Annotated in this window: 58 protein-coding genes and 1 pseudogene (2 of these 59 only partly in view); 31 read left to right on the plus strand and 28 right to left on the minus strand. The window is 70.2% G+C overall.

Annotated elements, in window-relative coordinates:
* The 3 genes from F4560_RS01000 to F4560_RS01010 all read right to left on the minus strand — a co-directional run.
* Positions 1-2,460 carry the 5' portion of an exo-rhamnogalacturonan lyase family protein gene (locus tag F4560_RS01000; RefSeq protein WP_184914896.1) on the minus strand. The gene continues 270 nt to the left of window position 1, outside the view, so the window shows 2,460 of its 2,730 coding nt (coding positions 1-2,460); its start codon is at positions 2,458-2,460; the stop codon falls past the left edge of the window.
* Between the two features lie 159 nt (positions 2,461-2,619).
* Complete coding sequence (locus tag F4560_RS01005; RefSeq protein WP_184914899.1) at positions 2,620-3,339, minus strand: hypothetical protein; 720 nt, start codon at positions 3,337-3,339, stop codon at positions 2,620-2,622.
* A gap of 109 nt (positions 3,340-3,448) precedes the next feature.
* Complete coding sequence (locus F4560_RS01010) at positions 3,449-4,477, minus strand: LacI family DNA-binding transcriptional regulator (protein ID WP_184914901.1); 1,029 nt, start codon at positions 4,475-4,477, stop codon at positions 3,449-3,451.
* A 383-nt stretch (positions 4,478-4,860) separates the two neighbouring features.
* Between F4560_RS01010 and F4560_RS01015 the strand changes: the two genes are divergently transcribed.
* The 4 genes from F4560_RS01015 to arfA all read left to right on the plus strand — a co-directional run bounded on the left by F4560_RS01015 (position 4,861) and on the right by arfA (position 9,602).
* Positions 4,861-6,174 (plus strand): ABC transporter substrate-binding protein, encoded by a 1,314-nt coding sequence (locus tag F4560_RS01015; protein WP_184914904.1) that lies wholly within the window; start codon positions 4,861-4,863, stop codon positions 6,172-6,174.
* 88 nt (positions 6,175-6,262) lie between these two features.
* A complete protein-coding gene (locus tag F4560_RS01020) occupies positions 6,263-7,225 on the plus strand; it encodes a carbohydrate ABC transporter permease (RefSeq protein WP_312868015.1) in 963 nt (320 codons plus the stop codon).
* Entirely contained in the window at positions 7,222-8,088 is an 867-nt protein-coding gene (locus F4560_RS01025; protein WP_184914907.1) for a carbohydrate ABC transporter permease, read from the plus strand. Before F4560_RS01020 ends, F4560_RS01025 begins: the two co-directional genes overlap by 4 nt.
* A gap of 11 nt (positions 8,089-8,099) precedes the next feature.
* Entirely contained in the window at positions 8,100-9,602 is a 1,503-nt protein-coding gene (gene arfA / locus F4560_RS01030) for an arabinosylfuranosidase ArfA (RefSeq protein ID WP_184914910.1), read from the plus strand.
* Positions 9,603-9,653: 51 nt separating this feature from the next.
* On the opposite strand, the gene F4560_RS01035 is transcribed toward arfA, so the two are convergent.
* The 3 genes from F4560_RS01035 to F4560_RS01045 all read right to left on the minus strand — a co-directional run bounded on the left by F4560_RS01035 (position 9,654) and on the right by F4560_RS01045 (position 12,988).
* Positions 9,654-12,035, minus strand: a complete 2,382-nt coding sequence (locus tag F4560_RS01035; protein ID WP_184914915.1) for an ATP-binding cassette domain-containing protein — start codon at positions 12,033-12,035, stop codon at positions 9,654-9,656.
* An 88-nt stretch (positions 12,036-12,123) separates the two neighbouring features.
* The gene (locus tag F4560_RS01040; RefSeq protein WP_184914917.1) at positions 12,124-12,534 is read right to left on the minus strand and encodes a VOC family protein; all 411 of its coding nucleotides are present in this window, start codon (positions 12,532-12,534) and stop codon (positions 12,124-12,126) included.
* 10 nt (positions 12,535-12,544) lie between these two features.
* Complete coding sequence (locus F4560_RS01045; protein WP_184914920.1) at positions 12,545-12,988, minus strand: helix-turn-helix transcriptional regulator; 444 nt, start codon at positions 12,986-12,988, stop codon at positions 12,545-12,547.
* 98 nt (positions 12,989-13,086) lie between these two features.
* Between F4560_RS01045 and F4560_RS01050 the strand changes: the two genes are divergently transcribed.
* A complete protein-coding gene (locus F4560_RS01050; protein WP_184914923.1) occupies positions 13,087-13,611 on the plus strand; it encodes a nucleoside/nucleotide kinase family protein in 525 nt (174 codons plus the stop codon).
* Between the two features lie 3 nt (positions 13,612-13,614).
* Here F4560_RS01050 and F4560_RS01055 read toward each other — a convergent pair whose 3' ends face one another.
* Complete coding sequence (locus F4560_RS01055; RefSeq protein ID WP_184914925.1) at positions 13,615-14,271, minus strand: hypothetical protein; 657 nt, start codon at positions 14,269-14,271, stop codon at positions 13,615-13,617.
* A complete protein-coding gene (locus F4560_RS01060; protein ID WP_184914928.1) occupies positions 14,268-15,281 on the minus strand; it encodes a sigma-70 family RNA polymerase sigma factor in 1,014 nt (337 codons plus the stop codon). The genes F4560_RS01055 and F4560_RS01060 overlap by 4 nt, the downstream gene beginning before the upstream one ends.
* 75 nt (positions 15,282-15,356) lie before the next feature.
* Here F4560_RS01060 and F4560_RS01065 point away from each other — a divergent pair, with 75 nt between their 5' ends.
* Positions 15,357-16,178, plus strand: a complete 822-nt coding sequence (locus tag F4560_RS01065) for an alpha/beta fold hydrolase (RefSeq protein WP_221483286.1) — start codon at positions 15,357-15,359, stop codon at positions 16,176-16,178.
* A 170-nt stretch (positions 16,179-16,348) separates the two neighbouring features.
* Here the strand turns inward: F4560_RS01065 and F4560_RS01070 are convergent, their stop codons facing one another.
* From F4560_RS01070 to F4560_RS01095, 6 genes are all read right to left on the minus strand, one after another.
* Positions 16,349-17,548, minus strand: coding sequence for an MFS transporter (locus F4560_RS01070; protein ID WP_184914931.1), 1,200 nt, complete (start codon positions 17,546-17,548; stop codon positions 16,349-16,351).
* 113 nt (positions 17,549-17,661) lie between these two features.
* Positions 17,662-18,063, minus strand: a complete 402-nt coding sequence (locus F4560_RS01075) for a pyridoxamine 5'-phosphate oxidase family protein (protein WP_184914934.1) — start codon at positions 18,061-18,063, stop codon at positions 17,662-17,664.
* Between the two features lie 30 nt (positions 18,064-18,093).
* Positions 18,094-19,521 carry an MFS transporter gene (locus F4560_RS01080; RefSeq protein ID WP_184914937.1) on the minus strand — a complete coding sequence of 476 codons (1,428 nt, stop codon included), beginning with the start codon at positions 19,519-19,521 and terminating at the stop codon, positions 18,094-18,096.
* Positions 19,522-19,594: 73 nt separating this feature from the next.
* The gene (locus tag F4560_RS01085; protein ID WP_184914940.1) at positions 19,595-20,083 is read right to left on the minus strand and encodes a MarR family winged helix-turn-helix transcriptional regulator; all 489 of its coding nucleotides are present in this window, start codon (positions 20,081-20,083) and stop codon (positions 19,595-19,597) included.
* Positions 20,084-20,134: 51 nt separating this feature from the next.
* Positions 20,135-21,454: a glycoside hydrolase family 6 protein gene (locus F4560_RS01090; protein WP_184914943.1), complete on the minus strand. Its 1,320-nt coding sequence runs from the start codon at positions 21,452-21,454 to the stop codon at positions 20,135-20,137.
* Between the two features lie 67 nt (positions 21,455-21,521).
* The gene (locus F4560_RS01095; RefSeq protein WP_312868027.1) at positions 21,522-22,196 is read right to left on the minus strand and encodes a MerR family transcriptional regulator; all 675 of its coding nucleotides are present in this window, start codon (positions 22,194-22,196) and stop codon (positions 21,522-21,524) included.
* Between the two features lie 142 nt (positions 22,197-22,338).
* Here F4560_RS01095 and F4560_RS01100 point away from each other — a divergent pair, with 142 nt between their 5' ends.
* The gene (locus F4560_RS01100; RefSeq protein WP_184914949.1) at positions 22,339-23,223 is read left to right on the plus strand and encodes an ABC transporter ATP-binding protein; all 885 of its coding nucleotides are present in this window, start codon (positions 22,339-22,341) and stop codon (positions 23,221-23,223) included.
* The gene (locus F4560_RS01105; protein WP_184914951.1) at positions 23,220-24,071 is read left to right on the plus strand and encodes an ABC transporter permease; all 852 of its coding nucleotides are present in this window, start codon (positions 23,220-23,222) and stop codon (positions 24,069-24,071) included. Before F4560_RS01100 ends, F4560_RS01105 begins: the two co-directional genes overlap by 4 nt.
* Positions 24,072-24,114: 43 nt before the next feature.
* Here F4560_RS01105 and F4560_RS01110 read toward each other — a convergent pair whose 3' ends face one another.
* Complete coding sequence (locus tag F4560_RS01110) at positions 24,115-25,047, minus strand: hypothetical protein (RefSeq protein WP_184914954.1); 933 nt, start codon at positions 25,045-25,047, stop codon at positions 24,115-24,117.
* A gap of 61 nt (positions 25,048-25,108) precedes the next feature.
* Positions 25,109-25,741, minus strand: coding sequence for a hypothetical protein (locus F4560_RS01115; RefSeq protein ID WP_184914957.1), 633 nt, complete (start codon positions 25,739-25,741; stop codon positions 25,109-25,111).
* A 17-nt stretch (positions 25,742-25,758) separates the two neighbouring features.
* On the opposite strand from F4560_RS01115, the gene F4560_RS01120 reads away from it, so the two are divergent.
* The 4 genes from F4560_RS01120 to F4560_RS01135 all read left to right on the plus strand — a co-directional run bounded on the left by F4560_RS01120 (position 25,759) and on the right by F4560_RS01135 (position 27,879).
* The gene (locus tag F4560_RS01120; protein WP_184914960.1) at positions 25,759-25,908 is read left to right on the plus strand and encodes a hypothetical protein; all 150 of its coding nucleotides are present in this window, start codon (positions 25,759-25,761) and stop codon (positions 25,906-25,908) included.
* Between the two features lie 61 nt (positions 25,909-25,969).
* Positions 25,970-26,818, plus strand: a complete 849-nt coding sequence (locus F4560_RS01125) for an NAD(P)-dependent oxidoreductase (RefSeq protein WP_184914963.1) — start codon at positions 25,970-25,972, stop codon at positions 26,816-26,818.
* Positions 26,819-26,891: 73 nt separating this feature from the next.
* Positions 26,892-27,413 carry a hypothetical protein gene (locus tag F4560_RS01130; RefSeq protein WP_184914967.1) on the plus strand — a complete coding sequence of 174 codons (522 nt, stop codon included), beginning with the start codon at positions 26,892-26,894 and terminating at the stop codon, positions 27,411-27,413.
* 112 nt (positions 27,414-27,525) lie between these two features.
* On the plus strand, positions 27,526-27,879 hold the full coding sequence (locus F4560_RS01135) for a DUF6292 family protein (protein WP_184914970.1): 354 nt from the start codon (positions 27,526-27,528) through the stop codon (positions 27,877-27,879).
* Positions 27,880-27,883: 4 nt separating this feature from the next.
* On the opposite strand, the gene F4560_RS01140 is transcribed toward F4560_RS01135, so the two are convergent.
* Positions 27,884-28,891: a GNAT family N-acetyltransferase gene (locus F4560_RS01140; protein WP_184914973.1), complete on the minus strand. Its 1,008-nt coding sequence runs from the start codon at positions 28,889-28,891 to the stop codon at positions 27,884-27,886.
* A 43-nt stretch (positions 28,892-28,934) separates the two neighbouring features.
* Complete coding sequence (locus tag F4560_RS01145; protein ID WP_184914975.1) at positions 28,935-29,306, minus strand: ArsR/SmtB family transcription factor; 372 nt, start codon at positions 29,304-29,306, stop codon at positions 28,935-28,937.
* Positions 29,307-29,362: 56 nt separating this feature from the next.
* Between F4560_RS01145 and F4560_RS01150 the strand changes: the two genes are divergently transcribed.
* Positions 29,363-30,313, plus strand: coding sequence for a cation diffusion facilitator family transporter (locus F4560_RS01150; RefSeq protein WP_312868036.1), 951 nt, complete (start codon positions 29,363-29,365; stop codon positions 30,311-30,313).
* Here F4560_RS01150 and F4560_RS01155 read toward each other — a convergent pair.
* Complete coding sequence (locus F4560_RS01155) at positions 30,306-31,844, minus strand: FAD-dependent monooxygenase (protein ID WP_184914978.1); 1,539 nt, start codon at positions 31,842-31,844, stop codon at positions 30,306-30,308. The two genes, F4560_RS01150 and F4560_RS01155, sit on opposite strands and share 8 nt — an antisense overlap.
* A gap of 204 nt (positions 31,845-32,048) precedes the next feature.
* Here F4560_RS01155 and F4560_RS01160 point away from each other — a divergent pair, with 204 nt between their 5' ends.
* The gene (locus F4560_RS01160) at positions 32,049-32,729 is read left to right on the plus strand and encodes a class I SAM-dependent methyltransferase (protein ID WP_184914980.1); all 681 of its coding nucleotides are present in this window, start codon (positions 32,049-32,051) and stop codon (positions 32,727-32,729) included.
* Between the two features lie 6 nt (positions 32,730-32,735).
* Positions 32,736-33,386 carry a hypothetical protein gene (locus F4560_RS01165; protein WP_184914981.1) on the plus strand — a complete coding sequence of 217 codons (651 nt, stop codon included), beginning with the start codon at positions 32,736-32,738 and terminating at the stop codon, positions 33,384-33,386.
* Positions 33,387-33,396: 10 nt separating this feature from the next.
* Here the strand turns inward: F4560_RS01165 and F4560_RS01170 are convergent, their stop codons facing one another.
* Positions 33,397-34,989 carry an ABC-F family ATP-binding cassette domain-containing protein gene (locus tag F4560_RS01170; protein ID WP_184914983.1) on the minus strand — a complete coding sequence of 531 codons (1,593 nt, stop codon included), beginning with the start codon at positions 34,987-34,989 and terminating at the stop codon, positions 33,397-33,399.
* A gap of 216 nt (positions 34,990-35,205) precedes the next feature.
* On the opposite strand from F4560_RS01170, the gene F4560_RS01175 reads away from it, so the two are divergent.
* A complete protein-coding gene (locus F4560_RS01175; RefSeq protein ID WP_184914985.1) occupies positions 35,206-35,802 on the plus strand; it encodes a hypothetical protein in 597 nt (198 codons plus the stop codon).
* A gap of 41 nt (positions 35,803-35,843) precedes the next feature.
* Positions 35,844-36,515, plus strand: coding sequence for a DNA alkylation repair protein (locus tag F4560_RS01180; protein WP_184928818.1), 672 nt, complete (start codon positions 35,844-35,846; stop codon positions 36,513-36,515).
* On the opposite strand, the gene F4560_RS01185 is transcribed toward F4560_RS01180, so the two are convergent.
* On the minus strand, positions 36,492-37,058 hold the full coding sequence (locus tag F4560_RS01185) for a TetR/AcrR family transcriptional regulator (RefSeq protein WP_184914987.1): 567 nt from the start codon (positions 37,056-37,058) through the stop codon (positions 36,492-36,494). The two genes, F4560_RS01180 and F4560_RS01185, sit on opposite strands and share 24 nt — an antisense overlap.
* A gap of 71 nt (positions 37,059-37,129) precedes the next feature.
* Between F4560_RS01185 and F4560_RS01190 the strand changes: the two genes are divergently transcribed.
* The 9 genes from F4560_RS01190 to F4560_RS01230 all read left to right on the plus strand — a co-directional run bounded on the left by F4560_RS01190 (position 37,130) and on the right by F4560_RS01230 (position 47,126).
* The gene (locus F4560_RS01190; protein WP_221483288.1) at positions 37,130-37,465 is read left to right on the plus strand and encodes an alpha/beta hydrolase; all 336 of its coding nucleotides are present in this window, start codon (positions 37,130-37,132) and stop codon (positions 37,463-37,465) included.
* Positions 37,462-39,234 (plus strand): ABC transporter ATP-binding protein, encoded by a 1,773-nt coding sequence (locus tag F4560_RS01195; RefSeq protein ID WP_184914989.1) that lies wholly within the window; start codon positions 37,462-37,464, stop codon positions 39,232-39,234. Before F4560_RS01190 ends, F4560_RS01195 begins: the two co-directional genes overlap by 4 nt.
* Entirely contained in the window at positions 39,231-40,937 is a 1,707-nt protein-coding gene (locus F4560_RS01200; RefSeq protein WP_184914992.1) for an ABC transporter ATP-binding protein, read from the plus strand. Before F4560_RS01195 ends, F4560_RS01200 begins: the two co-directional genes overlap by 4 nt.
* 88 nt (positions 40,938-41,025) lie before the next feature.
* On the plus strand, positions 41,026-42,450 hold the full coding sequence (locus tag F4560_RS01205) for a WGR domain-containing protein (RefSeq protein WP_184914995.1): 1,425 nt from the start codon (positions 41,026-41,028) through the stop codon (positions 42,448-42,450).
* Between the two features lie 103 nt (positions 42,451-42,553).
* A complete protein-coding gene (locus F4560_RS01210) occupies positions 42,554-42,781 on the plus strand; it encodes a hypothetical protein (protein WP_184914998.1) in 228 nt (75 codons plus the stop codon).
* A gap of 143 nt (positions 42,782-42,924) precedes the next feature.
* The gene (locus F4560_RS01215) at positions 42,925-43,929 is read left to right on the plus strand and encodes a GDSL-type esterase/lipase family protein (protein WP_184915000.1); all 1,005 of its coding nucleotides are present in this window, start codon (positions 42,925-42,927) and stop codon (positions 43,927-43,929) included.
* A 136-nt stretch (positions 43,930-44,065) separates the two neighbouring features.
* The gene (locus tag F4560_RS01220) at positions 44,066-45,076 is read left to right on the plus strand and encodes an efflux RND transporter periplasmic adaptor subunit (RefSeq protein ID WP_312868045.1); all 1,011 of its coding nucleotides are present in this window, start codon (positions 44,066-44,068) and stop codon (positions 45,074-45,076) included.
* Complete coding sequence (locus F4560_RS01225; RefSeq protein WP_312868047.1) at positions 45,073-45,822, plus strand: ABC transporter ATP-binding protein; 750 nt, start codon at positions 45,073-45,075, stop codon at positions 45,820-45,822. The genes F4560_RS01220 and F4560_RS01225 overlap by 4 nt, the downstream gene beginning before the upstream one ends.
* On the plus strand, positions 45,819-47,126 hold the full coding sequence (locus F4560_RS01230) for an ABC transporter permease (protein WP_312868049.1): 1,308 nt from the start codon (positions 45,819-45,821) through the stop codon (positions 47,124-47,126). The genes F4560_RS01225 and F4560_RS01230 overlap by 4 nt, the downstream gene beginning before the upstream one ends.
* Before the next feature lie 28 nt (positions 47,127-47,154).
* Here F4560_RS01230 and F4560_RS01235 read toward each other — a convergent pair whose 3' ends face one another.
* Positions 47,155-47,694 (minus strand): DUF4232 domain-containing protein, encoded by a 540-nt coding sequence (locus F4560_RS01235; protein WP_184915003.1) that lies wholly within the window; start codon positions 47,692-47,694, stop codon positions 47,155-47,157.
* A 361-nt stretch (positions 47,695-48,055) separates the two neighbouring features.
* On the opposite strand from F4560_RS01235, the gene F4560_RS01240 reads away from it, so the two are divergent.
* Positions 48,056-48,883, plus strand: coding sequence for a nitroreductase/quinone reductase family protein (locus tag F4560_RS01240; RefSeq protein WP_246477699.1), 828 nt, complete (start codon positions 48,056-48,058; stop codon positions 48,881-48,883).
* 9 nt (positions 48,884-48,892) lie between these two features.
* Here the strand turns inward: F4560_RS01240 and F4560_RS01245 are convergent, their stop codons facing one another.
* The 4 genes from F4560_RS01245 to F4560_RS01260 all read right to left on the minus strand — a co-directional run bounded on the left by F4560_RS01245 (position 48,893) and on the right by F4560_RS01260 (position 52,069).
* Positions 48,893-49,900 carry an ABC-2 membrane transporter-related protein gene (locus F4560_RS01245; RefSeq protein ID WP_184915009.1) on the minus strand — a complete coding sequence of 336 codons (1,008 nt, stop codon included), beginning with the start codon at positions 49,898-49,900 and terminating at the stop codon, positions 48,893-48,895.
* Entirely contained in the window at positions 49,897-50,727 is an 831-nt protein-coding gene (locus F4560_RS01250) for an ATP-binding cassette domain-containing protein (protein WP_312868053.1), read from the minus strand. Before F4560_RS01250 ends, F4560_RS01245 begins: the two co-directional genes overlap by 4 nt.
* A gap of 27 nt (positions 50,728-50,754) precedes the next feature.
* Positions 50,755-51,132, minus strand: a complete 378-nt coding sequence (locus F4560_RS01255) for a GntR family transcriptional regulator (protein WP_184915012.1) — start codon at positions 51,130-51,132, stop codon at positions 50,755-50,757.
* Between the two features lie 139 nt (positions 51,133-51,271).
* Positions 51,272-52,069 (minus strand): family 16 glycosylhydrolase, encoded by a 798-nt coding sequence (locus F4560_RS01260; RefSeq protein WP_184915015.1) that lies wholly within the window; start codon positions 52,067-52,069, stop codon positions 51,272-51,274.
* Between the two features lie 272 nt (positions 52,070-52,341).
* Here F4560_RS01260 and F4560_RS01265 point away from each other — a divergent pair, with 272 nt between their 5' ends.
* A complete protein-coding gene (locus F4560_RS01265; RefSeq protein WP_184915018.1) occupies positions 52,342-52,776 on the plus strand; it encodes a hypothetical protein in 435 nt (144 codons plus the stop codon).
* A 92-nt stretch (positions 52,777-52,868) separates the two neighbouring features.
* On the opposite strand, the gene F4560_RS01270 is transcribed toward F4560_RS01265, so the two are convergent.
* Complete coding sequence (locus F4560_RS01270) at positions 52,869-53,441, minus strand: TetR/AcrR family transcriptional regulator (RefSeq protein WP_184915020.1); 573 nt, start codon at positions 53,439-53,441, stop codon at positions 52,869-52,871.
* 84 nt (positions 53,442-53,525) lie between these two features.
* On the opposite strand from F4560_RS01270, the gene F4560_RS01275 reads away from it, so the two are divergent.
* The 3 genes and pseudogenes from F4560_RS01275 (at position 53,526) to F4560_RS46450 (ending at position 56,027) form a co-directional block, all read left to right on the plus strand.
* Positions 53,526-54,680, plus strand: a complete 1,155-nt coding sequence (locus F4560_RS01275; RefSeq protein WP_184915023.1) for a hypothetical protein — start codon at positions 53,526-53,528, stop codon at positions 54,678-54,680.
* 207 nt (positions 54,681-54,887) lie between these two features.
* Positions 54,888-55,658, plus strand: a pseudogene (locus F4560_RS01280) (S1 family peptidase); the annotation flags it as partial.
* 90 nt (positions 55,659-55,748) lie between these two features.
* A complete protein-coding gene (locus tag F4560_RS46450) occupies positions 55,749-56,027 on the plus strand; it encodes a proprotein convertase P-domain-containing protein (protein ID WP_376775412.1) in 279 nt (92 codons plus the stop codon).
* Between the two features lie 82 nt (positions 56,028-56,109).
* On the opposite strand, the gene F4560_RS01285 is transcribed toward F4560_RS46450, so the two are convergent.
* Positions 56,110-56,268, minus strand: the final stretch of a protein-coding gene (locus tag F4560_RS01285; RefSeq protein WP_184915026.1) for a hypothetical protein. 417 nt of this gene lie beyond the right edge of the window; only the last 159 of its 576 coding nucleotides appear in the window; its start codon lies off the right edge, out of view; it ends in the stop codon at positions 56,110-56,112.

Genomic DNA, 56,268 nt, shown 5'->3' on the forward strand with positions numbered 1-56,268 from the left:
CTGGCGGAAACCGATGTTCCACGAGCCGCCGACCTCGGCCTGCTGCTCCGCCCTCGTCGCCCCGTACAGCCGGCAGTACTGCAACCACGCCCGCTCGAACGTCGGCTGACCCAGGATGTCGATCAGCTCACTGCAGATCTCCGCCAACCCGAACACCGCCGACAGGTGCGACACGCTCACCTGCACCCGATCCGTGGCGAACCGGCCCGTCTCCAGGTTGTACAACGCCTCCCCGGTGATGAAGCCGTTCTTCAACGCCCCGATGTCCTCCACGGTGCCCAGCAGCTTCTCCCTCGCAACCGGGTCGCCGCCGCGTTCCCACTCGGTCAGCCACGCCGCCGCCAGCGCGCCCCAGTCCGTGCCCAGACCAACAGCCAATGCCTTCGGGTCCGGCGTGTACGGCTCCGTCCGGATCTTGCGCAGCGGATCCAGGGCCACGAACGTGCGGTCCGCGTCGACCAGCTCCCGCAGCAGGTCACCGACCCGTTCGTCGGCGGTCAGGAAGTAGTAGAACCGTCGGTTCGCCGCCGTGCTGATGCGCAACTGCTTGGCGCTGCAACCCCAGTGCAGCACGTTGTGCCGCGTGCCGAGGTCCTTCCACTGACCCAGGTGGTACACGTCGACCTCGCCGGTGTGCCGGGTCATCGCCTCGGCCATCCGGAACACGTCCGCCCGCCCGCTGCGCAAGTACGCGTACCAGAGCCACAGGTCGGTGGACAGCTCCGAGTTGTCCCACGCGTACCCACCGATGTCGTACCGCCACTGGTGCCGGTCCGAGTCGTAGGTGTGCATCACGTCGCCGTAGTTCCAGAACCCGTACCAGCGGCGCTGTTCGACCTGGTCGCGGTGGTAGTCGAAGAGGAAGTCCAGCCGGTCCTCGATCGCCGCCCGCGCCGGGGTGGAGCGGTCCACCAGGGACCAGTCGCCGAACACGCCCGCGGCCAGCATGTGCTGCGGCGGCGCGACCAGCAACGGCGGCGTCTGCACGGCCTGCGACATGGCGGCCAGGCTCGCGTCGTCCGGTGTCGCGCCGAGCGCCCACAACGTGAGTTCGCTGGTCCGCGCCACGCCGTACGCCGTGCCGAAGCCCGGTTCGTAGTCCTCGTAGGTGATCTGGAGGCCCTCCAACTGCTCCGGGAACGTGTCCATGCCCAGACCGTCGTGGTAGAACCGCAGGTCCATCGGCTTGGCGTCCGGCGACCACAGCCAGACCGTCACCTCCGCCTTGTCACCCGCCGCGCCCCGGATGTCGAGTTGGGCCGGGTGCAGCTGCCAGAAGTTCCGCAGGCCGAACGCCAACCCTCCGCTCGCACCGCCGACGTAGCCGAAACCGGGAGCGCGCCGCCCCGCGTCCACGTCCACCCACGTGTGACCGGGCTTGGTCCGCTTGCGGATCGAGAAACCGTCCGCCGTGAGCTGGCTCAGGCTGTAGTCGCCCCACGTCGGGATCAGGTGCAGCCTGCTGCTGACCCGAGTGTCCCAAGTGGACGTCGGTGGTAGCTTCCGGCCGGCGACCTGCGCGCTCCGGACCGCCGCCCCCGGGTCGCGGCGCAGGCCGGTGATACCGCGAACCGCCTCGCGCAGCAGGCCGCCTTCCTCACCGCCGAACCGGATGTGCCGGTCGTACAGCTCGTCGCGCATCGGCACCTCGAACCGGATGCCGAGCCCACGCAGGTAGTCGTCGGTGGTGCCGTCCCACACGAACGTGTGCGTCATGCGGATGCTGTCGGTGCCGGCGAAGAAGTAGAACCGGACGGTGAACGGCAGCCACTCACGTTGTTTCGCCGCACCGCGGTGCACGCCGTCGATCCGCAGCACCGCCCGCACGGGACCGCTCTGCTCGACGATGACGTTCCGGACCTCGCTGACGAACTTCTCCCGCTTCGCGCTGCCGGTGTCGTCGTCCTCGTCGTGGTCCTGGCGCAGGCACACCAGGTGCCCGCGCTGGACGACGGGCTCGCCGCCGCGCATGATCCGCTCGATCAGGTCCGCGCCGCTCTTGCGCACCGTCACGTCGATGACGCCGGTGCGGACGATGACGTGCTGGGCCTTGTCCTCCACGGTGACGGCCTGCGCCGGGGCTTGCGCCGGACCCGGTTCCAGCCGGTACTCCGAGGTCGCGGCCGGTCCGCTGATCGCGTGCGCGCTCCACTTCAGCGAGCCGTCCGGCCAGACGCCCGTGGTCCACGTCTGCACCGGCACCTGCTCGCCGGTGGCCGTGGTCAGCGCGAACGTCTGGTCCTTGCCGAACACACCGCGCGGCCACGGGACGCCCCACGTGGTGCCCGCGTGCGTCGCCGGCGTGCCGCCTTCCAGCCAGGTCAGCGTGGCCTGGCGCGGCGGGTCGGCCAGGGGTGCCGCGGCTCGCGCGCTGCCGCTGCCGACGCCGACGGGGAGCCCGAACGCGGCACCGGCGGCTGCGACGCCACCCAGGAAGGTCCGACGGTTCACCCGTGCCATCTAGGTCTCCTCGTGGTCCGTGCCGGTAGAGGAAAGCGCTTACCAGTACGGCACTGCACCACCACGGATCGCCGGCGTCAAGACTCCGGGGTCGGATTCGTGGCGAGAAGCGATTGAGACACAAGGCTTGCGCGCGGAAGGTAAATCAGCACACGAGGGTCAGCCCTGGAGGTCGGACACTTCGGTGCTGATCAGCTCGCGCAGCTCGTCGCGGTTCTTCTCCAGCAGCTCGGGGAGTCGCGCGTTCCAGTCGGCGGCGAACTGGTCGAGGCCCTCCACGAGCCCGGCCCGGATCCGACCTCTCGTGCCCAGGAGCATCAGCGCGGTGAACGGCCGCAACGCGGTGCGCCCGTAGACGCGGCAGGTGACGGTGACCGCCCATCGGCCGCCGGCTACCGGCTTGCGCGTCACGTCGAACGAGGCCCAGAACAGGCGGTGCCCGAGCTGGGCGGACAGGGACGGCTTGGCGCCGGACCACCAGCGGGCCAGGTCGGCGCGTACCTCGATCCGGGCCGTGCCCAGGGACTTCGCCCACCGGCCGGCCGTGATCCAGAAGTCCACGTCCGCGTGGACGGTGCGCAACGCGGCCGGGGTGGAGAACCGGACCGTGGCCTCCAGCTCGGAGTCCTTGTCCGCGATGTGGAGGCGGGCTGCCGTGTCGGTGTCCCGACCCCAGGACAGCAGCTCCACGTCGAGCGGCCCGTCCACCGCCTCGTACCGCGCCCCCGGCTGCAACGCCGTGCCCCCGACCAGCCGGAAATGCGTGTCGGCACCCTCGCCGAGGTGCTCACCCACGACTTCGTGGGCGAGGTCGACGAAGTCCTCGAACCAGCGCTGCGGGACGGCGACGAGCTGGGCGGTGTGCCGGAACCGGGCCATACCGCGGATCATGGCACGGCGCGCGGGTCGGTCAGGGCTGTCAGGTCCGGACGCGTTTGGCGAAACCGTGTGAACCGCCGGAACCGCCGGAACCGCCGGGCCTGAACGATCAGGCGGTGGCCGCGCGGCCCAGGGTGCTTTGCCTGGCGATGAGCCGGTGACCGGCGCGCACCTCGACACCGGGCAGCGGCTCGGAGCTGTCGATGCGGCTCAGCAGTCGCTCGACGGCGGTGGTCGCGATGGCGACCTTGTCCGGCGAGATCGTGCTGATGGTCGGGTTGGCGTACCGGCCTTCCTCTATGTCGTCGTAGCCGATCAGCGCGATGTCCTCCGGCACCCGCAGCCCGCGGTCGAGGATCTCGTGCAGGGCGCCGAGCGCTACCAGGTCGGAGTAGCAGAAGGCGGCGTCCGGCGGGTTGTCGCGGTCCAGCAGGTGACGCATCGCGCCCAAACCGTCGGCGCGGTTGAAGCGTGGCGTGTGGATGATCAGCGACTCGTCCACCGGCAGCCCGGCGTCGGCGTGGGCCTGCCGGTAACCGAGGGTGCGCAGCTGCGCCGCCTCACCGGTCGGGTACGGCTGGTCGCCGATGGCCGCGATCCGCCGTCTGCCCAGCTTGATCAGGTGCGCGGTGGCCTCGCGGGACGCTTCCACGTCGTCGATGCCCACGTGGTCGAAGACGCCGTTGGACGAACGCTCGCCCAGGATCACCAACGGCAGCGTCGGGTCGCTGTCGGCCAGGTCCTCCTGGGCCAGTCCCAGCGGGCTGAAGATCATGCCGTCGAACAGGAACGCCCGCGCGCCGCGCCGGATCAGCTCGCGCTCGTGCGCCGGATCCCCGTCGGTCTGGTCGATCAGCACGTTGTAGCCGCGCTCCCGCGCCCTGGGGATGATGGCCTGCAACAGCTCCGCGAAGTACGGCGTGTCCAGGTAGGGCACGACCACGGCGATCTGGCCGGACCGGCCGTTGGCCAGGTTGCGCGCCAGGACGTTGGGCCGGTAGCCCAGCTCCTTGATCGCCGCCTCGACCTTCTCCCGGGTCCGCTCGGTGACCCGCGCGTAGCCGTTCACCACGTTCGAGACCGTTCGCGCGGACACGCCGGCCAGCTCAGCTACGTCACGCAGCGTGGCGTCGCGCATCGTTCTCCTCCGTTGGACCGGCGCGGCGGCCCTACCGCTACAGCGCTGCAAAACAGTGTGCCTGTCGCCCTGCCCTCGGGACAAGTCCGACCTGCCGACACGGCGCCGGCGTGTTAAATCTCGTTTGGATTAACTTCAGGTGAGGTCTTGCAGCGCAGCAAAACGGCGTCCATAGTCTTTTGCAGCGCAGCAAGACCCGGTGCCACGGCGGCAGTCACGATCGGTTCCCCCGAACCCGTCGGTCGTGGCGCAACACCCCGACCGACCTCAGGGCACCAGATCGCGCCTCGCGGGGTCACCGCATACCTTTTGTACGTCTCGCTCACGGACCGTGATCGCGGTGGCGCATGCCCGGACGCATGCCGCGACGGAAAGGCACATTCATGCCCGGCACCACATGGTTGGCGAAACTCCGAGCAGGGCTGGCCGCCTGCGGCCTGCTCGCCGTGGCCGCCTGCGGGGGAGCCTCCAGCGACGACGGCGGACCCGTGAAGGTCTCCGTCTGGGCCTGGTACCCGGAGTTCAAGGGCGTCGTCGAGGCGTTCAACGCCTCGCACAAGGACATCCAGGTCGAGTGGACCAACGTCGGCACCGGTCCTGACCAGTACGCCAAGCTCAAGACGGCGTTCACGGCCGGCAAGGGCGCGCCCGACGTGGCGATGGTGGAGTTCCAGCAGATCCCCACGTTCATCATCCTCGACGCCCTCGTGGACATGGGCGAGCACGGGGCGAACGAGGACAAGGGCCTCTACGCCGAGTGGGCGTGGAGCCAGGCAACCGACGGCCAGAAGGTCTACGCGATCCCGGTCGACGGCGGCCCGATGGCGTTGATGTACCGCAAGGACCTCTTCGACCAGCACGGCATCCCGGTGCCGACCACGTGGGCCGAGTACGCGGACGCGGCGGCGAAGATCAAGGCGGCCGACCCGAACGGCCACATCGCCAGCTTCGGCAGCGACGGCGGCTGGATCAACGGCCTGATGTGGCAGTCCGGCTGCCGCCCGTACGGCTACTCGCAGGCCACCGCCAAGGACCAGGTGAAGATCAACCTCACCGCGCCCGAGTGCAAGCGGGTGTTCGACCTGTACGGCGACCTGGTCGAGAAGGGCCTCATGGCCAAGGACCCGTTCTTCACCGCCGACGCCACCGCGGCGCTCGACTCCGGCAAGTACTGGACCTGGGCCGCGGCTGGCTGGACCCCCGGCTACGTCGCGGGCTCGTTGAAGAACACGGCGGGCAAGTGGGCCGTCGCGCCGATGCCGCAGTGGACCGCGGGCGCCGACGAGCAGGGCGACTGGGGCGGCTCGACGTTCACCGTCACCAAGCAGGCCAAGAACCCGAAGGCCGCGACCATCGTGGCCCGTGAGCTGTTCGGCAAGTCGAAGCCCGCGTGGGACATCGGCCTGAACAAGGCGTTCCTCTACCCGCTGGTGAAGGACGTCGCGGCGGATCCGGCGTTCACCGGCAAGGCGTACGAGTTCTTCAACGGCCAGAAGGTGAACGAGATCTTCGTGCCGGTGTCGAACAAGCTGGGCGAGTTCCAGTACACGCCGTTCCAGGACTTCGTCTTCGGCGAGCTGAACGACCGCAGCGCCGAGGCGATGTCGGGCAGCAGGTCGTGGGACTCGGTGCTGGAGGAGACGCAGAAGAACGTCGTCGCGTACGCCGAGCAGCAGGGCTTCAAGGTCAGCAAGTAGTGCTCTCGCGGCCCGCCGCGGCGTACCCCGACGCCGCGGCGGGCCCGACCACCACCCCGCCAGTTCCGGCACAGTCAGGAGGTTCACCGTGACCCGGTCCCTACCGATCACGGCACCCGCGGCGGAGGAATCGCCGCCCGCCGGTCCGGTCGAGAGCCGGTCCCGGCGCAGGTCGCGCAGGGTCACCGCGCACCCGGTGGCCGGCGCGCTGTTCGTCCTCCCGTTCTTCCTCGTCGTCGTCGCGTTCCTGATCGTGCCGCTGGGGTACGCGTTCTGGCTCAGCCTGTCCAGCAAGAGCCTCGCCACCGGCGTCAGGTTCAGCGGTTTCGACAACTACGTGCGCGCGTTCACCGACCCGCTGCTGCTGGACGGCCTGCTGCGGGTCGTCCTCTTCGGACTCGTGCAGATCCCGATCATGCTGGGCATCGCGCTGGCCGGCGCGCTGGTGCTGGACGCCGTCACGACGAAGTTCGCCCTGGCGTTCCGGCTCATCGCGTTCATGCCCTACGCCGTGCCCGCCGTGGTCGGCGCGCTGATGTGGGGCTTCCTGTACAGCCGCACGTTCGGCCCGTTCGCGGACCTGCCGACGCTCGTCGGCGGCGATCCGATCGACTTCTTCAGCGTGTCGCTGCTGCTGGTGTCGCTGGGCAACATCGTGACGTGGGCGTGGACCGGCTACAACATGATCATCCTGTACTCGGCGTTGCAGGGCGTGCCGCGCGAGATGTACGAGGCCGCGGTGATCGACGGGGCCACGCCGGTGCAGATCGCGTTGCGGGTCAAGGTTCCCGCGATCAAGCAGGCCATCTCGCTGGCCGCGATCTTCACCGTCATCGGCACGATGCAGTTCTTCACCGAACCGGCGATCATGGCCCGGTTCGCGCCGCAGATCTCCGCCGGGTACACGCCGAACCTCTACGCCTACAACCAGGCGTTCGCGTACTCGGACTTCCACTACTCGGCCGCGCTCTCCTTCGCCTTGGGGTTCCTGGTGTTCGTCGTCGCCTACGCGTTCGTGTTCGTCAACCGTCGGCGGGGTGGGCGCAAATGACCGTCGGCGGATCTGGCAACCAGACCAAGGTGAACACCCGGCTGCCGCACCTGCTGATGGGTGTGGGCATCCTCTACTTCCTGGTCCCGCTGCTGTGGGTGGTCATCGCGGCCACCAAGAGCCAGCCGGACCTGCTCGACAGCCCGGCGCTGTGGTTCGCCGAGTTCAACCTGTTCGAGAACATCGGCCAGCTGTTCCGAGAGGACGACGGCGTCTACGGAAAGTGGCTGCTCAACACGGCCCTGTACTCGGGCCTGAGCGCGCTCGGCGCGACCGCGTTGGCCGCCGCCGCGGGCTACGGGCTGGCCCGGTTCCAGTTCATGGGCAAGCGGTTGTTCGAGACCGCGCTGCTCGGCATGATCATGGTGCCGGCCACCGCGCTGGTGCTGCCGACTTACCTGATCCTGGCGGAGGTGGAGCTGGTCGACACGATGTGGGCGGTCATCCTGCCCTCGCTGCTGAGCCCTTTCGGCGCGTACCTGGTCCGCGTGTACGTGGACGAGAGCGTGCCGGTGGAGCTGATCGACGCCGCCCGCATCGACCGGGCGGGCGAGCTGCGCATCTTCTGGCAGATCGTGGTCCCGATGATGCGACCGGCGATCGTCACCGTCTTCCTGTTCACGCTGGTAGCGACGTGGAACAACTACTTCCTGCCGCTGGTGATGCTCAGCGACTCCGAGCTGTACCCGCTTACCGTGGGGTTGACCACCTGGTTCAACCTCGCGCAGCAGGAGGCAGGCACCCGGATGCTGTTCAACCTCGTCGTGACCGGCTCACTGCTGGCCATCGTCCCGCTCGTCGTCGCCTTCGTCCTGTTGCAGCGCTTCTGGCGCAGCGGCGCGTCGGCCGGCGCCCTCAAGTAGGAAGCAGAATCGTGCTCAACGCCTCCTTGGTCCTCAGCCCCGACTACGTCATCGCTCCGGTGCGCCGCCGGCTCTTCGGGTCGTTCGTCGAACACATGGGCCGTTGCGTCTACACCGGCATCTACGAACCCGGCCACCCGACCGCCGACGAGGACGGGTTCCGCGGCGACGTGCTCGGCCTGACCCGTGAGCTCGGGGTCGAGGTGGTCCGCTACCCCGGTGGCAACTTCGTGTCCGGCTACCGGTGGGAGGACGGCATCGGCCCGGTCGCGGACCGCCCGGTGCGCCGTGAGCTCGCGTGGCACAGCATCGAGACGAACGAGGTCGGCATCGACGAGTTCGCCCGCTGGGCACGCAAGGCCGACGTCGAGGTGATGTACGCGGTGAACCTCGGCACGCGGGGCGTCGAGGAAGCGCTCGACGTGCACGAGTACATGAACCACGAGGGCGGCACGCACCTGTCGGAGTTGCGCCGCGCCAACGGGTCCAAGTCGCCGCACGGCGTGAAGCTGTGGTGCCTGGGCAACGAGCTGGACGGCCCGTGGCAGCTCGGCCACAAGACGGCGCACGAGTACGGCCGGCTGGCCGCCGAGACCGCGCGGGCGTTGCGGCAGGCCGAGCCGGACCTGGAGCTGGTGGCGTGCGGCAGTTCGAGCTCTTCCATGCCGACGTTCGGCGAGTGGGAGTCCACCGTGCTGGAGCTGACCTACGAGGAGGTGGACCACATCTCGTGCCACGCCTACTACGAGGTGATCGACGGTGACGTGGACAGCTTCCTCGCCTCCGCGCTGGACATGGACCACTTCATCGACAGCGTGGTGGCCACGGCGGACGCCGTCGGGGCGCGGCTGAAGAGCAGTAAGAAGATCACGCTCTCGTTCGACGAGTGGAACGTCTGGTACATGAAGCGGTTCCAGGAGGCGCCGCGCACCGAATGGGAGACCGCGCCCCGCGTCATCGAGGACCAGTACGACGTCACCGACGCGGTGGTCGTCGGCAACCTGCTGATCTCGTTGCTGCGGCACAGCGACCGGGTCGCGGTGGCGTGCCAGGCGCAGCTGGTCAACGTGATCGCGCCGATCCGCAGCGAGCCGGGCGGTCCGGCGTGGCGGCAGACCATCTTCCACCCGTTCGCGTTGACCTCGCGGTTGGCGCAAGGGCAGGTGCTGCGGGTGGAGACGTCCTCGCCGACGTACTCGACCAAGCGCTTCGGTGACGTTCCCGTGGTCGACGCGGTCGCCACGCACGACCCGGAAACCGGTGACACGGTGGTGTTCGTGGTGAACCGGCACCAGTCCGAGCCGGTGGACCTGCGGGTCGGGCTCGCGGCGTTCGGCGACGTGACCGTGGCCGAGGCGTGGACGATGCACGACGAGGACGGCTCGGCGACCAACACGGAGACCGACCCGGACCGCGTGGTCCCGCGGGCGCAGACGGCCGACATCACCGACGGCGACCTGCGCGTGGTCCTGTCGCCCGTCTCGTGGACCGCGGTACGGCTGACGAAGGCGTAGGGAACAGCGGCACCGGTCAGGCCCACGGAGACGGGCCTGACCGGTGCGTGCTCACGCGCCGACGTAGTCCGCCAAGTGCTCGCCGGTGAGGGTGGCGCGCTTGGCGACGAGGTCGGCCGGCGTGCCCTCGAAGACGATCCGGCCGCCGTCGTGGCCGGCGCCGGGACCGAGGTCGATGATCCAGTCCGCGTGCGCCATGACCGCCTGGTGGTGCTCGATGACGATCACCGACTTGCCCGAGTCGACCAGCCGGTCGAGCAGGCCGAGCAGCTGCTCCACGTCGGCCAGGTGCAGGCCGGTGGTCGGCTCGTCGAGGATGTAGACCTCGCCCTTCTCCGCCATCTGCGTGGCCAGCTTGAGCCGCTGCCGCTCACCGCCGGACAGCGTGGTCAGCGGCTGCCCCAGCGTGAGGTAGCCGAGGCCGACGTCGGCGAGCCGGTCGAGGACCTTGTGCGCGGCCGGCGTGCGCGCGTCGCCCGTGCCGAAGAACTCCTCCGCCTCGACCACGGACATCGCGAGCACCTCGGCGATGTTCCGCCCGCCCAGCGTGTACTCCAGCACCGACGCCTGGAACCGCTTGCCCTCGCAGTCCTCGCACGTCGACTCGACGGTCGCCATCACGCCCAGTTCGGTGTAGATGACGCCGGCGCCGTTGCACGTCGGGCAGGCGCCCTCGGAGTTGGAGCTGAACAACGCCGGCTTCACGCCGTTGGCCTTGGCGAACGCCTTGCGGATCGGTTCGAGCAGCCCGGTGTACGTCGCCGGGTTGCTGCGCCGCGAGCCGCGGATCGCGCCCTGGTCGATCACGACCACGCCCTCGCGGCCGGCGACCGAGCCGTGGACCAGCGAGCTCTTGCCGGAACCCGCCACGCCCGTGAGCACGCAGAGCACCCCGAGCGGGATGTCGACGTCGACGTCACGCAGGTTGTGGGCGTCCGCCCCGCGCACCTCCAGCGCCCCGGACGGCGTCCGCGCCGACGGCTTCAGCGTCGCCCGGTCGTCCAGGTGACGTCCGGTGAGGGTGTCGGCGGCACGCAGCCCTTCGATGGTGCCCTCGAACACCACCTCGCCACCACCCGCGCCCGCGGCCGGGCCGAGGTCGACGACGTGGTCGGCGATCGCGATCACCTCGGGCTTGTGCTCGACCACCAGCACGGTGTTGCCCTTGTCCCGCAGTTGCAGCAGCAGGGCGTTCATCCGCTGGATGTCGTGCGGGTGCAGGCCGATGGTGGGCTCGTCGAACACGTAGGTGACGTCGGTCAGCGACGAGCCCAGGTGACGGATCATCTTGGTGCGCTGCGCCTCACCGCCGGACAGCGTGCCCGACGGCCGGTCGAGCGAGAGGTAGCCCAGCCCGATGCCGACGAACGAGTCCAGGGTCCGCCGCAGCGTCACGAGCAGCGGCGCCACCGACGGCTCGTCCAGCTCGCGCACCCAGTCGGCCAGGTCGCTGATCTGCATCACGCACAGGTCGGCGATGTTCTTGCCCTTGATCTTGGACGCCAGGGCTTCCTTGGCCAGCCGCGTGCCGCCGCACTCGGGGCAGGTCGTGAACGTGACCGCCCGCTCCACGAACGCGCGGATGTGCGGCTGCATCGCGTCGACGTCCTTGGTCAGGAACGACTTCTGGATCTGCGGGATCAGGCCCGCGTAGGTCAGGTTGACCCCCTCGACCTTGATCTTGGTCGGCTCCTTGTGGAGCAGGTCGTGCAGTTCCCGCTTGTTGTACTTGCGGATCGGCTTGTCCGGGTCGAAGTAGCCGCAGCCGCGGTAGATGCGGCCGTACCAGCCGTCCATGCTGTAGCCGGGGACGGTGATCGCGCCGTCGTTGAGCGACTTGCTGTCGTCGTACAGCGCGCTCAGGTCGAAGTCGGTGACCGAGCCCATGCCCTCGCACCGCGGGCACATGCCGCCGAGGCGGTTGAACGTCGCCTTCTCGGCCTTCGTCTTGCCGCCGCGTTCGACCGTGATCGCGCCGCTGGCCCGCACCGAGGGCACGTTGAACGAGTACGCGTTGGGCGGGCCGACGTGCGGCTTGCCGAGCCTGCTGAACAGGATGCGCAGCAGGGCGTTCGCGTCGGTGACGGTGCCGACCGTGGAACGGGGGTTCGCGCCGAGCCGCTCCTGATCGACGATGATCGCCGTAGTCAGGCCTTCCAGCATGTCGACCTCGGGCCGCGTCAGCGTCGGCATGAAGCCCTGCACGAACGCGCTGTAGGTCTCGTTGATCATCCGCTGGGACTCGGCGGCGATCGTGCCGAAGACCAGCGAGCTCTTGCCGGAGCCTGAGACGCCGGTGAACACCGTCAGCCTGCGCTTCGGGATCTCGACGCTGACGTCCTTGAGGTTGTTCACGCGCGCGCCCTGCACGCGGATCAGCTCGTGGCTGTCGGCAGCGTGCGCCTGCGTCTCGGTCCTCGTGGCCTTGCTCATCGTTTCTCCATCATCTCTGTCCGTCGTGGACCGGGACCGGGTGGCCGGCGCACGCCGATCGGGTGCGCACGGCCGTCACCAGTGGAACTCAGCCGACTTCCTGGATGCGGACCATGTTGCCCGCCGGGTCGCGGAACGCGCAGTCGCGGATGCCGTAGGGCTGCAGGGTGGGCTCCTGGACGACCTCGACGTCGTGAGCCTGGACCTTCTCGAACGTGCCGTCGAGGTCGCGGGTGGCCAGCAGGATCCAGCCGTAGGTGCCCTTCGCCATCATCTCGGTGATGACGCGGCGCTCGTCGTCGGTGATGCCGGGGTCGGCGGTCGGCGGGGCCAGCAGGATGGACGTGTCGGGCTGACCGGCGGGGCCGACCGTGATCCAGCGCATCTTGCCCTGGCCGACGTCCGTGCGGACCTCGAAGCCGAGGACGTCGCGGTAGAAGGCCAGCGACGCGTCCGGGTCGTCGTGCGGGAGGAAGCTGGTGTGAATGGTGATGTCCATGGCGATGACGCTAGGTGAGGCTCTGCGCCGGCGCTTCTCGATTCCTGACCGGTCGGGAAACCTGCTTCTCGACGCACGACGGGATGCCCGCCGTCGGAGGCGGCTCCTGGCGTCGGTAGGCGCTCGGCGGCACGCCCACCAGCTCGGTGAAGCGGGTGCTGAAGGTGCCGAGCGACGAGCAGCCGACCGCGAAGCAGACCTCCGTGACGCTGAGGTCGCCACGACGCAGCAGCGCCATCGCGCGCTCGATGCGCCGTGTCATCAGGTACGAGTACGGTGACTCCCCGTAAGCGCGTCGGAACTGGCGGCTGAGGTGCCCGGCCGACACGTTCACGCCTCGGGCCAGCGCCTCGACGTCCAGCGGCTGCGCGTAGTCCCGATCGATCCGGTCGCGGACGCGTCGCAGCAGCGCTAGGTCGCGCAGGTGCTGCGTCGCGGCTGGTGTGCTGGTCACCTGCTCGATCGTGCCACAGAGGACCATCCGGAGCAGGGTCTTTGAACGGCGGATATGAGGTTTCCTCTGTCTGATCGGGGGTGGCAGGCTGCCAGATCGTGATCACACGTGAGTTGGTGCTCATCGGCGGCGGCGCCGGGGTGGGCAAGTCGAGCGTCGGCTGGGAGTTCTCCCACCTGCTCCAGTCGCGGGGGACGGCGCACTGCCTGGTCGAGGGGGACTTCCTGGACCAGATCCACCCGGCGCCCGCCGACGACCCGCACCGCACCGGGATCACCGAGCGCAACCTGGCGGCGGTCTGGTCCAACTACGCGGCCCTTGGCCGGCGGCGACTCGTCTACACGAACACGGTCAGCGTGGTGGAGGAGGAGATGATCCGGCGTGCGATGGGACCGGGGGACATCCGGTCCACGTGCGTGCTGCTCACCGCCGATGAGGCGACGATCCGCGAACGCCTCGCCCGCCGGGAGATCGGCTCCCAACTCGCGCCGCACATCGAGCGGAGCGTCACGATGGCCCGCCTACTGGCCGACGAAGCCCCACCGCACACCGTGCGCATCGCGACGGACGGCAAGTCGGTCGGGGAAATCGCCCAAGAGGTGCTGCTGGCCACCGGCTGGTGACGCTCACCGGAGCTGTTCGCGCCGGGCGGCGCCTTTCGGGGTGAAGGCGAACCCGTCGGCGAACGACGCGCCGCCGCAGCGTGCCGCGAGAAGCAGTGGTTCGGCGTGCACGGGCGGCCAGGCGGGGCTGGCACCGGGCTCGCTGCCGTTCCAGAGGTGGAAGAAGACGAGCGGGTCGTCGGGGCACGCCGTGCCGTAGGCGAGGGTCTTCGGGTAGTACGGGTTCGAACCGCCCAGCAGCGCCGAGGGTGGCCCGAACGCCGCGACGACGTCGCTGTGGGTGCGGTCGTGGGTGGACCAGTCCCGGAAGATGTCGCGGAGGTGGCTGTACTCCCGCGCCGACAGCTCGCGGTCCAAAACCAGCCAGGCGTGGCGGTGGGCGATCTCGGCGTAGACCGAGGACATGACGCCGTCGTGCCGCTCGCCCATGACCTGCTCGACCGCGCCGCTCACGCCGGTGGGGAGGGACGCGGACCTCGCGCGCAGGGCGTCCTGGTCGGCCGTCCAGGACTCCGCGCGGTCGTCGGTGAACGCCATCGCGTCGAAGTACAGCCACAGCGCGAACTCCCCGCCGTACATCCCCGGTCGGCGGACGGCGGAGTTCAGATTCCCGAGTAGGTACGCGCGGACGTCGTCCACCGTGCGGCGTGGACCGCTCACGGCACGGAAGGCGGCAGGTCGAACGCCGGGAAGTGCTCGGGGCCGACGAACGATGTGACCTCGGAGATCCGGTCGTCCCGCAGCGTCAGCACGTTGATCGCCCACGCCAGGTGCGTCCCGGCGCCCTCGTCCCACATGTAGCAGCCGACGGCGGGCTGGCCGTTCGCGCTGGTGGCGATGTGCCGCCACGCCTCGCAGCCGCCGATCGGAACCCGCACGACGAAGTCCGCCACCGCCTCGATGCCGCGGTACCAGTGCGGCAGCGGGGGCATCGACCAGGTGACGTCCTCGGTCAGCAGCGCGACCAGGGCGTCCGCGTCGCCGCGTTCCAGCGCGGTGGAGAAGCTGGTCACCACCTGCCGCAGGCGGGCGTCGCCGATCCGCCGCAACGTCTGCTGCTGCGTGCGCGACGGGACCTTCTCCGTGACGATCCGGCGAGCCCGCGCGAGCGCCGAGTTCACCGACGTGGTCGAGGTGTTCATCATGGCCGCGATCTCCGCCACCGAGAACCCCAGCACCTCGAACAGCAGCAACGCCGCCCGCTGGTTGCCCGGCAGGTGCTGCAACGCCGCGACGAACGCCAGCTCGACCGACTCGCGCTGCGTGTAACTGCCGTCCGGCAGCCCCGAGTCCGGGTACGGCCCGAGCCAGGCGACGTCCGTCGACGGCGCGTCCCCGATCATCGCCCGTTCACTGGACGGCCCGAGATCGACCGGCATGGCCCGCCGTCCCCGGCTCTCGACGGTGTCCAGGCACGTTCGGGTCGCCACCGTGTACAGCCACGAGCGCAGCGAGCTGCGCCCCTCGAACCGGGCCAGCCCCCGCCACGCCCGCAGCAGCGCGTCCTGGAGGGCGTCGTCCGCGTCGTGGGTGGAGCCGAGCATGCGGTAGCAGTGGGCGTGGAGCTCCCTGCGCAACGGTTCCACCAGGCGGGTGAACGCGTCGCCGTCACCCTCCTGTGCCCGCGTCAGATCGGGCGCCGCGGAACTCGTCGGGAAAACTTCGCTCACGAGCGACGATTCTGCCCCACTTCGGGAGTCACTACCGGCGATCGAGCACTTCAGACCCGTTCCAGGAGGATCCCGATGACCCAGAGCGCCACCATCGACACCCTGCGCGTTCCAGACGCGCTGCTGCACTACGAGGTGCGGGGCCACGGGCCTCTCGTGGTGCTCGTGGCCGCCCCGATGGACGCCAGGTCGTTCGAGCCGCTGGCCGACCTGCTCGCGGTCGACCACACCGTGCTCACCACCGACCCGCGCGGCATCAACCGGAGCAAGGTGGACGACCCGGACCGCGACGCGACGCCGGAGCTGCGCGCCGACGACCTGGCCCGGCTCATCACCCACCTCGACGCCGGCCCGGCGGCGGTCCTGGGCTCCAGCGGCGGCGCGGTCAGCGTGCTGGCCCTCGCGCAGGCGCACCCCGAGCTGCTGCACACCGTGATCTCGCACGAGCCGCCGCTGGACCGGCTGGTGGAGGACGGCGAGCAGCTGCTCGCGCAGACCGACGAGATGATCGCCACCTACCTGGCCGGCGACACCATGGGCGCGTGGAAGCGGTTCATGACCATCGCCAACATCCAGATGCCCGACGAGGTCATCGAGCACATGTTCGGCGGTGAACGCGACCCGCAGGACGTCGCCGACGAGCACTTCCAGTACGCGCACATGCTCCGGCCGACTGTTCAGTGGATGCCGGACTTCGACGCGCTGCGTTCGGCGGGTGCCCGGATCGTGGTCGGCATCGGCGAGGACTCGGGGGAGGAGCTGTGCGAGCGCACGTCGATCGCGCTCGCCAAGGGACTCGGCATCGAGCCCACCAGGTTCCCCGGCGGCCACATCGGTTTCGCGGAGGACCCGGAGCGGTTCGCCGCCCGGATGCGCGAGGTCGTCCAGTCGGACTAGGCGGTGAGCCGGCGGTGGTAGGCCAGGACGGACAGCCCGGTCAGGACAGCCCGGCTAGGCGGTGGGCCGGCGGTGGTAGGCCAGGACGGACAGCCCGGTCAGGACAGCCCGGCTAGGCGGTGGGCCGGCGGTGGTAGGCCAGGACGGACAGCCCGGTCAGGACAACCCGGCTAGGCGGTGAGCCGGCGGTGGTCGACCAGGACCGACAGGCCGGCCACCGCCAACCCGGCCAGGCTCAACGCCACGCCCACCCACGCGGTGGAGGTGAAGCCCCAGCCCGCGCCGATGGCCAGACCGCCCAGCCACGCGCCCGCGCCGTTGGCGATGTTCAACGCCGAGTGGTTGGACGACGACGCCAGCGACGGCGCGTCGGGTGAGGCGTCCATCAGCCGGACCTGGAGTGCCGACGCCAGGATCTGCGACACCAGCCCGAGCAGGAACACCGTCCCGAACGCCATCACCGGGGAGGTGGCGGTCAGCGCGAACAGCACCAGCACGACCGTCACCGCGGACATGGCGCCGAACACCGTGCCCATGACCGACCAGTCCACGAACCGCCCGCCGACCGTGGCGCCGATCGTCATGCCGAGCCCGAACACGGCCAGGATCCACGGCACGGCGGCCGACGACAGGCCGGTGACCTCGGTGGTGAGCGGCGAGATGTAGGAGTAGACGGCGAACATGCCGCCGAACCCGATCATGCCGGTGACCAGCGCGAACCACACCTGCGGGCGGCGGAACGCGCGGAGTTCGGCGCCGATGCCGGCGTCACGGGGAGCGGGCACGCGGGGCAGCCACCGGGCCACTGCCACCGCAGTGGCGAGCGCGATCACCGCCACCGCGAAGTACGCGACCCGCCACCCGATCTGCTGACCGGCGGCGGTCACCACCGGCACGCCGATCAGGTTGGCCAGCGTCAGCCCGACCATGATCCGGGCGACCGCCGTGCCACGTCGTTCCGGCGGCACGAGGGTGGTGGCGACGACGGCGGCGATGCCGAAGAACGCGCCGTGCGGCAGACCGGCCACGAACCGTGCCGTCATCAGCAGGGTGGTGTTCGGCGCCATGGCGGACAGGCCGTTGCCGAGGGCCAACGCGATCGTGAGGCCGATCAGCAGACCCTTGCGCGGCAGCTTCGCGGCCAGTCCGGCGATGAGCGGCGCGCCGACCACGACGCCGAGCGCGTAGAGGCTGATCGCGTGGCCGGCGGTGGGGATCGAGATGCCGAACGTGTCCGCCATCTGCGGCAGCAGACCCATGGTGGCGAACTCGGTGGTGCCGATGGCGAAGCCGCCCATCGCCAGCGCGAACATCGCCGCGCCACCGTTGATCCGACGGGTCGCGGCGGGCTCGACGGTCGTCGCCGTCATCTGGGCTCCTGTCGTCTGTCCCGAGTCGACAGTGACCGCGCGACTTGATTAGCTACCGAAACGATTTTACGGTCGAGTCCCCGCCGGGTCGCATCGTGCGCGCGTGCCTCTGCTCACACGGTGCGACCTGCCTGAGGGATGTCGAGCGCGGTGCCGTACAGGCGGGAAGCGCGGAGGGTGATCGCCAGACGGCGGTCTGGTTCCGGCTCGCCGTCCGTCTCCGCCTCGACCAGTTCCGCATCGCCCTCGACCACGGCGAACGACCACACGTCCGGCCCGCTGACGTGCAGCGACACCCGCGGGTTGGTGCGGATCTGGCGGGCTTTGAGGCGGTCCGCCGTGGTGGAGACGCGGATCGTGCGTTTCTCCGGGTCCCACTGGTACAGCACCGTGGACAGGTGCGGCTGCCCGCTGCGCTTCACGGTCGCCAGCACCCCGAACTGCTGTGCCCCGATCAGGGCCACCAGCTCGTCATCGGTGAGGGTGCGCGGTGCGGGGCCTGCGTTGACGGTCATGTCGATCTCCTCGGTCAGACTGGGGGTGGGTCAGGCAGTGGGGCGCTTGCGCAGAACGGTCAGCGTGACCACGAACGCGGCGGCGAGCAGGGCGGCGGCGATGGTGAAGGCGACGTGGTACCCGGCGGTCAGGGCGGCGGGCTCGGCGAGGCCCGACGCCAAGTCCTCCTCGGTGCGGGCGGCGGCGAGGGTGGACAGGACGGCCACGCCCACGGCCATGCCGACCTGCTGCGTGGTGTTGAACAGGCCGGACACCAGTCCGGCGTCATCCGGCTTGGCGTCGGACATGCCCAGCGAGGTCAGGGCCGGCAGCACCAGGCCGCCACCGGCGATCAGCAGCATGACCGGCAGAAGATCGGTCACGTAGTCCGCGTCCACCGGAACCATCGTGAGCTTGAGCATCGCCCCGAATAGCAGCACCAGCCCGGCCAGCAGCACCGCACGCTCACCGAACCGCGTGTTCAAGCGGGCCGAGACGAACAACGACACACCGCCGATGGCCACGGCCGCCGGCAGCATCGCCAAACCGGTCGCCAAAGCGCTGTAGTGCAACACCTTCTGCATGAAGAGCGCCACGATGATCTGGAACGCGAACATCGCCGACAGCGTCAGGATCTGCACCAGGTTCGCCCCGATGACGTTCCGCGAACGCAGGATCCGCAGCGGCATCAACGGCGTCTTCGCGGTCGCCTGCCGAACGGCGAACCCGGCCAGCAGGACGAAGGCCAGCGCGCCGAGGCCGAGAGTGTGCGGAGCCGTCCACCCGTGCTGCTCGACCTTCACCACGGTGTAGATGCCGAGCATCAACCCACTCGTCACCAAAGCCGCGCCCAGCACGTCCGCGCCGGCGGCCAGACCCCTGCCCCGGTCGGACGGCAGCACGCGCACCGCCAGGGCGATCGTGGCCAAGCCGATCGGCAGGTTGATGAAGAAGATCCAGTGCCAGCTCAGCGCGTCGGTGAGCACTCCGCCCAGCACCTGCCCGATGGACGCCCCGGCCGCGCCGGTGAAGCTGAAGACGCCGATCGCCTTGGCCCGTTCGCGGGGATCGGTGAACAGCGTCACGAGGATGCCCAGCACGACCGCCGACGCCATCGCGCTGCCCGCGCCCTGGAGGAACCGCGCGGCGATCAGCAGACCCGGCGTCGTCGCCGCGCCCGCGAGCAGCGACGCGGCGGTGAACACGGCGTTCCCCGCCACGAACATCGCCTTGCGGCCGATCAGGTCACCGAGCCGCCCGGCCAGCAGCAACAGGCCGCCGAACGCGATCAGGTAGGCGTTGACCGTCCAGCTCAGGCCGGCGGGGGAGAAGCCCAGGTCCCGCTGGATGGCGGGCATGGCGACCGTGACGATGCTGCCGTCCAGGATCGTCATCAGCATCGCCGCGGACAGCACGACCAGTGCCGTCCAGCGGTTGGAGCGAGGTGGCGCGAGCGGTGTTCCGAGCGTGGACGACATGGTTCTCCCCTGTCCGAGTGGCGACAGGAGGAACCGTAGCGGATAGTTTTGTTACAGACAATCTCTCTCGGATCTACCTGGTGCTCTCGCGGGCCCGACGAGCCGTCTGCGGTGATGCGACAGGGGTGGAGAGATGGCCCGTGACCAGCAGGTTCATCGCGTGGAGGAGGGCGTCACGGTCCTTCTTCGGCAGTGATTCCAGAGCGGCCCGGTGCACGCCGTCCACGACCTGCTGGCTGCGCTTCGCCAGCTCCGCGCCCTTCTCGGTGACCGCGACGATCCGGGCCCGCCGATCGGTGCTGGACGGCCGCCGTTCGGCGAGCCCGGCCTGCTCCAGCGCGTCGACCGTGACGACCATCGTGGTCTTGTCCATGTCGCCGATCTCGGCCAACTGGATCTGCGTGCGTTCCTCTTCGAGGGCGTGCACGAGCACGCAGTGCATGCGTGCCGTCAACCCGATCTCGGCGAGCGCCGCCGCCATCTGCGTGCGCAGCACGTGGCCGGCGTGGTCCAGGAGGAACGACAGGTCGGATTCGGTGCGGGCTGGGGCCATGGCGGACATGGCCCCAGCCTACCTACTCGGACACCGGTGGATTATCCGCAAGAGACCTGATCACAGCGGCGGGTGGGCGTTGCGCAGCAGCTCCCGGAACTGCGCCGAGTGCCAGTGCCCTGCCTGTGGCGCGTCGGGCAACGCACCGGTCGGGCGCGGCGCGCCCCACCCGGCGTCGTACGTCGGGTCGCACATCGGGTTGAAGAGCCCTTCGTCGTTCGGCAGCCGGATGCTCGCCCCGTCCGACTCTCCCGGCGGCTTCATCCACACGTACGCGTCGATGCCGGGTGCGGGCGCCGCGACCGGCCGTTCACCGAGGCCCGCGCCGACCTGGTTGCACCAGTTGGAGATCAGCAGCCGCCGGTCGATCCGGCCGCCGTCGACGTACGCGTCGACGCTGGTCTCCGGGCCCGGTCCGGTCGGCCGGTTCGGGCCGCCCCAGCCGTTGCGGGACGTGTCGATCAGCACGCCGACGCGCTGGCTGAAGCCCGCCGCCACCAGCTCGCGGCGAACGACGTCCACATAGGACAGTTCGTCGACGAAGTCGTTCCAGTCGACCCACCTGCTCTGGAGGATCGGTGACCCGTTGATGGACGTCTTGACGAGGAACTCCTCCCGCAACGCCGAGTAGTTGGCCACGTTGGCGATGAAGCCGTGCACGTTCGCCTTCGTGCTGCCACCCGAGGTGGCGGCGCGCGCCAGCACGTCCCGGGCGGTCGGGCGGTCCTCCGACCAGCCGAGGCTGCCGTGGTGGCCGATGTCGAGGTAGTTGTAGACGTTCCAGAGCCGGTCCAGCTTCGCCAGCGCGTACCCGATGCCCTCCACGTAGGCGCCGTTCGCCTTGACCAGGTCACACATGGCCGTCGCCCACGGGCGCGGCGAGACGTGCGTGACGAGGTACCCCAACGAGTCCGGTTCCACGATGGTGACGATCCGCAGCCGCCGGTACTTCGGATCGGCCACGATCGAGGCGATGGGATCGATGAACTCCTGCTTGTACCGCGGCAGGTCGTACGGCCCCAGGTCGCCGTTGGACGCCATGCGACCGCAGTCCCGGCCGGGCAGGTCGTTCACGACGAGCTGCACGACGCCGGCGTTCTGGCTAAGGGCTTCGTCCAGGTGGTCGCGCAGGCCCAACCGGCCGTTAGAGCCTTGGATCGACTGGATGTTGTTCAGCCACACCCCGGTCGGCTGGTCGAAGACGGCGGCGCCGCCCGGTTCGGCGACGGCGCGCGCGGACCACTCCGGGTTGACGTAGACGCTGGCGCCGACGTACGGGTTGTCCACGCGTGACGGTCTGGCCGCCGAGGTGCCGACCACCGTTCCGGCGGTCAGCGCGACCGCCATGAGCACAGCGCCGACACGTAAGAGATACCTCATGTACTGCTACCTCCGATGATCACAACGGCGTGACGGGAGGCGGTGTGCTTCCACCGTACCGCGTAGATCACGGCGTGCCCAGGTACTTGTGGAGCGCGGTGGCGGCGTCGAGCATCGCCATCGCCCGGCGGGTCAGGTCGGCTTCCCGCGCGGTGATCGCGGCCCGCAACGCCTCGGTGCCGCCTGAACCGCGGAACTGGTCCATGATCGGCTTGATCGCGGGCAGCGGGTAGCGGCTCTGCCGCAGCGTCGCCACCAGGCGCGCGTCGCGGACGTCGGTCGGGCCGTAGCGCCGGTAGCGGTCGGTGTCCCGTTTCGGGGCCAGCAGGCCGGCGGACTCCCACACCCGCAGCGCCGACGGCCGGACGCCCAGCCGTGCGGCCAGTTCGCCCACCCGCAGGCCGGTCCGCGGCACGCTGTCCGGTGGCAGCCCGGCCACCGCCGTCAACGCCTCCGCCGTCGCCCGCAACGCCTGCCGCTGCTCGTGCACGGCCGCGTGCACGGCGTCCACCCGCTCCAGCGCCAAGGCCGGCGATCCGTCGTGCACCGCGCGCATGATGGCCCTGGCCGCGTCCCACCCGTAACCCCGACCCAGCACCCGGTACGTCAGCAACGCCTCCCGGTGCCGCTCGCCGAACCTCCGGTAACCGGCCGGGGACCGCTCGGCCGGCGGCAGGACCCCGGCGTCCAGGTAGTTGCGCACCTGCTGGGCCGAGATGCCCGCCGCGCGGGCGAGATCCACGGGGCGAAGCGTCCGCACGGGTCGGCCTCCCGACCGGTCGGGTTCAACGGCGATTTGAAGGTTACGCACCGGCCTCTCAAGGTCAGCGGCCAGCCATTCGTCAAAAGTCTCAACTACGGACTTCAACGATACGGTTGAAGCCATGCAAAACAACGACAACCAGCGAAAACCGTCGGTTGTGGACACGCGCGGCCTGCGCATGAGGTACGGCTCCACGGACGTGCTGAAGGGCGTCGACCTGACCGTCGGGCAGGGCGAGGTGGTGGCGCTGCTCGGCCCCAACGGCGCGGGCAAGACGACGACCATCGAGATCCTGGAGGGCTTCCGCCGACGGTCGGACGGTGACGTGCGGGTGCTCGGCGTCGACCCGGACGACGGCGACGAGGCGTGGCGGGCGCGGCTGGGCGTGGTGCTGCAATCGTGGCGCGACCACGGGCGGTGGCGGGTGCGCGAGCTGCTGTCCTACCTGGGCATGTTCTACGAGCCGTACCGCGAGCGCGTGTTCGACATCGACGAGTTGATCGACGTCGTCGGCCTCACCGACCACGCCCACAAGCGGATCGGCACCCTGTCCGGCGGTCAACGGCGGCGGCTGGACGTCGCGGTCGGCCTGGTCGGGCGGCCGGACCTGCTGTTCCTGGACGAGCCGACGGTCGGCTTCGACCCCGAGGCCAGGCGGGAGTTCCACGAGCTGGTGCGCCGCCTGACCGGCACCACGATCCTGCTCACCACGCACGACCTGACCGAAGCGGAGAAGTTGGCCGACCGCATCGTGATCCTGGTGTCCGGCCGGGTGGTGGCCGACGGCACGGCGGCGGAGCTGGCCGCCCGGATCGCGGGCAAGGCCGAGGTGCGGTACCGCCTCGACGGCGAGGAGCACGTGCTGTCCCTGACGGATTCCACCGGGTACGTGCGTGAGTTGTTCGCCGAGCACGGCAAGGCCGTCGAGGACCTGGAGGTGCGTCGCGCCGCCCTGGAAGACGTCTACCTCGCGCTGGTCCGCGAGTCCGAGGAGGTGACCGCGTGAACCCCCGTGTGGTGGCCCTGCGCGCCGGTGTGCGGCGGGGCCGGATCGAGTTCGGGCAGACCATGACGAACGCGGGCGAGCTGATCGGCTGGCTGTGGCTGCCGGTGGTGGCGCTGGTGGTGATGCACGCGTTCGGCGACGGACCGCTGCCCGGCGTGGACTTCTCGCTGGGCGCGCAGTCGGTGCCCGGCATCCTCGCGATGAACGCCGTGTTCACCGGCCTGATGGGGTTGGCGATGGCGCTGACCATGGACCGCGAGGACGGCACGTTGCTGCGGGCCAAGGCGACGCCGAACGGCATGCTCGCGTACGTGGTCGGCAAGGTGCTGGGCAAGGCGGCGCTGACGGTTGCCGTGCTGGCGCTCATGCTGGCGCCGGCGGTGTTCGTGTTCGACGGCCTGGAACCGGGCCGGGTGTCGACGTGGGTGACGCTGGCCTGGGTGCTGCTGCTCGGGCTGCTCGCCACGCTGCCGATCGGGGCGATCCTGGGCGCGGTGTTCGGCAACGCCCAGAGCCTGGGCTTCGTGATGCTGCCGATCATGGGCCTGGTGGCGGTGTCGGGCGTGTTCTACCCGATCACCGCGCTGCCGGGGTGGTTGGAGGTGGTCGGCCAGGTGTTCCCGCTGTACTGGCTGGGGCTGGGTCTCCGGTCCGCCCTGCTGCCGGACGCGTTGGCCGTGGCCGAGATCGGTGGCGGTTGGCGGCACCTGGAAACCGTGCTCGCGCTCGGCGCGTGGGCCGTGGTGGGACTTGTGCTGGCGCCGATCGTGCTGCGCCGCATGGCCCGACGTGAATCGGGTTCCTCGGTCGCGGCCCGCCGCGAGCAGGTGGCGCAGCGACCCGGCTGACGCGGGGTTCCAGGTGGCGCGGTGTTCCGGCTGACGCGGGGTTTCAGCTGAAGAGTTCCGCCAGGTCGCCGTGCTGCAAGGCCATCATCCCCCGACCGGCCCAGGCGTCCGGCGCGGTCGGCGCGAGCACCCGCACCATGCCGGTCTGGTCGGCGGGCTGCTCGACCGTCGCGCCGACCAGCACCGTCGGCCAGGCCCCGGTTTCGAGGTTGGTCATCACCATGTCCTTGGCGGCATTGGGGTTCTCGTCCGGCGCGCACACGACCTCGGTGGACTCGCCCGCCGGGGTCGTGCGCACGCCCGCCGCCAGCGGCAGCCCGCTCGTCGGCTTGCTGATCACCGCGGCCGACACGTCGCCGAGGCACCGGGCCAGCTCGCCGATCATCGGGTCCGCGGCCAGCGACCGGTCGCCCGCGGGCTCGGTGATCCACTTCAACGTCGCGCCGGTGGGGGCGTGGGCCACCGAGCCCGGATCCACCCGGATGTGCTGGAACCCGGTCACGATCCCGGCCTTCGCCAACGCGCCGTCCAGGTCGACCTCGCCGTCCTCGGCGGTGCTCCAGGTGCCCGATCCGGCACGTTTGCCGCCCAGCGCCGCGATCTTGGCGTCCACCGCGGCCACGTCGACGTCCATCCGCAGCACGGCGGCCCACTTCGGCGACTGCCCCACCCGCAGTGCGGTGTTCGCCTGGGCCGGGTCGAAGCCGACCAGGTCGGGCAGCAGCCGGCTGCGCCCGGCGAGGTCGGAATACCCGTAGCCCTGCAGCGTGCGGAAACGCGTGGCGTCCCGCTCGACGAGCGCGCGGATCGCCGCCACGTCGCCGTACTCCACCAGCAGGGACGACTCGTCGGTCGCCCGCACGCCCGCCAGCGCGCCGAGCAGTCCGGTCGCCGGCGGCGTTTGCGTCACGTCGGCCTCGGCGGCGCACCCGGTCAGCAGAACCGCCACCAACGCCACGCTCGCACGTCTGATCACCGGGTGGATGGTAGGTCGGCGAGACGATCTCCACGCCTGTTTTAACGGAAAGGGCCTTGCCTCAGGCCGGGATCTCCACCGCGATCTCCTCGCCCAACCGCGCCCCGCCCGAGAGGTCCAGCTCGTCACCGCTCCAGAACCGGCCCGGGTCGTACCAGTTCGCCCGGCGTCCGACGGGCAGCAGACCCATCGCCTCGTACGTCACGGCCACGACCTCGGCGCAGTACGCGGTCTCCAGCGTCGCGTCGGACGATTTCCGCAGGTTCGGCACCCGGCCGCGCAACCACCTCGTGGCCAGCCGTGCCGTCGACGGGAACGGGGTGCCGTTGAGCACCGCCACCGTCTTCAGCACCGCGTCGTCCTCCTCGCGGGTCGTCGGACGGTCCAGCTGCCGCAGCCACGCCCGCTGCCCGTACTTCCGCGCCCACACCAGCACCGCGTCACGCAGGTCGTGCAGCTGCACGCCGCGGTGGTGGGTGCCGGTCCACACGTCCGGCAGCGTGCGACCCATCTCGGCGTGCCACATCAGCGGCGGCAGGTCCTCCACCGCCACGGTCATGCCCACGTGGTTGACCGGGCTGTTCGTCGTGACCCGGATCGCGCGGTCGGCCGCCGAGCTGCCGCGGAACAGCCACACGTCGCCGGTTCGGGTGAGTTCGACCGCCTCGTCCAGACCGATCTTCGTTCCCGCCATCCCGGTAGCCTAGGCAGATGCGCTGGTGGAAGCTGCTCGGCCTGGCCGGTGTCGCGGGTGTCGCGGCGACCGGGGTGGTGATCGCGCGCGCGGAGCGCAAACGGCGGGCCTACACCCCGGAGGAGATCCGCGAACGGCTGCACGCCCGGGTCGCCCGGACCGACTGAACCTTCGCACCGCGGCCACTTCGCGCTGCGGCGTCCGTGCCGCGATGGGATCTTGGTGCCCATGGTCGTCGTGGTGCTGGGCACGGGGTTGATGGGTTCGGGCATGGCGCGGAGCCTGCTGCGGGCCGGGTTCGACGTGGTGGTGTGGAACCGCAGCGTGGCCAAGGCGCGCGCGTTGGCCGAGGACGGCGCCGTGGTCGCCGACGACCCGAAGACCGCCGTCGCCGAGGCGGACGTCGTGCTGACCATGCTGTTCGACGCCGACGCGACCTGCGCGGTGATGACCGAGGCGCTGCCGGCGGTGCGGGCACAGTCGGTGTGGGCGCAGTGCGCCACGGTCGGCCTCGAAGGCGGTCAACGGCTGGCCGAGCTGTCCGCCCAGCACGGCGTGCCGTACGTGGACGCGCCGGTCCTCGGCAGTCGTGCGCCGGCGGAGCAGGGCAAGCTGACGGTCCTCGCGGCCGGGCACCAGGGGCTGCGGGCGTCCGTCGCGCCGGTGTTCGACGCCATCGGCATCCGCACGGTGTGGGCGGGCGAGCGTCCGGGGGACGGGCAGCGGCTCAAGCTGGCCGCGAACTCGTGGGTGCTGTCGATCACCGCCGCCACCGCCCAGGCCGTGGCGCTGACCCGAGGCCTCGGGCTGGACCCGGACCTGTTCCTGGAGGCCATCGCGGGAGGCCTGGCCGACAGCACGTACGCGCAGGTCAAGGGCCGTGCGATGATCGACGGCGACTTCGTGCCCGCGTTCGGGGTCGACGGCGCGGTCAAGGACAGCGAGCTGGTCGTGTCGGCGTTGGACGTCGTCGGCGCCGATGACCGGCTCATGCGCGTGCTGCACTCCCTGTACCTGACCGCCGAGGAGCGGGGCGAGGGCGCCGAGGACATGGCCGCGGTGATCCGGGCCTTCTAGGCGGTGTTGGAGTTACCGTCGAACCGGGTACCAGTTTGGGAGGGGTACCGGTCGGCGGCGGAGGAGGCGGCTCGTGGGAACCGGCGGGCTGATCGCGGCCGCGGCGCTGACCGGTGCGGTCGTCGCCGGGGGAGTTGGCTTGCCCGATCCGGACGACATCTGGAGCGACACGGGCCTGCGCGTGGTGGACCGGGCGACGCGTTCGGACGGCGAGTGCGTTCCGCATTCGTTCGGGCAGGTGCGGGAGCTGCTGGCGGCTACACCCTGTGTAGCACTCGACCGGATGTTGTTCACGCTCAGTGACGACAGGGGTGGCGCGATCGTCGTGTTCGTCGCCTGGGTCGAGTTCGACGACCGGGACGGGGCGCGCGAGTTCAAACGGGTCGAGGACGTCCACGGCACCGGTGACATCACCCCGTTGTCGGGATCGTTGCTCCAGATCAAGGACGTGCCGTTCAGCGCGCTGAACTACGACTCCGACGTGCTGGACGACGTGACCGTCGTGCTGGCCGAGACGGAGGCCGTGAGCGGGGGTTTCACCGCGGAGTACCTGGACGACATCGCCGGCATCGCGGTCCTCACGCCTCGGCCCTGAACCTCGAAATTCCCGCTTCCGTGTTTTAAACCTGCCTGATCGGGCTACCCCGGAGCGCGTCGCGCAAGGCGGCGTGCTCCGGGGTCTATGGGGGTGGGGACGGTGGTGCGTAGTGGACTGGGATTTCGATGACGACGACGCGGTGCGCGGACTGCTCGCGTACGTCTCGGAGGTGACCAGGGCGCTCGGGTTCAGCGGCGAGTGCTCGTGCGTTCAGGCGGACGGCTCCTGCCTCGGCGCGTATCTCGCGTTGGACGGTCACCTGCCCGGCTTCGCCGACCGGGACGTGGCGCTGCTGTGGGACGAGGAGCGCGGCTGGTCGATCGCGGTGGAGAGCGACAGCGCCGAGCCGCCGTTCGTGCTGGCCAGGCTGCGCGGCCCGGTGTGGCCGGAGCCGGCCGTCGTGGCGCAGTGGGTGTCGGAACTGGACCTCGTGCCCGACGACGAGCTCCTGACGGCGCGCTGACCCGTCAGCCCGTGAGGCGGGCGATGAGGGTCTCGATGTCGTGCGCGACGACGAGTTCGGTGCGCACGGTGGTAAGGCCGAGTTGGTGATTGACCCGGATCATGTGCTCGTTGTCGGCGTTGGTGACCGTCTCCATGCGCTCCAGCTCGGGGTGGTCGGACACCAGCCAGTGCGCCATCACGCCTTTGAGGGCCAGACCCAGCCCGTGGCCCCGGTGCTCGTCCAGTACGGCCGTGTCGCCTTGGTAGGAGGTGCGGGGGCCGTGGGGGAGCAGGACGATCTCGGTCAACCCGGCGACCTCGCCGGTGGCTTCGTGCACGGCCACTACTACGCGCTGCTCGACGTTGTCGCGGCGTAGTTCGTCTTCGGTCTCGCGGACCTTCTCGACTGTCCACTCCGGATGCTGGAACTCGGTCGTGCCCATTGGCGCGTCGTGGATCGCGCTCCGTGCGGCGGCGTAGGACGTGACGACCCCGTCCGGCGCGGAGTTGATCCACCGTTCGGCGCGGTAGCCCTCGGGTAGGTCGATCGGCCAGCGGTTTCTGTCGGCCTCTGCGACCGTCAACGCCTGCACGGCCAGCGCCCGGACGGTCTTGAAGCCCAGCCTGTGCGCCCAGTTCGCGGCCGTGCCGCCTTCCACGAGCCGCCAGTCCTCGATCACCGTGCGCCCGTGGTCGCGGAAGTGCGGGAGCATCGCGCTCAGCAGGCGCGTGCCGATGCGCCGTCGGCGGGACTCCGGGTGGACGACCACCGTGGCGACCGCGATGTGGCCGTTCTCCGCCTCGGGGAACCGCGCGTACCCGAACGCCACGATGCCGGTCGCGTCCCGCGCCACCCAGTGCCCGGCCGGGCCGACGCCGGGGAACGGGTTGCGCAACCGCTCCACCACGTCCTCGTAGGTCGGCGCCGGCTCGTCCGGTTCGTCCACGAGGTGACTCGCGTGGACCACCCGGTAGTACCCGGCCAGGTCCTTCGCGTCTGCCTGGTGCGGGTCGAACAACTCCACCGTCACGTCGCCCCCCGGTTCCTTGGCGGAGCGATCACCGTATCGGTTGTCAGCGCTTGTGGTGCGCGACTTCCTGCTCGGCGTTGTCGGCGGGCGGGATGTCGCGGTCGACGTGGTCGGCGTGGAAGAGTGCTTGCGCCAGCAGGGACTTCACGTGGTCGTTGGCGGCGGAGTAGTAGACGAACGTCCCTTCGCGCCGGCCCTTCACCAGGCCCGCCAGGCGCAACTTCGCCAGGTGCTGGCTGACCGCGGTCGGCGCGGCGCCGGCCAGCTCGGCGAGGCAGGCCACCGACGACTCGCCCTGGAGCAGCGCCCAGAGGACTTTGATCCGGGTCGGATCGGCCAGCAGGCGGAACGACTCGGCGGCCAGGTGGACCTGCTCGTCGTTGGGCATGTCGAACTCCGACAGCGCGGTGTGCATGGACGCAAGCCTACCTACTTGCGTATCTGCATGAGTGCGCAGGTACGCTGACAAACGTGACGAACAAGGCGCACTCTCAAGGGCACGGCCATGGCCACGGTCATGGGCACGGCCACCGCTCGGTCGATCGCGTCGACAGCGCGCTGGAGAGCAGCAAGCGCGGGATACGAGCGCTGGTCATCTCGTTCGTCGCGCTGTTCGTCACCGCGACCGCCCAGGCGGTGTTGGTGCTGATCACCGGCTCGGTGGCGCTGTTGGGCGACACCGTCCACAACTTCGCCGACGCCCTGACCTCCGTCCCGTTGGCCATCGCGTTCGTGCTGGGCCGCCGTGCCGCGTCCCGCCGCTTCACCTACGGCCTGGGACGTGCGGAGGACCTGGCCGGTGTCGTGGTGGTGCTGGTGATCGCCGCGTCGGCCGTGTACGCCGGGTACGAGTCGGTGCGCGGACTGCTCGACCCCCAGCCGGTGCGGCTCGTGTGGGTCGTGGTGGCCGCCGGTGTGATCGGGTTCCTGGGCAACGAGCTGGTCGCCCGCTACCGGATGCGGATCGGCCGTGAGATCGGTTCGGCCGCGTTGGTCGCCGACGGGCTGCACGCCCGCACCGACGGCTTCACGTCACTGGCGGTGGTGCTGGGCGGAATCGGGGTGGCCCTGGGCTTCCCGGCCGCCGACCCGATCGTCGGCCTGGGCATGACCGTCGCCATCCTGTTCGTTCTCCGTGACGCCGCCGGCGAGGTCTTCGGCCGCCTGCTCGACGCGGTCGACCCGGCGTCGGTGGACCTCGCCGAACGAGCCGCCGCCCAGGTGGAAGGCGTGGTGCGGGCCGACCGGGTGCGGATGCGGTGGACCGGCCACGTGCTGCGGGCGGAGTTGGCGATCGCGGTGGACGCGAGCCTGAACGTCGCACAGGCCCACCGCATCGCGCACGAGGTCGAGGACCACCTCAAACGAGCGGTTCCCCGGCTGACCGCGGTGATCGTCCACACCGAACCCGCACCTACCTGAGCCCGCCGCTTTCAGGGGTCCCGAACCAGCGGGTGAGTGCTTCCCTCAGGGTGTTGGCGGGTTCGTCGAGGGCTGCGGCCCAGGCGATGTGGGCGTCCGGGCGGATCAGCAGCGCGTCGGCTGGGCGGTGGTCGGGCTTGGCGGTGTGGACGTCGACGCGGTGCTCCCAGTCCCGGGCGGTCTCGCGGAGGTCAGGGCGGTCGGCGAGGTCGAGGAGGACGGGACGTGCGGCGTGCATGAGTTCCGCGACGCTGGTCGTGCCGTGGTCGGTGTGCAGGGTGAGGTCGGGCGCGAACGTGCCGGTCAACGGGTGTTCGTTCGGGCTGGGCAGCTGGTAGCGGATGTCCGTGCCGGCGATGAGGGACGCCACGCGGAACGACGGCTGCTCGTCGGCGACCAGTTCCACGAAGAGTTCCCGCAGCGCGTCGGCGGCGGCGTCCTGTCCGCGCCTCAGTGCCACTTGGGCATGGGTGTGGAGCAGGGTGCGCGTGCCGGCGAAGTGGCGTTCGTGGTGGTAGGTGTCCAGCAGGTCGGGCGACGCCCAGCCGTGGATGTCGGCGGCCAGCTTCCAGGCGAGGTTGACCGTGTCGAGCATGCCCGCGTTGAGGGCGACGCCCGTGGCGGGGAAGAGGTGGGCCGCGTCCCCGGCGAGCATGATCCGCCCGTCGCGGAACCGTTCGGCGAGTCGGGCCTGGAACTGGTAGCGCGACAGCCGAATCGGTTGCCCCAGCGGTAGTTCCGCGCCGAGGACGTGGCGGATGCTGTCCTGGAGTTCGGCCAGGGTCATCGGCGCGTCGTCGTCGATTTCGGTGGATTCTTCTTCGGTGGTGGAAATGAGGGCGACCTCGGGGGTGAGCCACCCGAATCCGAAGACCCCGCGGTCCGTCCGGGTGAAAGCGCCCGCTTGGATCGTGCCGAGTCCGGGGACGTCCAGGTCGCCGTTGTCCCGCCGGGTCAACGAATCGGGCAAGGCGACCTGACCCAGCCGGTTGACCTCCGGGTAGGTGGTGCCGGGGAACGGGATGCCGGCCATGTCGCGGATTCCGCTGCGCGCGCCGTCGCAGCCCACCAGGTATCGGGCGGTCACCTGGTACGTCCCGTCCGGGCCGCGCACGTCGGCGGTCACAGTGGCGTTGTCCTGGTGGACGCCGGCCGTCTCGTGGCCGCGGCGGATGTCGGCGTCGAGTTCGCGTGCGCGTTCGTCCAGCAGGCGCTCGAGTTCCGGTTGCGGCAGCGTCAGGCCGCGCAGTGGGGGATCCGCCAGGTGCGAGAAGTCCAGGTGCACGCCGCCGAACGGGTAGCGGGGAGCCGGGTGGGCGGGTCCGGCGCAGGCCGCTTCGAACCGGTCGAGCAGGCCCCGGTAATGCAGCAGCCGCAAAATCTGGCCGCCCAGCCCGTTGGCCTTCGGGGTTTGTCGGATCTGTGGCCGCAGCTCCAGGACGAGTGGTCGCACTCCGGCCAGTCGCAGTTCAGCGGCCAGCATCAGACCGGTCGGCCCGCCGCCCACGATGATCACGTCGACGTCCGTCACCGGTTCCTCGCTGCGCGGTCGTCGGTCGCCAAACACCATTCGCTACACCCATTCTCGCAGGTCGAGGCCACGGCGCAGGATTCTGCGGCATCCCCCGGGCCTTGCCGCAAGCCCCCCGGTGCGATATAAATTGAGAGTGGGAAGAAGCGGTATTCGCTATCTCTCGTCCTCCGCTGTGAGTCCTTTCAGCGAAACCCAGGGTTGATGATGGCTCGGTTGCTGGACGACCAGGCGTTGGAACGTTCTTCGGTGGTCGCGAACTGCGCCATGAATCGTGAACGCGGGCTCACCGGCTCCAACGGGTACGGTCGCGAGCTCGGCATCGACGTGGTCAAGATGATCACAGACCGGTTGTCCGGTGGAGCCGAGGCGTTCGACTGGCTGGACCTGTGCTGTGGCGCCGGCAAGGCGTTGCTGGAGTGCGCACGCCTGGTGGACGACCCGAGGCTGCGGATCACCGGTGTCGACCTCGTGGACTTCTTCGCCGGTCCGTCGCACCCCGGGGTGGAGTTCGTGACGGCATCGGCGGGTTCCCTTGCCCTGCAACGCTCCTACGACTTGGTGACCTGCGTCCACGGCCTGCACTACGTCGGCGACAAGCTGCACGTCCTCACCCGTGCGGCGTCGTGGCTCAGCGCCGATGGTCTCCTGGTGGCGAACCTCGATCTCGCGGCCGTCCTGTCCGACGAGGGCCGCCCGTTGCGCCGCCGGCTGACCGAGCCGCTGAGGTCGGCCGGATTCGACTACGACGCCCGCCGTCGCCGCGTCGAGTGCACCGGACACCGGCAGGCGAGTCTGCCGTTCCAGTACCTCGGCGCCGACGATCAAGCCGGCCCCAACTACACCGGCCAACCAGCGGTGAATTCCTACTACGCGAGCGCGTGAGCTGCCGTGAGACACAAGAATGGCGACGTGGGTGCGGAGACGTCGGGTGAGCGGGAGCCGTGGTCGTGGGCGGCGACGGATGACGAGGTCGAGGAACGGCGTCGACACGTCAGGCGGTTGGCGGGTCACCGCATCAGAGCGGTCCGCTACTACATGATCGACTACCGGCGTGGGGACTTCCGCCCCGAATCGGTCGACGGAGGCCCGCGGTTCATCGACGGCGATGCCGAGTGGGAGGACCCCGCCTGGCGCTACGACGGGTTCGACGCCGTGGATCACGGCGTGGAGTTCGAGACCGAGTCGGGCCTGGTCTTCTCGCTGACCTGGGACCCGCCAGGGGATCAGGAGGGGATCGGGCTGCGGAACGTCGCCATGCTGGACGCCTACTTGAACCCGGAGGTGGACGTGGCGATCTGGAGCGTCGGTGACCGCGGCGATACCTGGGCGCCCCTGGCCGAGGCTCCGGTCACCGACGTCCAGCTGCACTACTACCCTTGGGAGGGTGGGCTTTCCGGGTTCTGGTGTCCGCACATCACCTTCCACACCGCTACCGCGAGCGTTCAAGTCGTGCTGGGGGACGCGAACAACGGCACCTTGGACCACTCGTCGGACAACATCGCGGTCCTCCACCCCGCGACATCCCCGCTGGACTGGTGAAACCTCGGGCTCACAGCGCCAGGTGTGGCCAGGATTCGGTGTCCCGCAACAGTTGCCGGTCGTGTGTGGCGATCACCACCGCGGCCGGGGTTGAGGTGAGGGCGGCGGTCAGCTCGTCCACGAGCGTGGCCGACAGGTGGTTGGTCGGCTCGTCCAGCAGCAACACGTGCGGCCGGGTGGCGAGGACCAGGGCCAGGTCCAGCCGCCTCCGGGCGCCGACCGAGAGTTCGGCCACCGGACGGTGCCGGTCGTAGCTGTCCAGCAGGCCCAACTCGTCGAGTGCCGGCCCGTGCACGCCTGACCGGGCGTCGTACAGCTCCACTGCCGTGCGGTGGCCCGGCAGGTCGGATTCCTGACCCAACCGCCCGACCCGCACGGACCTGGCACGGGTGACGGTGCCGGTGTCGGGTTCCAGGTCGCCGGCCAGCACTGCCAGCAGCGTCGACTTGCCCGCGCCGTTGGGTCCGGTGACCACCAGCCGGTCCCTGGAGTCCAGCGCGACGTCGACCGGGCGCGCAAGCCGCTCGGCCACGGACACGTCGGTGGCGCGCAGCAGAGTCGCACTGTGGTGTTCGGGCAGTTCGGGCATGGCGAACCGGGTCGGCGGCGGCGGGATCGTCACCGCGTGCGTGCTCAGCTCCTCCTGGCGTCGGTGCACGGCGCGGACCAGGCCGGGCGCGCGGGTGGCGCGGGTGTGCTTGCCGTGCCCCTTGGCGGGACGCCAGTTGTCGCGCAGCCGGTTCTGCGCCGCGGACAGGTCGTCGGCCAGGCGCTGCTGCTCGGCCACCTGCTCGGTGTGCAGTGCCTCCCAGCGGGCACGTTCGGCTCGGCGGGCCTGGACGTACGCGGTGTAGCCGCCGCCGTACGCCCGTGGCCGGCCGTCGCTGGACGGGTCGAGGTCGACCACCGTGGTGGCCACGTCGGTGAGCAACGCCCGGTCGTGGCTGACCAGCACGACCACGCCCCGGTGGGCGCGCAGGCGTTCGGTGAGGTGGTCGAGCCCGTCCGCGTCGAGGTGGTTGGTCGGCTCGTCCAGCAGCAGGACCGGGTGGCCGGCGCCGAGCAGGCAGGCCAGCCGCACCCGGTGGCGCTGGCCGACCGAGAGGGCGCCGAGCGGGCGGGTGCGGTCGTCCACGGCGTTCAGCGCGGCCAGCGAGACCTCGACCCGCCGGTCGGCGTCCCACGCGTCGAGCGCTTCGGCTTCGGCGAGCGCGGCGGCGTAGGCGTCATCCGTGCCAGGACGACCGTCGGTCAACGCGTCGGCGGCCTTGTCCAAGCTGGTCAGCGCACTGCGCACGGCGGACAGTTCGAGGTCGATCAGCGCGCCGACGGTGTCGGTGGGGCCGAGCGGGATCTGCTGGTCCGCAACCCCGACAGAGCCCGCGCGGTGCACTTCGCCGAGGTCGACGGGCAGGTCGCCGGCGAGGACCCGGAGCAGGGTCGTCTTCCCGCGACCGTTCTCGCCGACGACCGCGACCCGGTCACCGGCGGCGGCGACGAGATCGACACCGGCGAGCACGGGCCGTCCGCCGAAGGAGAGGTGGACGCCGGACATCCGAACGTGCGCCGAGCGCACAAGGGCAGGTGAGAGGTGGGACGACATGAAGGGACTGCCTCCGACAAGAGGTGATGAGCAGAAAGGACGAACTCCGGTAGCGCGGGTTCGCGGTACCGGCGGAGGCGTCGTCCCTCAGAGGAAGTACAGGTGCTGCATCACGGTCACCAGGGTAGGACGCCGGCAGAACCTGCCGCATCCGGATTTCGACCACACCCACGTCCCCCGCCCCGACACCGATCCACCCGGGTGGATAGTGGGAACATGCCGAACCTCGACTTCTACGCTGCCGGCGACGACTGGTCCGCGGTCCTGGGGGTGGTGTTCGATCTCGGCTTGTTCCGCGTCTTCGAGTCCGACTCGGAGCCGGACCGCGAGTTGCGCGAGTTCCACGCCGCCACGGAGGTTCCAGGCGGCCGACAGGGACGGCACTTGGCGTTGTTCGTCACCGGTTCGGGACCGGCTCCCGTAGCGAGGCGAATCGATCTGCGGCCAGGAGCGCTTGGCGACGCCACCTTCCGCTACTGCTGTGAAGCCTGGGGGCTCGTCCAGCTCTACCACGGCGGTCCGGCTGGGACAGACGAGCTGCGATGGAGTCATGCGAACCACAACACGGAGAAGCGCGCCGCCGCGTGGTCCGCGACCTTGCCGCGACTCGGCGACCCCGCTCAGTGGAATTGGCCGGCGGTCACAAGCGCGTCCGGCCGGCTCAACCGGGCTGTTCGCCGGATGGCCGTCGACAAGATCGGTTCCCATCCTGTGCTGCCGCACGCGGCTCGGTTCATCGAGGAAGGCGGTCTGAGGTATGAATACGGCACGGGCATCCACGCGACTCCGTCCTTCGGGATGAGTCGCCGGTGACGGGGAGGGTCGAGGTGGCTGAGACGACGGTGGCCGAGGTGATGGTCGAGTTGGCCGCGCTCGAAGACCCGAAGATGCGTGCGGTGAACGAGAAGCACGGTGACGATCACGGGGTGAACCTCGGCAAGTTGCGCGCGATCGCGAAGCGGCTGAAGACCCAGCAGGACCTCGCGCGCCGGCTCTGGGCGACCAACGACACCGCGGCGAGGTTGCTGGCGATCCTGATCTGCCGCCCGAAGGCGTTCGAACGCGACGAGCTGGACGCCATGTTGCGTGAGGCGCGCGCCCCCAAGGTGCACGACTGGCTCGTGAACTACGTCGTGAAGAAGGGCCCGTACGCCGAAGAGCTGCGTGTGACGTGGTTCGCCGACCCGGATCCGGTGGTCGCGAGCGCGGGCTGGGCGTTGACCACCGAACGCGTGGCCAAGAAGCCCGAGGGCCTGGACCTTGTAGGGCTGCTCGACGTCATCGAGGCGGAGATGCGCGACGCCCCCGATCGCCTCCAGTGGGCGATGAACCACTGCCTGGCCCAGATCGGGATCGAACACCCCGAGCACCGCACCCGCGCGATCGCCATCGGTGAGCGCCTGGAGGTGCTCAAGGACTACCCGACCGCGCCGAACTGCACGTCCCCGTTCGCGCCCGTCTGGATCAACGAGATGGTGCGCCGGCAAGACGACCAGGCGCCACTAGGAGTCCGCGAAGTGGTGTAGGACCATCTCGGTCAGCGCGGCGACGTCCGCGTCGACCATCGGCTCACCGGTCATGCCCATCCGGTGGAGCAGGGTTCCGACGACGGTGTCGATGAGGAGCAGCACCCGGTGCTCCGGCTCGCCGAGAGCCTCCTGGAGCGCGACCCGGTAGGGGTCCTGCACCCGCGTGGACAGGATTTCGCGCAGGGCCGGATCACTGACGCCGTCGACGAACAGGCCCGCGAACGCCGCACCCACCCCCGGCTCGCCGATCTTCGCCGCGATCCAGATGATGCCCGACGAGATGTCCTCCCGTGGACTGCCGCCCTTCAACGGCACCGGGCCCAACGCGTCGATGAGGCAGTCCGCGATCAGCGCGCCCTTCGACGGCCAACGCCGGTAGAGCGTCGTCTTCGCCACTCCCGCCGCCGCCGCGATGCGATCCATCGTCGCGCCCGTGTAGCCCAGCTCGTGGACCGTCCTCAACGCGGCGGCGAACACCACGGCGTCGATGCCGGCGCGCGGGCGGCCGGGCGGTCTCGCTGAGGTGGTCCCTCGGGTCATGGCTACACGATAGCCAATTGCGCTACGATCGGTATCGATACCATTGGTAGCGAAAATGCCCGAGGGGGGACATGAACGAGGTGAGTCAACGGCAGCCGTGGGGGATCCGGCTGCTGCACGCCGTGCTGAGGGAGCCGGACTGGTCGGCGATGACAGCCGACGACCTGGACGGGCCGGCGCTTGTGGTGGTGCCGACTCTCGACCCGCTGGCCGACCACGGCCGCCGTTACGCCGAAAGGCTGCTCGAATCCGGCACGCCCGCGCGGCTCACCGAGCACCCGGGAGCGCCGCACGCGTTCCTCGGCATGCCGGGCTTGGCGCCGCAGGCGAAGGCCGCCCGGACGGAGATCACCGAGTTCCTCGGCGCTCACCTCAAGACGAAGTCGACGAAGGTGGGAGAGAAATGACGTCACCGGAAGTCGACGCCGGACCGAGCCTGACCAGGCTGCTGCGCCCCTACCGGTGGACCTTCGCCACTGTCGTGATCCTCCAGGTGATCGGCGCGGTCGCCGGCCTGGCGCCGCTGCTGTCGGTGGTCGAACTGGGCCGCACCCTGCTGTCGCCCGGCCCCGTCGACCACGCTCACGTCCGGTTCGTCGTGATCGCGGGCGCGGTCGGCTTGCTCGTCCGACTGCTGTTCACGGCCGCGTCGTCCGGGATCGGGCACGCGCTCGACGACCAGGTGCAACTCTCGTTCCGAAGGCAACTGGCCGCACGACTCGGCCGCGTGCCGATCGGGTGGTTCTCCCGCCGCAGGACAGGTGAGCTGGCCAAGGTCGTGGGGGAGGACGTGAGCGCCGTGCACCCGTTCATCGCCCACGCCCCCGGTGAACTCGTCTCGGCGTTCGTGGTGCCGCTGGCGTCGCTGATCTACCTGTTCACCATCGACTGGCGGCTCACGCTGATCACGTTGACACCGGTGGCGTTGGCGGTGGCGCTCGTGCCCCTGATGATGACGCCGACCCGGCTGCGCGAGCAGAAGGACTTCGACGTGGCCATGGGGCGGATCGCGAGTTCGGTGGTCGAGTTCGTGCGGGGCATCTCGGTGGTGAAGGCGTTCGGCGGAGGTGAGCGCGCCCACCGTCGATTCATCACGGCCGTGGACGATTTCGTCCGCATCTTCTACCGGATGGTGCGCGGTCTCTCCGGGATCGCCGCGGGGATGCAGGTCGCGCTGTCGCCGCCGTTCGTGCTGCTGGTCGTGCTGATCGGCGGCGCGTCGCTTATCACGACCGGTGGCATGGCTCCGGCCGACCTGCTGCCGTTCTTGTTGCTGGGACTGGGTTTGACCGCTCCGGTCGCCGCTCTCGGCCACGGCTTCGACGACTTGCAAGCCGCACGACGCGCGGTCGGGCGGATTCGGGACGTGCTGGCGGTGCCGTCGCTGCCGGAGCCCGCGCACCCGGTCGCGCCACAGGGACACCGGGTGGAACTGCGCGACGTCCGATTCGGCTACGAAGCCGATCACGAGGTGCTGCGCGGGATCGACCTGGTGCTCGAACCGGGCACGGTCACCGCGATCGTCGGGCCGTCGGGCAGCGGGAAGTCCACGCTGGTCCAGCTGTTGCCGCGGTTCTTCGACCCGACCCACGGCTCGGTCCTCCTGGGTGGCGTGGACCTGCGTGAGCTCGGCAGCCAGGAGCTCTACCGGATGGTCTCCTTCGTCTTCCAGGACACCTCGCTGCTGCGCGCCTCGGTCGCGGACAACATCGCGCTGGCGGTGCCCGACGCCGACCTCGATGACGTGGTGCGCGCCGCCCGCCTGGCGAACATCCACGAACGAATCCTCGAACTGCCGCGCGGGTACGAGTCCGTGATCGGCGAGGACGCCGGGCTGTCGGGTGGGGAGGCGCAGCGGATCTCGCTCGCTCGCGCACTGCTCGCCGACGCGCCCGTCCTCGTGCTGGACGAGGCGACCGCCTTCGCCGACCCGCAGACCGAACAGGCGGTGCGCCGGGCGCTGGCGACGTTGGCCGGCGATCGGACGATCCTGGTCATCGCCCATCGACTGGAGACGGTCGCCGACGCCGACACCGTGGTGGTGCTGGAGAACGGGTCGATCGTGGAGCGCGGCACGCCCGCCGATCTGTTGGCGCAGAGCGGGAAGTTCGCCGCGTTCTGGCAATCCCACCGCTCGGCGACGGCCGACGAGACCACCGGAGGCGTGTCCCGATGATCCGAATGCTGTTGCGCGTGCTGGGACGCGAGTACGCCCAACCCGTGCGTCGCACTGTGGCCTTGATGACGACGACCGCGGTGGCCGAGGGTTTGTCCTACGCACTACTCATTCCCGTGCTGCCCGCGTTGTTCGGCAGCACGCCTGCGGACGCGTGGCCCTGGCTGATCGCGTTCGGGGCCGCGGTCGCGGTCTACGCGGTGCTGCGCTACCTCGGCGACCTGTCCGGTTTCCGCGCCGGGACCACGCTGTTGCACGGCATGTACTACCGCCTCGGCGATCACCTGGCCCGCTTGCCGCTCGGCTGGTACAACGCCCGTCGTGTCGGCGAGGTGTCGGTGCTGGCGAGTCAGGGCGTCCTCCAGGCGATGGGCGTGATCGCGCATCTGTTGGCGCCGTTCATCTTCGCCTGCGTGACACCGCTGACGATCGTTGCCGTGATCCTCGCGGTCAACTGGCAGATGGGCCTGGCCGCGTTGGTCGCCGCACCGGTCGTGGCGGCGATCCAGCTCTGGGCGGGACGGTCGATGGCCGCCACCGACGCGGAGCGCGCGGAACGCGACCACGACGCCACCGGGCGGGTCATCGAGTACCTCCAGGCCCAGCCGGTGCTGCGGGCCGGTGGTCGGACCGTCGAGCGCTTCCGACTGCTGGACGACTCGCTGCGTGAAGTCCAGCGTGCGTCCCGCCGTTCCCTGCTGTCGGCACTGCCCGGCGCGGTGGGCTTGACGCTCGCGGTGCAGGCGGTGTTCACGGGGTTGCTGGTCCTGGGCGCCTACCTCGCGCTCGGCGGGACCATCGGCGCGGCGGAGGTCCTGACGATCCTGGTGCTGGCCGCTCGCTGCGCGGATCCTTTGCTGTCGCTGGCGGACATCGGCGGCAAGCTCCGCGGCGCGCGGTCCGAGTTGGCGAGGCTCGACGCGGTGTTGCGCACCGGGACGCTGCCGGAGGCCCGCGAACCGGTGCGGCCGGAAAGCCATGACCTGGAGTTCGACTCCGTCGCCTTCCGACACGGCGACCGCACGGTGATCGGCGACGTGTCGTTGTCCGTGCCGGAGGGGCAGCGGCTCGCCGTTGTCGGACCGTCCGGTGCGGGCAAGAGCACGTTGCTCCAGTTGATCGCCCGGTTCTACGACGTGGACGCGGGCGCGGTGCGCGTGGGCGGTGTGGACGTGCGCTCGATCGACACCGAGGTGTTGATGTCGCGGATCGCCTTCGTCTTCCAGGACGTCTACCTGTTCGACGGCACGATCGAGGAGAACGTGCGGCTCGGCCGTCCTGACGCCGAGGACGCCGAGGTGCGGGCGGCGGCGACCGCTGCGCGGTTGGACGACGTGGTCGAGCGGCTGCCCGGTGGGTGGGCCGCGAACGTCGGCGAGGGCGGGGCGCTGCTGTCGGGTGGCGAGCGGCAGCGCGTCTCGATCGCACGGGCGCTGCTGAAGGACGCGCCCATCGTGCTGCTGGACGAGGTGACCTCCGCGCTGGACCCGGTGAACGAGGCCGCCGTGCACGAGGGCATCGAGCGCCTGATGGCGGGCCGGACGGTGGTGATGGTGGCGCACCGGATGCGGACCGTCCAGCGCGCCGACCGCGTCGTCTTCCTGGACGACGGGCGGATCGCGGAGGAAGGCAGCCACGACGAGCTGCTGCGCCGCGGTGGCCGTTACGCCGGGTTCTGGCACCTCTCCATGGCCCCCGGCTGACGTAACCGCTGGTCGCCGGGCCGCAAGCGGAATTGTCGGTGGGGCTCGCTACCGTTTGCGTAGATCACGTGAAGGGGGAAGCAACCGCATGTCTGCCACGACGTACCTGGAGCTGTCCGAGGCGGGCGGCGGCGCGCACAAGTTCTACGAAGTGCGGGTCGTCGACACCGAGGTCACCATCACCTACGGACGCATCGGGGAACAGGGGCAGGTCAGGAGCGCGAGCTTCGCCGACCACGCCAAGGCGCTCAAGGCGGCCGAGAAGAAGATCGGCGAGAAGGTGCGCCGGGGTTACGCCCCCGCCGTGAAGGGGATGCGCCAGCGTCGCGCGGTGAGCCGGCGGCAGATCGTCAGCACCCGCTCGACCGCGCACCAGGCGCCGGTGCTGTGGCGGTTCGCCTCCGGTGCGCCGGCGTTCGGGATCTTCATCGGCGAGGACCAGGCCTGGGTCGGCAACGAGAAGGGCGACGTCTACACCCTCACCCACGACGGCCGGGTCACCGGGCGGTTCGGGTTGCCGGACGCCGTCAAGTGCATCGTGGCCGACGACTTCTGGATCTACGCGGGGTGTGACGACGGGCAGGTGTACGACCTCGGCGCCAAGGTGCCCCGGGTCGCCTACGAGATCGCCGAGGACGTCGACATCTACTGGCTCGACATCCACGACGGCGTGCTCGGCGTGTCCGACCGGCAGGGCCGGGTGACGGTGGTGGACCACGAGGACGAGTTCCAGTGGTCGTGCCCGGCCTCGGGTGACAGCGCCTGGATGGTCCGCTGCGCACCGGAGGGCGTTTTCCACGGTCACTCCCGGGGCGTCACCCACTACACCGGCCGGGGCCACCGCGCGTGGCACGCCGACACCACCGGAGAGGTGCTGTTCGGCTGGCAGGAGCGCACGGAGGTCTTCGCGGGCACCAGTCGGGGGTGGGTGCACCGGTTCGCCAAGTCGGACGGGCGCAAGACGGGCGACTACCGCTGCGACGCGGCCGTGTTCTCCTGCGCGACGTCACCGGACGGCGAGTTCGTGTTCGCGGGCGACAACCAGTCCTCCGTGTACTGCTTCGCCGCCGACGGGACGCGGCTGTGGAAGCTCGCCACCGGGTGCGGTTCCGCGTTCTCCATGCAGTACCGGGACGAACGGCTCTACCTGGTGACGACGGACGGCTCGCTCGCGTGCCTCGACGCCAGCCCGGGGGCCGTGCGCGCGGCCGAGCAGGGTCAGCTCCCGCAGCGGCAGGACATCAAGGCCGGCGCAATCGACCGCGTCGAGGCGACCGCAGAGGTCGAGGTCGTCACGCACGTCACCCCTGGCGACGGCGTCGTCGTGGAGTGCGTGCAGGAGGGCGGCCGGATCAGGGTGCACGTCGTCTCGGACGGGTACGACCGCACGTGGGGCGTGCAGTTCCCCAAGAACATCCGCGTGCCCGGCGCCCGGTACCTGGTCAGCGAGGTCGTCACGTCGGCCGGCGGCTCCTTCTACCGCACCCGCGGTGAGATCAAGCGCCTGCGGTGAGCACCGGCGCCGGCGGCGACCAGGGGGCGCCGCCGGCGACGGTTTATGCGTTCGCCTCGAACGCATTTCACCGCAAACGCCCGGCTTGGCCGCGCATTGGCTGGTGACGGGCGAGGACGGTGACGACCTGCGGGCGTTGGCCGGGCTCAGCGGCCGGGACACCGGTGAGCTGCGTGACGTGATGGAAGGCGCGCCGGCCGACTGCGGCCGCCGCTCGGCCGTTTGGTGGACAAGTCGGGCAAGGCCGGTGCGGATCAGGTGGCGCGGGGCGTGTGTGGAGCAGCTCGCCGCCTGGGGGGTGACCGCATGCTCCTTTGTGGACCGTCCGTGATCTGCGGACACCCGAAGGAACCGGGGAAGCAGCCGATCGGACGTTGTCCGCCGTGTTACGCGAGCCCTACGGTCGGATGACGTTCGGTCGACCGGGTTCACCCTTGGAGGTCCGCGGTGTCACGGAAAACGCTTGGCGCTGCGGTGGGCGCCCTCTTGCTCGCCGGCACGTCGCTGCTCGCCGTCCCGATCACGGCCGCTGCGGTGGACGACCGGCCGACTGCGGTGGTGTCGCTGGGAGACAGCGCGATCTCCGGTGAAGGCGCCGGGTCCTACGAGCCGGGCACCGAAGGCGAGAACGGCAACTGGTGCCACCGCTCCACCCGCGCCCTGATCCACCGCACGCAGCTCGCCGACCGCACGATCAACCTGGCCTGCTCGGGCGCGGACTCGGCGAACGTGTCGTTGGCCGACACCGTCCACTACACCGAAGGCTCCCAGGCGCGCAGGCTGATCGACGTCGCCCGCCAGTACCGGGTCACGGCGGTCGTCGTGCAGGTCGGTGCGAACGACGACGTGCGGTTCGCCGACACCATGGTCGACTGCGTGGCCGCGTGGGTGAACCCGTTCGGCTCAAGCTGCCGCTCCAAGCTCGAACGCGAGTGGCCCGGCCGCCTCACCGCGATGGCGCCCAAGGTGGAGAACGCGCTCCGCGACGTCCGCGCCGCGATGACCCAGGCCGGCTACACCGACTCGGCCTACCAGCTGATCCTCACCTCCTACGCCTCACCGGTCACCGAGAAGATGGACCGGTTCCGGCACGGCCCGCAGGGCTGCCCGCTGCGCCTGGCCGACGCCGGCTACGGCCGCACGGTCGCCGTTCCGCAGCTGTCCGAGGCGCTGCGCGGCGTGGCGACCAGGAGCGGCGTGAAGTTCCTCGACTTCTCCCGCGCCACGGAGAACCGCGAGGCGTGCAGCAAGGGCGACAGCTCGACGGGTGAGTGGCAGCGGCGGCTGACCGTCGACCCGTACGCGTTGGTGTCCGGCGGCCTGGACGCGATCGGTATCCACATGGCCCAGCAGTCGTTCCACCCGAACGCCGCCGGGCACGACGAACTCGGCCGGTGCGTCACCGAATTCGTCAACGCCGGCACCGGCTCGGCCCGCTGCCTGGCCGGCGCGGACGGCCACCTGCACGCCGTTCCCTGACCTCGACGAAGGCCCTGACCACCGGTTTCCGATCGGCACGACACCGGTTTCCGATCAGCACGCAACCCCGTTCGTTCCCCCGGCGTCCTATGGGTAAGTTGGCGAGACCGCATAGGGATTCGCTTTGGGGGGATCGGTGTCCAAAAAAGCCTTCGTCCGCGTGTGCGGACTGGCCGCGGTGGTGCTCACCGCGGCCGCCTGCACGTCGACCGGAGCAGAGGAGCCGCTCCGCCCTGAGCTGGCGCCGCGCGGCACTGTGCAGACCACGGCCACGCCGACCAGACAGGACCTGTCCAACAAGGTCAGCCTGACCGGCAAGGTCACCATGAACCCGATGTTCGGGATCGTGTCGCCGATCGCCGGCCAGGTCCGCTACTGGGACGTGGCCGAGCCGACGGGCACGCCGACCAAGCCGACCCGGATCGCCTCGATCTGGTTGGACGGCAAGCCCACCAACGTGGACGTGCCCGCCGGCGCCACGTTCGGCGGGCGCCTGGTGGACGACCGTTCCACGGTCACCGCCGGCATGCCGATCGCGTCGGCGAAGTTCGCGGGCTACGGCATCGTCGCGGACATCGACGGCGAGCAGGCGTACCAGATCACCGACGCCGTGACCGGCGCCGTGCAGGCGCAGATCAAGAACGGGCCGGGTCCGTTCCCGTGCGCGCTGCTCGGCACGATCGCGGCGCTCCCGGTGGGCACGGTCCCCGCGCCGCCGCCCACCGAACCGGAGTCGGAGAACGAGCCCACCGGCACCAACACGCCGGCGCCGCGCGCTCCCCAGCCACCGCAGGAACCGCGGAACTCGTCCGAGCCGACCGGCCTGCGCCTGGTGTGCACCGCGCCCGCCGACGTGAAGCTGATCAACGGCGCGGCGGCCACCCTGGAACTCGTCACGGCGAGCGCGCAGAACGCGTTGGTCGTGCCGGTCGAGGCGGTCGCGGGCGGCCAGGGCAAGGGCAAGGTCGACGTGGTCGGGCCGGACGGCGCCAAGCAGACCAAGGACGTCGAACTCGGCCTCACCGACGGCAAGGTGGTGGAGATCAAGGCGGGTCTGACCGGCGACGAGACGCTGGCCGTGCCGGGTCCGAACCTGCCGCCGGGGCCGGGCGGCCAGGGCAGCCCCGAGATGGGGCCGTCGAAGTGACCACGTCACCCTTCCTGATCCCGGCGACGCCACCGCCGCCGGTGTCCCAGCCGCCGCTGATCCACCTCACCGGCGTGACCAAGACCCTCAAGGGCCAGGACGAGCCGCGCACCATCCTCGCGGGCGTCGACCTGATCGTGCGCCCCGGCGACAGCGTGGCGATCCTGGGCCGTTCCGGCTCGGGCAAGAGCACGCTGCTGAGCCTGATCGGCCTGTTCGACCGGCCCGACGGCGGCCAGTACCTGTTGGGGGAGCGGGACATCACGAAGATCCCCGAGCGCAAGGCGGCGGCGTTGCGCAGCGCCGAGTTCGGGTTCGTGTTCCAGCGCTTCTTCCTGCTCAAGCACCTGACCGCGGCGCAGAACGTGGCCATGGCGCTGGTCAACGGCCAGGGCTGGCTGCCCCGCCGCAAGCGCAAGGTGAAGGTGATGGCGGCGTTGGAACGCGTCGGCATCGGCCACCTGGCCAAGCACAAGCCGCCGCGGCTGTCCGGCGGTGAGCAGCAACGCGTGGCGATCGCCCGAGCCCTCGTGCGCGAGCCGCGGATCCTGTTGGCCGACGAGCCGACCGGCGCGTTGGACACCGACACCGGCAACCTCGTGGTGGAGGTGCTGCGCCAGACCACGGACCTGGGCTGCGGCCTGGTGCTGGTCACCCACGACCAGGACCACGCGGCGAAGATGGGGCGGGTGCTGCACCTGTCCGACGGGCTGCTCCGCCCGGCCGCGCAGCGGGTGGTCGCGTGATCAGGCTGTCCGGCCGGCTGCGGGCGTCGCTGATCATCGGCGGCCAGGGCATCCGGGCCCGCAAGCTGCGCACGTTCCTCTCCATGGTCAGCCTGTTCCTCGGCGTGCTCGCGGTGGTCGTGGTGCAGGCGGGCGCGGAGATCGCGAACCGGGCCATGCTCGCGGACATCGAGTTGTCGCAGGGCAAGGACGGCACCCGGCAGATGTACCTGTCGCCGGAGGGCCAGACCGTCCCGGTGGCGCTGGAGGTGCTGAAGGGCCGCACCGACGCGGTGGCCATGACCGGCACCCGCGCGATCATCGGCGAGCCCGGCGTGAAGCCGATCAACGAGGGCGGCGCGCCGATCGACCAGCCCGGCTACGGCGGTCCGCGGATGAGGTGCGACGAGACCGGGTGCTACCCCATGGACGACGGCACCACCGGCGCGCCGCAGGGGCAGGCGGTCGAGCTGCAACTCGTCGGCCTGACCGGCGACATCCGCCAGTTCCGGCCGTTCCGCCCGTCCCAGGGCCAGTGGCTGGACTTCGGCGGCGAGCCGTCGCTGGCGCCGCGGCTGGTCCTCAACGAGGAGGCGGCGAAGGCCTTCACCCGGTACCACGTGCCGGCGGAGATGCGGGTCGACGGCGCGACCGCGAACCCGACACCTCAGATCATCGGCGTGGTGGACGACGGCGGCTACCAGCCCGCCGCGTACGTCCGGACCGACGAGTTGATGAACTGGATGCCGGTGAGCAGTGTCGGCGACACCAGTTCCGGCCCCGGCCTCCAGGTGCTGATGACCCCGGCGGCGGTCGAGGTCGAGCACATCCTGCGGGCCAGGCTGGTCGCCGCCGGCACACCGGAAGACCGGATTCACGTGAACACGGTGCAGACGTTGAAGCAGATGTCCACCGAGCTCGCGTTGATGCGATGGATCTTCCTCGGCATGGCGGCGCTCGTGCTGCTGATCGGCGTGGCGGGCATCCTCAACGTCGGCCTGGCGACCGTGGGCGAGCGGATCGAGGAGTTCGCGTTGCGGCGGGCCGTGGGCACACCGCGGTTGTTGTTGGCGGGCATCGTGTTGGCGGAGACGTTGCTGACCGGTCTGCTGACAGCGGGGTTGGCGATCGGCGCGGGCGTGGTGGGGCTGAAGCTGGCGCTGATGATGTTCGGCTCACGCTTCCCGTCGTTGGAAGGCGTGGCGTTCCCGTGGCAGGCGGGCGTCGCCGGCGTGATCGCGGGTCTGGTGGCCGGCATCCTCGGCGGTCTGGTCCCGGCGTTGCGCGCGGCACGCATCCCGATTTCCACGGTGATGCGCGCTTAGGCGGTTTTTTCGAAGCGGTGGGGCAGGATCAGGGCGTGACGGCGGTCCACGGGCGGACACCGAGCTTGCCGGTGCTGCCGAGGTCGATGGTGCGGGGGTTGCCGCTCTTGCCGACGGGCGTGAACACCTGCGTGGGCCGCCCGGCGGCGACGGCGATCTCCAGGTGTTCGCCCACCACCGGCGGCGCGGTGATGTCCGTGTAGGTGTTGCGCCACAGCAGCCCTGTCACCGCCGACTCGCCGGGCCGCACCACGACCACTTGCGGCTCGGCGTCGAACGCCTCCACCGCGGAGATCCAGGCCGCGCCCTGCCGGACCGTGACGGGCAGCGGCTTCCGGTCGGCGTCCAGCACCGTGACCAAGGGCGCGCCGTTCAGCTCCAGGGTCTCGGTGCCGCAGTTGGTCGCCTCCAGCGTCATGACGCGCAGTCCCATCGCCGCTTCGGTGCCCTTCACGGTGAATTCCACACCGCCGGGGCAGGCCTCCGCCGAAGGGGACGGTGGCGGAACCGGCTGGGAAGTGCCGCACGCGGACACGGCGAACAACAGCAGGAAAAGAAGGCGGGACACGTGGCCGATAGTGCCACAAAACAGGAAGTTGCCGGTCGGCGCATTCCTGGGTTAAGGTCGTGCACGTGACTGCCGGGTCGGCCATGGGCCACAAGCGAGAGAGTCACCCGGCCAAGGTTTGACCGCCGGGTGGGCCAGAGGCCCGCCGCACGCAAGGGTTTCCGAGGTTTCCGCGCACATCGCGCGACGCATCCGGACCCGCACCACCACACACGAGCGCACTGGCGCTTTCACACGCGCACACCGCGGTCCCCGCACCGGACCGTCGTGCCCACGCGCCTCCACAAAACCTTCACCGAAAACCACGGCGTCATTCACCCGTGGTGACTCGGTCATGCCCAAATCAAGGAGAAGACCGGATATGGATTTCAACCAGCAGGTGATCGAAGAGTTCCGCGCCAACGCGGGCCGCGTCGGCGGTCCTTTCGAAGGGGGCAGGCTCATCTTGCTGACCACCACGGGCGCGCGCACCGGCGTCCGCCACACCAACCCGCTCGGCTACCTGCCGGACGGTGACCGGATCCTGGTCATCGGGTCCGCGGGCGGCGCGCACCGCCACCCGGACTGGTTCCACAACCTCGTGGCGAACCCGGTGGTCCAGGTCGAGGACGGCGTGTTCACCTACGACGCCAAGGCCACCGTCCTCGACGGGTCGGAACGGGACGAGATGTGGGCGCGTGCCGTCGAATCCGATCCGGGCTGGGCCGAGTACCAGGCCAAGACGACACGGCAGATCCCGGTGGTGGCGCTGGCCCAGATCGCGGGTGGTCCGCCGAACGCGTCCAGCGTGGGCGCCGCGCTCAAGCTCGTGCACGACGCGTTCCGCCGGGAGTTCGCCACCATCCGCCGCGAGGTCGCGTCGTCCAAGCCGGTCCTGGGCGCCCAGCTGAAGGCCAACTGCCTGACCGCGTGCCACGGCCTGAAGTTCCACCACACGGCCGAGGACAGCGGCATGTTCCCGGTGCTGCGGGACCGGTACCCGGAACTGGCCCCGACCCTCGACCGCATCGGTGTGGAGCACGAGCGCATCGCCGACCTGATGACGCGGCTCCGACAGACGCTCGACCGCAACGACGCGACGACCCTGCGCGCGGACGTGGACCGGCTGATCGGCGAACTGGAAGCCCACCTGACGTACGAGGAGGAGCACTTGATCCCGTTCCTCGATCAGCCGGCCGTCACGACGTGAGTCGTGGCGTCAGACGGACCGCTTACGCAGCCACCACAGTGACAGCGCGAGCAACACGGCCGCCGCCGCCGCGAACAAGCCGAACTCGATGAACTGGAACGGCCAGAACCGGTCGCCCGGGTGCACCAGCCGCGCCGGACCGGCCGTCCCGTACCCGGCCAGGCACTCCTGGAAGGACGCGTCACCACGTTCTCCCGGCGCCCTCTCGCAGATCGACATCGCCTTGTACGCGGCGGTGTTGTCCGCCATGATCTTGCCGTCCAAGTCGGCGAACCCCTCCGAGACGCTCCACCGGGCGGGATCTGCCCGGTAGGCGTCGTACGTGGGTCCGGATGATCCGTACGATTCGAGTGACAGCACCGGCGTCATGTAGTCCGGGCGCGCGAACTTCTGCACCGTGAACACCGCGCCCACCACACCGAGCAGCGTCACCGCCATCGCCGGCAGGGTGCGTCGCAGCACCAGCCCGGCGGTGACGCCCAGCGCCACCGCGAACAGCGTGTAGCCGACCAGCGCGACGGGCTGCACCTCGAAGTAGATGGGCCGCAGGCGTTTCCACGTCTCCACCGGATCATGCACGGCTGCCGCCGTCCACCACTGGACGAAGCCGAGCAGCGCCGCGCCGAGCACGGTCGTCGTCAAGACGAGCGTGACCCGCGTGGTGAACCACCGCCGGGCGCTGATCGACTGGCTCAGCACCAGCAAGTGCGTGCGCTGTTCCCACTCGCGGGCGAACATCGGCGCGCCGATGAAGGCGCCGGCCAACGCCGCGAAACCCAAGGTGGCGATCCGCGTGTACTCGTTCCACTGGTCGAGCCGCCCGCGCAGGTCCCAGTACTCGGTGCTGGTCGAGCAGAGGCTGTCGAGACCGAGCTCCCCGCATTCCACCGCGGTGACGGGGTCGAACGTCAAGGCCAGGCGAACGTGGAAGTAGACCACCACCGCGATCAACACCAGGGCGTACGCGGCCAACGAGAGCAGTGCGGCGCGCTGTTGGCGCCAAGCGACCCAGATCACGCCGCCTCCCCGGCTCGCAGGTACGCCACGACGAGCTCGTTCAACGCGGGTGTGCTCGCCTCCGGCAAATCCGGCAAGTCCGGTGGACCGACCAGCCGCAGCAACGCGGTGACCTGGCGTTCACCTTCCCGGGTCGTCACCACCTCGTGGTCGCCGAAGTCCGCACCACGGGCCGCGACCACCACGCGGTGACCCTCGACCAGCTCCTCCACGTCACCCTCCAGTCGCACGCTGCCTTGGTCGAGCAGCAGCAGGTGGTCGCACACGCCCTCCAGTTCAGCGAGCACGTGCGAGGACAGCACCACGGTCAGCCCGGTCTCGGCGACCGCGACCATGAGCGCCCGCATGGTCGTCTCCCGCGCCACCGGGTCCATTTCGGACAGTGGCTCGTCCAGCAGCAGCACCTGCGGCCGACGGGCCAGTGCGAGCACCAGCGCGAGCCGGGCCCGGTGCCCGCCGGACAGGCTGCCGACCTTGGCGTCCGCCGGCAACCGGGCCTCACCGACGAGCTGCTCGGCGTACTCCTGGTCCCACGAATCGTTGGTGGACCGACCGAAGCGCAGCATCTCGGCCACCGTGAAGGCGCGGTACAGCGGCTTCTCCTGCGCGACGAACCCGACTTCGCCGCTCACCTCGACCACACCCTCCGTCGGCCGCTGCAACCCGGCGGCGAGCCGCAGCAGCGTGCTCTTGCCGGCGCCGTTCGCGCCGACCAACGCGGTCACCGTGCCGGGCGCCAGCTCGAACGAGCAGTCGCGCAGCGCCCAACCGCGGCGGTACCGCACACCCAGACCGTTCGCGCGTACGGCGAACCCCACGTCCAACACCCACTACCCCCCACCTTCGACGAAAGATCAGAAACGCTTGTCCAGGACGGCGCGGAACAACGCCTCGACGTCCTCCCGGCCCATGCCGAGCACGCGGGCCCGGTCCATCCACTCCAGCAGCTCACCGCGCAACGGCGAATCCTCGGCGACTCCCGGCGTCACCAGGGAACGGCGCACGAACGTGCCCAACCCCGGCCGGGGCTCGACCAGCCCCTCGCGCTCCAGCTCGCGGTACGCCTTGAGCACGGTGTTCGGGTTGATGCCCGTCTGCGCCACGACCTCCTTGGCGGTGGGAAGCCGGTCACCGACGCCGACCACCCCGAGCCGGAGTGCCTGTTTCACCTGGTGCACGAGTTGCAGGTAGGTGGACACACCGGACCGCCGGTCGATCCGGAACTCGATCACCTTCCACCCTTCCACTAAGTGATTAGTGGAATCACTGTGACGGGCGACGGCACGTCCTGTCAACCCGGCTTGATCACACGGCGACGTCCCCGCCGCCGGGCAAGGCCGACGACGGGGACATCACGCACCGGTGCCGCGGCTAGGCGCGGGTGCGGCCGACGTAGAGGTTGCGCGCCCGGTACAAGGTGTCCGAGGTCGGGCCGGACGAACCGGACGAGCCCTCCATCTGGAGGTTGATGATGATCCACATGGGTTTGCCGACGAAGTTCGCGCCCCGGTGTTGGCCGACCCACGTGCCGTCGAGGTAGTAGTGGATGTCCACGTCCGTGGCGTTGACCTTCGCGATCCACGCCCGGTAGGTGTGCCACGAGCCGGGGCTCGACACCGACCGGATGGTGTTCGACCACCCGCCGGAGGCGTTCTTGTAGGTGTTGAACCAGTTCCGCGCGTCACCCTTGTACTCCAGGATGTCGCTCTCCGGCGGCCACGAGTTCGCGCCGGTGAGCCAGAACGCGGGCCACGTGCCGCGTGCCGACGGCGCCTGGAACTCGCCCCTGACCTCCCAGTTCGGGAACTGGTCGTTGACCAGCACGTGCTGCTTCGCGTGCACCGCGCCGGAGTGGTAGCGGATCGGCAGGTACGGGTCCGCCGAGCTGTTGCCCTCGTTCCAGTTGATCCGGGTCGCCTTGATGACGAGCGTCGACCCTTCGAGGTACACGTGGTTGTGGTCGGTCGGGCTCGCGTACATGCGGGCCGTGCCGTTGTGGTCGGAACCCCAGGGGTAGCGGTAGTTCCAGACCGATTCCAACGTGCCGTAGTTCGCGAACGATCCGTTGATGACGGTCTCCCAGGTGGCCGCCTCGGCGAGCCGGGACGTGCCAAGCGCGGCCAGTCCCGCGCCGCCTGCCACCAGGAAACCGCGTCGACTCAATGTCACAGGAAAGCCCTTTCCTCGACGACGTTGACGAGGCGGTGTCGCTCTTGAAACTAGGGACCGGCCGGGCGCCGCGTCAACGGGTCCGGGCCGGTGGTCCGCCGTGGTCGCCGCGCCGGTCACTGCGCTGCTCGACGGAGCACCGGGCCGGCGAACGGCGTCTGGTTCGCTTCGCCCTCCGGCCGCTACCGTGGCGGAGCACCGCCGACCGAGGTCTTGCTCCTTCCTGGAGGTCCCCTTTGGTGCTCTTGCGTCATCTGATTCGAACTGCCGGTGTGCTGACGTTGGTCGCCGGACTGCTGACCGCCGTGACGGTCGGCTCGGCCAGCGCTTGTCAGTGCTGGCCCGGAGAACAGGAACCACAGCGCTACGCCCGCGCCAGTCACGTGTTCACCGGTGTCGTGACCGACAAGGTCCGCCACGCGCAACAACACCAGTACCGCTACACGTTGCAGGTCGGCGTCGAGTACAAGGGCGACGTCCCCGAAACGGTGGAAGTCGTGACCTACGACGAGGTCGCGGCGTGCGGGCTCACGAGCCTGGTGGTCGGCGGCGACTACCTGATGTTCACGTTCCTGCGCACCGACGGGTTCTGGACCAACTCCTGCGGCGGGACCCGTCCCGCTTCCCATGGCCCGCCCATCACGGGATCGACCGCGGTGGCAGCCGCCGCCGCGGTCGCGTCACCCTGCGGCACGGCCGCGCTCTGAGCACGTGGTGACGCGTCCGGGAGCACGATTCCGGACGCGTCACCGGAACGTCGAAGGCAGTCGACTGGTCGACCACTCACCCGCGTGTCGGTTCAGTAGTGGCGGATCCCCGCCGCCAGCGTCCGGGCCCAAGGCGCGTCGACCGAGTCCGCGTCCACCGCCACCACAAGGTGGCACAACATGCCCTTGGCGAAGAACTCCTGCACCTCGGCCTCGCCGCCGCCGGACACGCCGCGCACGTACTCGACCGTCCGGGCGTACCCGCGCTGGACGACCTCGCGCACCGACGGTTCCGAGATCGCCGCGCACTGGGCGTGCATCTGGACCAACAGCAGCGTGTTCTCCTCGGAGATCAACCGGGCGTAGGCGTCGCCCATCGCGTAGAGGACCGCTTCCGGCGTGCTGCCCTTGGCACCCGCGACACCGTCCGCGAGGCTTTCCCTGATCCGCGCGAAGCAGTGCTCCACCACGGAGAGGAACAGGGCCTCCTTGTCCGGGAAGAGCCGGTAGACGTAAGCCTGGGAGATGCCGGCGGACTTGGCGACCTCGCCGGTGGTGGTCCCGTAGTAGCCGCGCGCGGCGAATGCCCCCAGCGCGGTGCGCAGGACCGTGTCGCGGCGTTCCTCGGCGGTGGAGAGGCGGCGCTCGCTGGTCGCTCCGGGCATAGGTGTAATCAACCACTCACACCTGTCGGTGTCAAGCGCACGTGCTCGTCCGCCACCGGGGAGGCGCCGGTTAGGGTCCACCGCATGTCCCGTGGTGTGTTGGTCGTGGTCCTCCTCCTGCTGACCGGATGCACGTCGTCGCCTCCGGCCGCCGAACCGTTCACGTCCGCCCCGGCCACAACGACGACCACTTCCACCACCACCGCTCCGACGACCACTTCGGCTCCCGTCACGACCACCACCACGACGACCTCGCGCACGCGGGCCACCGCTCCACCGGCGGGCAACCCCGGTGGCGGAGCGCCCGTGCCGCCGGAGGCCGCCGCGGTGGACACGTCCCGCCCGACCCGGGTGATCGGCGACGGCACGTCCGCGAGCTGCACGTCCCAGGCCGTGGTGGCGGCGGTGGCGGGCGGCGGGATCATCACGTTCGACTGCGGCCCGGACCCGGTCACCGTAACCATGACGTCGACCGCGCGGGTGCGCAACGACGCGGCGCCGGAGGTCGTGCTGGACGGCGGGGGACTGGTCACCCTCAGCGGAGCCGGTCAGCGCCGCGTCCTCTACCAGAACACGTGCGACGCGGCGCTGGGCATCACCACGTCCCACTGCCAGGACCAGGACCACCCGCGCCTGACCATCCAGAACATCACGCTGGCGGACGGCGACTCCACCGGTGAGGAGGAGGGCGGTGGAGCGGTCTTCGTGCGCGGTGGGCGGCTGAAGGTGGTGAACTCCGCGTTCCTGCGCAACAGGTGCGGACCGGACGGGCCGGACCTCGGCGGCGCGGGGATGCGGGTGCTCAGCCAGTCGGCGAACAAGCCGGTGTTCGTGGTCGGCAGCACGTTCGAGGGCGGGACGTGCGCGAACGGCGGCGCGTTGAGCAGCATCGGCGTGTCGTGGGTGGTGCTGAACAGCTTGCTGCGCAACAACTCCGCGATCGGCCGCGGCGCCAACCCCGCTCGCGCCGGAACACCCGGCGGTGGCAGCGGTGGCGCGATCTACGCCGACGGCAACGCGTTCACGATCCGGATCGCGGGCAGCGTCGTGGAGGACAACAAGGCCAACGAGGGCGGCGGCGCGGTCTTCTTCGTCAGCAACGACCGCACCGGCACGATGGCGGTGGAGTCCTCCACCCTGCGCCGCAACCCCAGCGCCGGTTTCGAGACGCCCGGCTACAAAGGCATCTTCTTCCTCGGCGCGGCCGACCCCGCTGTCACCGCCTCCACCATCCAGTAGGACACCTCGCCGACCGGCATCCACACTGGAAGAACTCCCGTCGATCGTCGGTTGTGAGCAGATCGTCCGCCGCGCACGATGAGTCGCCGGCTGAGGGGCCGGCTGGATATCCCCCTGCGATCTCGACGTCCGGCCACCCTGCGAGCACGACCCGGCCGGGCGCGGGAAGGATCAACCGTGCGCTACACCGTTAGACGGACGCTTGCCCTGGCCGTGGGCATCGCCGCCACCCTGGCCGCTTTCGGTGGTCAGGCGATCGCGGCACCGCCACCGCCGGACACCGGCACCCCCACCCCGATGGTCGTCGGCGGCACCCAGGCGACCAAGGGTGAGTTCCCGTGGATGGTCCGGCTGTCCATGGGTTGTGGCGGCGCGATGCTGACCGAGCAACTGGTGCTGACGGCGGCGCACTGCGTCACCCGCACCGGCAACAACACGTCCATCACCGCCACCTACGGCGTGGTGGACCTCCAGGACACGTCCAGGATCACCCGGACGTCCACGTACGTGCACCGGGCGCCCACCTACGGCACCTCCACCGGCGGTGACTGGGCGTTGATCAAGCTGGCCAGTCCGATCACCGGCGCGGCGCTGCTGCCGATCGCGACCACCGCGGCCTACAACACCGGCGTGTTCACCGTGGCCGGTTGGGGCGCCACCCGCGAGAACGGCGGCCAGTCCCGTTACCTGCTCAAGGCGAACGTCGACTACATCGACGACACCACGTGCAAGAACTCGGACCCGTACTACGCGGACCTGATCCCGGCGGCCGAGCTGTGCGCGGGCAAGCTCGCCGGCGGTATCGACACCTGCCAGGGCGACTCGGGCGGCCCGATGTTCCGCCGTGACAACAACGGCGCGTGGATCCAGGTCGGCATCGTCAGCCACGGCAACGGGTGCGCCCGGCCGGACAACCCGGGCGTCTACACCGAGGTCAGCACGTTCGCCGCGGCCATCAACCAGGCGGCGGCGAACCTCGGTGGCGGCACGCCGCCTCCGGTCGGCAAGGTGTTCGAGAACCTGGCCGACGTGACCATCCCCGACGCGGGCGCGGCCGTGTACAGCAACGTGACCGTCAGCGGCGTCGCGGGCAACGCGCCGTCCACCCTGAAGGTCGGCGTGGACATCAAGCACTCGTGGAGCGGTGACGTGGTGATCGACCTGGTCGCGCCGGACGGCTCCACCTACCGGATGAAGAGCGCGAGCAGTTCCAGCACTCCCAACGTGATCACCACGTACACGGTGAACGCGTCGTCGGAGGTCGCCAACGGCACGTGGCGGCTGAAGGTGCAGGACGTCTACAGCCAGGACACCGGCTACGTGGACGCGTGGCGCCTGACGTTCTAGCGGGCCTCGCCTGACGTTCCGGCGGGCCTTCCGAACGGCCGAGTGGCCTCACCCGCGATCCGGGTGGGGCCACTCGGTGTGATCAGGCACGCCGCTGCCACAGCTCACGGGCGATCAGCCAGCAGCCGACGAGCAGCAGCAGGCCGTGGGCCATGCGGATCGGCGGCGCGGTGAAGAACTGCGGCAGGAAGAGCACGAAACCCAGCGCGTAGGGGATGGCGGCACGGCTCTTGAGTTCGAT

Origin of the sequence: Saccharothrix ecbatanensis (genome assembly GCF_014205015.1) — a bacterium.
GTDB lineage: Bacteria > Actinomycetota > Actinomycetes > Mycobacteriales > Pseudonocardiaceae > Actinosynnema > Actinosynnema ecbatanense.

Excerpts from the sequence above, each read along its gene's own strand:
- F4560_RS01080 (WP_184914937.1), bottom strand. The coding sequence starts at position 19,521 with ATGTCGTCCACGCTCGGAACACCGCTCGCGCCACCTCGCTCCAACCGC.
- F4560_RS01075 (WP_184914934.1), bottom strand. The coding sequence starts at position 18,063 with ATGACCGTCAACGCAGGCCCCGCACCGCGCACCCTCACCGATGACGAG.
- F4560_RS01120 (WP_184914960.1), top strand. The coding sequence starts at position 25,759 with ATGCGCTGGTGGAAGCTGCTCGGCCTGGCCGGTGTCGCGGGTGTCGCG.
- F4560_RS01200 (WP_184914992.1), top strand. The coding sequence starts at position 39,231 with ATGATCCGAATGCTGTTGCGCGTGCTGGGACGCGAGTACGCCCAACCC.
- F4560_RS01090 (WP_184914943.1), bottom strand. The coding sequence starts at position 21,454 with ATGAGGTATCTCTTACGTGTCGGCGCTGTGCTCATGGCGGTCGCGCTG.
- F4560_RS01125 (WP_184914963.1), top strand. The coding sequence starts at position 25,970 with ATGGTCGTCGTGGTGCTGGGCACGGGGTTGATGGGTTCGGGCATGGCG.
- F4560_RS01145 (WP_184914975.1), bottom strand. The coding sequence starts at position 29,306 with ATGCACACCGCGCTGTCGGAGTTCGACATGCCCAACGACGAGCAGGTC.
- F4560_RS01205 (WP_184914995.1), top strand. The coding sequence starts at position 41,026 with ATGTCTGCCACGACGTACCTGGAGCTGTCCGAGGCGGGCGGCGGCGCG.
- F4560_RS01025 (WP_184914907.1), top strand. The coding sequence starts at position 7,222 with ATGACCGTCGGCGGATCTGGCAACCAGACCAAGGTGAACACCCGGCTG.
- F4560_RS01275 (WP_184915023.1), top strand. The coding sequence starts at position 53,526 with ATGTCCCGTGGTGTGTTGGTCGTGGTCCTCCTCCTGCTGACCGGATGC.
- F4560_RS01270 (WP_184915020.1), bottom strand. The coding sequence starts at position 53,441 with ATGCCCGGAGCGACCAGCGAGCGCCGCCTCTCCACCGCCGAGGAACGC.
- F4560_RS01085 (WP_184914940.1), bottom strand. The coding sequence starts at position 20,083 with ATGTCCGCCATGGCCCCAGCCCGCACCGAATCCGACCTGTCGTTCCTC.
- F4560_RS01015 (WP_184914904.1), top strand. The coding sequence starts at position 4,861 with ATGCCCGGCACCACATGGTTGGCGAAACTCCGAGCAGGGCTGGCCGCC.
- F4560_RS01240 (WP_246477699.1), top strand. The coding sequence starts at position 48,056 with ATGGATTTCAACCAGCAGGTGATCGAAGAGTTCCGCGCCAACGCGGGC.
- F4560_RS01175 (WP_184914985.1), top strand. The coding sequence starts at position 35,206 with ATGCCGAACCTCGACTTCTACGCTGCCGGCGACGACTGGTCCGCGGTC.
- F4560_RS01100 (WP_184914949.1), top strand. The coding sequence starts at position 22,339 with ATGCAAAACAACGACAACCAGCGAAAACCGTCGGTTGTGGACACGCGC.
- F4560_RS01190 (WP_221483288.1), top strand. The coding sequence starts at position 37,130 with ATGAACGAGGTGAGTCAACGGCAGCCGTGGGGGATCCGGCTGCTGCAC.
- F4560_RS01035 (WP_184914915.1), bottom strand. The coding sequence starts at position 12,035 with ATGAGCAAGGCCACGAGGACCGAGACGCAGGCGCACGCTGCCGACAGC.
- F4560_RS01195 (WP_184914989.1), top strand. The coding sequence starts at position 37,462 with ATGACGTCACCGGAAGTCGACGCCGGACCGAGCCTGACCAGGCTGCTG.
- F4560_RS01180 (WP_184928818.1), top strand. The coding sequence starts at position 35,844 with ATGGTCGAGTTGGCCGCGCTCGAAGACCCGAAGATGCGTGCGGTGAAC.
- F4560_RS01185 (WP_184914987.1), bottom strand. The coding sequence starts at position 37,058 with ATGACCCGAGGGACCACCTCAGCGAGACCGCCCGGCCGCCCGCGCGCC.
- F4560_RS01010 (WP_184914901.1), bottom strand. The coding sequence starts at position 4,477 with ATGCGCGACGCCACGCTGCGTGACGTAGCTGAGCTGGCCGGCGTGTCC.
- F4560_RS01160 (WP_184914980.1), top strand. The coding sequence starts at position 32,049 with ATGATGGCTCGGTTGCTGGACGACCAGGCGTTGGAACGTTCTTCGGTG.
- F4560_RS01070 (WP_184914931.1), bottom strand. The coding sequence starts at position 17,548 with ATGACGGCGACGACCGTCGAGCCCGCCGCGACCCGTCGGATCAACGGT.
- F4560_RS01170 (WP_184914983.1), bottom strand. The coding sequence starts at position 34,989 with ATGTCGTCCCACCTCTCACCTGCCCTTGTGCGCTCGGCGCACGTTCGG.
- F4560_RS01115 (WP_184914957.1), bottom strand. The coding sequence starts at position 25,741 with ATGGCGGGAACGAAGATCGGTCTGGACGAGGCGGTCGAACTCACCCGA.
- F4560_RS01065 (WP_221483286.1), top strand. The coding sequence starts at position 15,357 with ATGACCCAGAGCGCCACCATCGACACCCTGCGCGTTCCAGACGCGCTG.
- F4560_RS01040 (WP_184914917.1), bottom strand. The coding sequence starts at position 12,534 with ATGGACATCACCATTCACACCAGCTTCCTCCCGCACGACGACCCGGAC.
- F4560_RS01005 (WP_184914899.1), bottom strand. The coding sequence starts at position 3,339 with ATGGCCCGGTTCCGGCACACCGCCCAGCTCGTCGCCGTCCCGCAGCGC.